This window comes from Dehalococcoidia bacterium (assembly GCA_030018455.1).
GTDB lineage: Bacteria > Chloroflexota > Dehalococcoidia > DSTF01 > JALHUB01 > JASEFU01.
Map to the genome: position 1 here is coordinate 57,672 of JASEFU010000006.1, position 55,637 is coordinate 113,308.

The 55,637-nt window shown below is 64.2% G+C and carries 56 protein-coding genes (2 of these 56 cut by a window edge); 17 read left to right on the forward strand and 39 right to left on the reverse strand.

Annotated features, from left to right (window positions below; genetic code table 11):
* From QME71_08450 to QME71_08460, 3 genes are all read right to left on the reverse strand, one after another.
* A protein-coding gene (locus QME71_08450) for a CoA-binding protein (GenBank protein ID MDI6858327.1) crosses the window boundary here: on the reverse strand, nt 1-519 show its beginning. 942 nt of this gene lie to the left of the window's left edge; 519 of the gene's 1,461 nt are visible here — the first part of the coding sequence; the start codon lies at nt 517-519; the stop codon falls past the left edge of the window.
* 52 nt (nt 520-571) lie between these two features.
* A complete protein-coding gene (locus QME71_08455) occupies nt 572-1,360 on the reverse strand; it encodes an alpha/beta hydrolase (protein MDI6858328.1) in 789 nt (262 codons plus the stop codon).
* Nucleotides 1,361-1,486: 126 nt separating this feature from the next.
* Nucleotides 1,487-1,711 carry a DUF2905 domain-containing protein gene (locus tag QME71_08460; GenBank protein MDI6858329.1) on the reverse strand — a complete coding sequence of 75 codons (225 nt, stop codon included), beginning with the start codon at nt 1,709-1,711 and terminating at the stop codon, nt 1,487-1,489.
* Between the two features lie 124 nt (nt 1,712-1,835).
* Between QME71_08460 and QME71_08465 the strand changes: the two genes are divergently transcribed.
* Nucleotides 1,836-2,696 carry an alpha/beta hydrolase gene (locus tag QME71_08465; protein ID MDI6858330.1) on the forward strand — a complete coding sequence of 287 codons (861 nt, stop codon included), beginning with the start codon at nt 1,836-1,838 and terminating at the stop codon, nt 2,694-2,696.
* A gap of 3 nt (nt 2,697-2,699) precedes the next feature.
* Here the strand turns inward: QME71_08465 and QME71_08470 are convergent, their stop codons facing one another.
* The 6 genes from QME71_08470 to QME71_08495 all read right to left on the reverse strand — a co-directional run bounded on the left by QME71_08470 (nt 2,700) and on the right by QME71_08495 (nt 12,349).
* Nucleotides 2,700-3,932 carry a dihydrolipoamide acetyltransferase family protein gene (locus QME71_08470; GenBank protein MDI6858331.1) on the reverse strand — a complete coding sequence of 411 codons (1,233 nt, stop codon included), beginning with the start codon at nt 3,930-3,932 and terminating at the stop codon, nt 2,700-2,702.
* Nucleotides 3,933-3,945: 13 nt separating this feature from the next.
* Nucleotides 3,946-4,917 carry an alpha-ketoacid dehydrogenase subunit beta gene (locus QME71_08475; protein ID MDI6858332.1) on the reverse strand — a complete coding sequence of 324 codons (972 nt, stop codon included), beginning with the start codon at nt 4,915-4,917 and terminating at the stop codon, nt 3,946-3,948.
* Between the two features lie 5 nt (nt 4,918-4,922).
* Nucleotides 4,923-5,903, reverse strand: a complete 981-nt coding sequence (gene pdhA / locus QME71_08480) for a pyruvate dehydrogenase (acetyl-transferring) E1 component subunit alpha (protein ID MDI6858333.1) — start codon at nt 5,901-5,903, stop codon at nt 4,923-4,925.
* Nucleotides 5,900-7,300 (reverse strand): dihydrolipoyl dehydrogenase, encoded by a 1,401-nt coding sequence (gene lpdA / locus QME71_08485; GenBank protein ID MDI6858334.1) that lies wholly within the window; start codon nt 7,298-7,300, stop codon nt 5,900-5,902. Before lpdA ends, pdhA begins: the two co-directional genes overlap by 4 nt.
* A gap of 364 nt (nt 7,301-7,664) precedes the next feature.
* Nucleotides 7,665-8,531 (reverse strand): septal ring lytic transglycosylase RlpA family protein, encoded by an 867-nt coding sequence (locus tag QME71_08490; protein MDI6858335.1) that lies wholly within the window; start codon nt 8,529-8,531, stop codon nt 7,665-7,667.
* Nucleotides 8,532-9,103: 572 nt separating this feature from the next.
* Nucleotides 9,104-12,349, reverse strand: a complete 3,246-nt coding sequence (locus QME71_08495) for an error-prone DNA polymerase (protein MDI6858336.1) — start codon at nt 12,347-12,349, stop codon at nt 9,104-9,106.
* Between the two features lie 63 nt (nt 12,350-12,412).
* On the opposite strand from QME71_08495, the gene QME71_08500 reads away from it, so the two are divergent.
* Nucleotides 12,413-12,682, forward strand: a complete 270-nt coding sequence (locus QME71_08500) for an AbrB/MazE/SpoVT family DNA-binding domain-containing protein (GenBank protein ID MDI6858337.1) — start codon at nt 12,413-12,415, stop codon at nt 12,680-12,682.
* A 1-nt stretch (nt 12,683) separates the two neighbouring features.
* Nucleotides 12,684-13,094, forward strand: a complete 411-nt coding sequence (locus tag QME71_08505; GenBank protein ID MDI6858338.1) for a type II toxin-antitoxin system VapC family toxin — start codon at nt 12,684-12,686, stop codon at nt 13,092-13,094.
* Nucleotides 13,095-13,130: 36 nt separating this feature from the next.
* Here the strand turns inward: QME71_08505 and QME71_08510 are convergent, their stop codons facing one another.
* The 3 genes from QME71_08510 to QME71_08520 are packed head-to-tail and all read right to left on the reverse strand — an operon-like array spanning nt 13,131 to nt 14,981.
* Nucleotides 13,131-13,490: a hypothetical protein gene (locus QME71_08510; protein MDI6858339.1), complete on the reverse strand. Its 360-nt coding sequence runs from the start codon at nt 13,488-13,490 to the stop codon at nt 13,131-13,133.
* A gap of 55 nt (nt 13,491-13,545) precedes the next feature.
* On the reverse strand, nt 13,546-13,761 hold the full coding sequence (locus tag QME71_08515) for a hypothetical protein (GenBank protein ID MDI6858340.1): 216 nt from the start codon (nt 13,759-13,761) through the stop codon (nt 13,546-13,548).
* Between the two features lie 35 nt (nt 13,762-13,796).
* On the reverse strand, nt 13,797-14,981 hold the full coding sequence (locus QME71_08520) for a DNA polymerase Y family protein (protein ID MDI6858341.1): 1,185 nt from the start codon (nt 14,979-14,981) through the stop codon (nt 13,797-13,799).
* Between the two features lie 229 nt (nt 14,982-15,210).
* On the opposite strand from QME71_08520, the gene QME71_08525 reads away from it, so the two are divergent.
* The gene (locus tag QME71_08525) at nt 15,211-15,570 is read left to right on the forward strand and encodes an antibiotic biosynthesis monooxygenase (GenBank protein MDI6858342.1); all 360 of its coding nucleotides are present in this window, start codon (nt 15,211-15,213) and stop codon (nt 15,568-15,570) included.
* Nucleotides 15,571-15,600: 30 nt separating this feature from the next.
* On the forward strand, nt 15,601-15,861 hold the full coding sequence (locus tag QME71_08530) for a hypothetical protein (GenBank protein ID MDI6858343.1): 261 nt from the start codon (nt 15,601-15,603) through the stop codon (nt 15,859-15,861).
* 76 nt (nt 15,862-15,937) lie between these two features.
* Here the strand turns inward: QME71_08530 and QME71_08535 are convergent, their stop codons facing one another.
* A complete protein-coding gene (locus QME71_08535) occupies nt 15,938-17,545 on the reverse strand; it encodes an ABC transporter substrate-binding protein (protein MDI6858344.1) in 1,608 nt (535 codons plus the stop codon).
* Nucleotides 17,546-17,727: 182 nt separating this feature from the next.
* On the opposite strand from QME71_08535, the gene QME71_08540 reads away from it, so the two are divergent.
* Nucleotides 17,728-18,618, forward strand: a complete 891-nt coding sequence (locus QME71_08540) for a homocysteine S-methyltransferase family protein (protein MDI6858345.1) — start codon at nt 17,728-17,730, stop codon at nt 18,616-18,618.
* Between the two features lie 90 nt (nt 18,619-18,708).
* Nucleotides 18,709-19,578 (forward strand): dihydropteroate synthase, encoded by an 870-nt coding sequence (locus tag QME71_08545; protein MDI6858346.1) that lies wholly within the window; start codon nt 18,709-18,711, stop codon nt 19,576-19,578.
* 73 nt (nt 19,579-19,651) lie between these two features.
* Here the strand turns inward: QME71_08545 and QME71_08550 are convergent, their stop codons facing one another.
* Both QME71_08550 and QME71_08555 read right to left on the reverse strand, forming a co-directional pair.
* Nucleotides 19,652-21,325, reverse strand: a complete 1,674-nt coding sequence (locus QME71_08550) for an ASKHA domain-containing protein (protein ID MDI6858347.1) — start codon at nt 21,323-21,325, stop codon at nt 19,652-19,654.
* A complete protein-coding gene (locus tag QME71_08555) occupies nt 21,318-21,953 on the reverse strand; it encodes a corrinoid protein (protein MDI6858348.1) in 636 nt (211 codons plus the stop codon). Before QME71_08555 ends, QME71_08550 begins: the two co-directional genes overlap by 8 nt.
* A 255-nt stretch (nt 21,954-22,208) precedes the next feature.
* Between QME71_08555 and QME71_08560 the strand changes: the two genes are divergently transcribed.
* The 4 genes from QME71_08560 to QME71_08575 are packed head-to-tail and all read left to right on the forward strand — an operon-like array spanning nt 22,209 to nt 26,318.
* Nucleotides 22,209-23,345 carry a uroporphyrinogen decarboxylase family protein gene (locus QME71_08560; GenBank protein MDI6858349.1) on the forward strand — a complete coding sequence of 379 codons (1,137 nt, stop codon included), beginning with the start codon at nt 22,209-22,211 and terminating at the stop codon, nt 23,343-23,345.
* Nucleotides 23,346-23,369: 24 nt separating this feature from the next.
* A complete protein-coding gene (locus QME71_08565; protein ID MDI6858350.1) occupies nt 23,370-24,347 on the forward strand; it encodes an ABC transporter permease in 978 nt (325 codons plus the stop codon).
* On the forward strand, nt 24,340-25,236 hold the full coding sequence (locus QME71_08570) for an ABC transporter permease (GenBank protein ID MDI6858351.1): 897 nt from the start codon (nt 24,340-24,342) through the stop codon (nt 25,234-25,236). The genes QME71_08565 and QME71_08570 overlap by 8 nt, the downstream gene beginning before the upstream one ends.
* A 26-nt stretch (nt 25,237-25,262) precedes the next feature.
* Nucleotides 25,263-26,318: a uroporphyrinogen decarboxylase family protein gene (locus QME71_08575; protein MDI6858352.1), complete on the forward strand. Its 1,056-nt coding sequence runs from the start codon at nt 25,263-25,265 to the stop codon at nt 26,316-26,318.
* A gap of 24 nt (nt 26,319-26,342) precedes the next feature.
* Here QME71_08575 and QME71_08580 read toward each other — a convergent pair whose 3' ends face one another.
* Both QME71_08580 and QME71_08585 read right to left on the reverse strand, forming a co-directional pair.
* Entirely contained in the window at nt 26,343-27,479 is a 1,137-nt protein-coding gene (locus QME71_08580) for a uroporphyrinogen decarboxylase family protein (protein ID MDI6858353.1), read from the reverse strand.
* Between the two features lie 33 nt (nt 27,480-27,512).
* Complete coding sequence (locus tag QME71_08585) at nt 27,513-28,667, reverse strand: uroporphyrinogen decarboxylase family protein (GenBank protein ID MDI6858354.1); 1,155 nt, start codon at nt 28,665-28,667, stop codon at nt 27,513-27,515.
* A 76-nt stretch (nt 28,668-28,743) separates the two neighbouring features.
* Between QME71_08585 and QME71_08590 the strand changes: the two genes are divergently transcribed.
* From QME71_08590 to QME71_08600, 3 genes are all read left to right on the forward strand, one after another.
* On the forward strand, nt 28,744-29,394 hold the full coding sequence (locus tag QME71_08590; protein MDI6858355.1) for a hypothetical protein: 651 nt from the start codon (nt 28,744-28,746) through the stop codon (nt 29,392-29,394).
* A 147-nt stretch (nt 29,395-29,541) separates the two neighbouring features.
* On the forward strand, nt 29,542-29,748 hold the full coding sequence (gene rpsU, locus QME71_08595; protein ID MDI6858356.1) for a 30S ribosomal protein S21: 207 nt from the start codon (nt 29,542-29,544) through the stop codon (nt 29,746-29,748).
* Between the two features lie 105 nt (nt 29,749-29,853).
* On the forward strand, nt 29,854-30,612 hold the full coding sequence (locus QME71_08600; protein MDI6858357.1) for a pirin family protein: 759 nt from the start codon (nt 29,854-29,856) through the stop codon (nt 30,610-30,612).
* Here the strand turns inward: QME71_08600 and QME71_08605 are convergent.
* The 10 genes from QME71_08605 to QME71_08650 form a co-directional block, all read right to left on the reverse strand.
* Complete coding sequence (locus QME71_08605; GenBank protein MDI6858358.1) at nt 30,609-30,908, reverse strand: GYD domain-containing protein; 300 nt, start codon at nt 30,906-30,908, stop codon at nt 30,609-30,611. The two genes, QME71_08600 and QME71_08605, sit on opposite strands and share 4 nt — an antisense overlap.
* 59 nt (nt 30,909-30,967) lie before the next feature.
* Nucleotides 30,968-31,339, reverse strand: a complete 372-nt coding sequence (locus QME71_08610; GenBank protein MDI6858359.1) for a VOC family protein — start codon at nt 31,337-31,339, stop codon at nt 30,968-30,970.
* A 27-nt stretch (nt 31,340-31,366) separates the two neighbouring features.
* The gene (locus QME71_08615; protein ID MDI6858360.1) at nt 31,367-31,549 is read right to left on the reverse strand and encodes a DUF1059 domain-containing protein; all 183 of its coding nucleotides are present in this window, start codon (nt 31,547-31,549) and stop codon (nt 31,367-31,369) included.
* Between the two features lie 24 nt (nt 31,550-31,573).
* A complete protein-coding gene (locus tag QME71_08620; protein MDI6858361.1) occupies nt 31,574-32,152 on the reverse strand; it encodes a Fe-Mn family superoxide dismutase in 579 nt (192 codons plus the stop codon).
* Nucleotides 32,153-32,486: 334 nt separating this feature from the next.
* Nucleotides 32,487-34,001, reverse strand: a complete 1,515-nt coding sequence (locus tag QME71_08625; GenBank protein ID MDI6858362.1) for a trehalose-6-phosphate synthase — start codon at nt 33,999-34,001, stop codon at nt 32,487-32,489.
* 46 nt (nt 34,002-34,047) lie between these two features.
* Complete coding sequence (locus QME71_08630) at nt 34,048-34,359, reverse strand: hypothetical protein (GenBank protein MDI6858363.1); 312 nt, start codon at nt 34,357-34,359, stop codon at nt 34,048-34,050.
* A 20-nt stretch (nt 34,360-34,379) separates the two neighbouring features.
* On the reverse strand, nt 34,380-34,592 hold the full coding sequence (locus tag QME71_08635; protein ID MDI6858364.1) for a hypothetical protein: 213 nt from the start codon (nt 34,590-34,592) through the stop codon (nt 34,380-34,382).
* Nucleotides 34,593-35,025: 433 nt separating this feature from the next.
* Complete coding sequence (locus tag QME71_08640) at nt 35,026-38,280, reverse strand: ATP-binding protein (GenBank protein MDI6858365.1); 3,255 nt, start codon at nt 38,278-38,280, stop codon at nt 35,026-35,028.
* A gap of 8 nt (nt 38,281-38,288) precedes the next feature.
* Nucleotides 38,289-40,220: a PAS domain S-box protein gene (locus QME71_08645; GenBank protein MDI6858366.1), complete on the reverse strand. Its 1,932-nt coding sequence runs from the start codon at nt 40,218-40,220 to the stop codon at nt 38,289-38,291.
* 274 nt (nt 40,221-40,494) lie between these two features.
* Nucleotides 40,495-41,163, reverse strand: coding sequence for a histidine kinase dimerization/phospho-acceptor domain-containing protein (locus QME71_08650; GenBank protein ID MDI6858367.1), 669 nt, complete (start codon nt 41,161-41,163; stop codon nt 40,495-40,497).
* 218 nt (nt 41,164-41,381) lie between these two features.
* Here QME71_08650 and QME71_08655 point away from each other — a divergent pair, with 218 nt between their 5' ends.
* Together QME71_08655 and QME71_08660 are read left to right on the forward strand one after the other, a co-directional pair.
* The gene (locus QME71_08655; protein MDI6858368.1) at nt 41,382-42,089 is read left to right on the forward strand and encodes a response regulator transcription factor; all 708 of its coding nucleotides are present in this window, start codon (nt 41,382-41,384) and stop codon (nt 42,087-42,089) included.
* 419 nt (nt 42,090-42,508) lie between these two features.
* The gene (locus QME71_08660) at nt 42,509-45,013 is read left to right on the forward strand and encodes a transglycosylase domain-containing protein (protein MDI6858369.1); all 2,505 of its coding nucleotides are present in this window, start codon (nt 42,509-42,511) and stop codon (nt 45,011-45,013) included.
* Between the two features lie 27 nt (nt 45,014-45,040).
* Here QME71_08660 and QME71_08665 read toward each other — a convergent pair whose 3' ends face one another.
* From QME71_08665 to QME71_08705, 9 genes are all read right to left on the reverse strand, one after another.
* Nucleotides 45,041-45,829 carry a family 1 encapsulin nanocompartment shell protein gene (locus QME71_08665; protein ID MDI6858370.1) on the reverse strand — a complete coding sequence of 263 codons (789 nt, stop codon included), beginning with the start codon at nt 45,827-45,829 and terminating at the stop codon, nt 45,041-45,043.
* Between the two features lie 18 nt (nt 45,830-45,847).
* A complete protein-coding gene (locus QME71_08670; GenBank protein MDI6858371.1) occupies nt 45,848-46,231 on the reverse strand; it encodes a ferritin family protein in 384 nt (127 codons plus the stop codon).
* 66 nt (nt 46,232-46,297) lie between these two features.
* A complete protein-coding gene (gene ligD, locus QME71_08675; GenBank protein MDI6858372.1) occupies nt 46,298-49,120 on the reverse strand; it encodes a DNA ligase D in 2,823 nt (940 codons plus the stop codon).
* Nucleotides 49,121-49,143: 23 nt separating this feature from the next.
* Complete coding sequence (locus QME71_08680; GenBank protein MDI6858373.1) at nt 49,144-49,953, reverse strand: Ku protein; 810 nt, start codon at nt 49,951-49,953, stop codon at nt 49,144-49,146.
* A 42-nt stretch (nt 49,954-49,995) separates the two neighbouring features.
* Complete coding sequence (locus QME71_08685; GenBank protein ID MDI6858374.1) at nt 49,996-50,235, reverse strand: hypothetical protein; 240 nt, start codon at nt 50,233-50,235, stop codon at nt 49,996-49,998.
* A 302-nt stretch (nt 50,236-50,537) separates the two neighbouring features.
* Entirely contained in the window at nt 50,538-50,864 is a 327-nt protein-coding gene (locus tag QME71_08690) for a helix-turn-helix transcriptional regulator (protein ID MDI6858375.1), read from the reverse strand.
* A 41-nt stretch (nt 50,865-50,905) separates the two neighbouring features.
* Complete coding sequence (locus tag QME71_08695) at nt 50,906-51,295, reverse strand: YggT family protein (GenBank protein MDI6858376.1); 390 nt, start codon at nt 51,293-51,295, stop codon at nt 50,906-50,908.
* 346 nt (nt 51,296-51,641) lie between these two features.
* Nucleotides 51,642-52,082 (reverse strand): response regulator, encoded by a 441-nt coding sequence (locus QME71_08700; protein ID MDI6858377.1) that lies wholly within the window; start codon nt 52,080-52,082, stop codon nt 51,642-51,644.
* Nucleotides 52,083-52,183: 101 nt separating this feature from the next.
* On the reverse strand, nt 52,184-52,657 hold the full coding sequence (locus QME71_08705) for a hemerythrin domain-containing protein (protein ID MDI6858378.1): 474 nt from the start codon (nt 52,655-52,657) through the stop codon (nt 52,184-52,186).
* A gap of 235 nt (nt 52,658-52,892) precedes the next feature.
* Here QME71_08705 and QME71_08710 point away from each other — a divergent pair, with 235 nt between their 5' ends.
* The gene (locus QME71_08710) at nt 52,893-53,345 is read left to right on the forward strand and encodes an SRPBCC family protein (GenBank protein MDI6858379.1); all 453 of its coding nucleotides are present in this window, start codon (nt 52,893-52,895) and stop codon (nt 53,343-53,345) included.
* 14 nt (nt 53,346-53,359) lie between these two features.
* Here QME71_08710 and QME71_08715 read toward each other — a convergent pair whose 3' ends face one another.
* The 3 genes in view from QME71_08715 to QME71_08725 are tightly spaced (at most 43 nt apart) and all read right to left on the reverse strand, a layout consistent with a single transcriptional unit that may run on beyond the window.
* Complete coding sequence (locus tag QME71_08715; protein ID MDI6858380.1) at nt 53,360-53,755, reverse strand: PPOX class F420-dependent oxidoreductase; 396 nt, start codon at nt 53,753-53,755, stop codon at nt 53,360-53,362.
* Nucleotides 53,756-53,769: 14 nt separating this feature from the next.
* Complete coding sequence (locus QME71_08720) at nt 53,770-54,324, reverse strand: redoxin domain-containing protein (GenBank protein MDI6858381.1); 555 nt, start codon at nt 54,322-54,324, stop codon at nt 53,770-53,772.
* Between the two features lie 43 nt (nt 54,325-54,367).
* Nucleotides 54,368-55,637: the 3' portion of an aldehyde dehydrogenase family protein gene (locus QME71_08725; GenBank protein MDI6858382.1), read on the reverse strand. 209 nt of this gene lie beyond the right edge of the window; 1,270 of the gene's 1,479 nt are visible here — the last part of the coding sequence; the start codon falls outside the window, past its right edge — the gene reads right to left on this strand; it ends in the stop codon at nt 54,368-54,370.

Sequence of the window (55,637 nt, forward strand, 5' to 3'; positions counted from 1 at the left end):
GACGAATTCGCTGCCCAGGGCGCCGCTCTGCGTGATCATGGCGATGGGCCCGACCTCGGCGGGAAGCTTGCCCCAGGGCGAGATGCGGCCTCGCGGCGAGTAGATGCCCATGCAGTTGGGCCCGACGATGTTCAGCTTTCCTCGCGCCGCGATCTCGCGCAGGCGCTTGGCCAGCTCCTCGCCTTCCTCCTCGCCGGTCTCGGCAAAGCCGGCGGTGAACATGTGGATGTTCCGCGCGCCCTTCGCGATGCACTCTTCAAGCGCCTGCTCCGCGCGCCCTGCGCTCACCGCCACGATCACGAGGTCGGGCACCTCGGGGACGGCCGCGAGAGAGGGGTAGCACTTGAGCCCCATGATCTCTTCCGCGTTGGGGTTGATGGGGTAGAGGCGTCCCGGGTACTCCATGTCCTTCAGGCCCATCAGGAAGCCGTTCCCACCACCCCGCTCCTTCGTCGAAGCGCCGAGAATCGCGACGGAGCGGGGATTGAAAGCAGCCTCAAATCCTTCATCCCAGGCCATCGATACCACAACTCCTTCTGCTAACGGGTCCGCCGGCCTCGAGGGCGGCGCCTCAACGTAGGCCAGCCAGGAAGTCGGTGACGACTCTATTGAACTCCTGCGGCGCCTCGATGGCTGCGGCGTGCCCTGTCGGCAACACTTCGAGGCGGCTTCCCGGTATGGCGGCGGCGGTGGCGCGCGCAGCCTCGAGGGGCGTGAAAGCGTCCTGACTGCCCGCGATCACCAGCACCGGGCAGGCGAGGCGGCCGAGATCGGGCGGCGAGGCCGCCACGAGGGCTCCCCACAGTCGGGCGAACGCCCGCGGGTCGTTCCGGAGCTTAATCGACTTGTACGCCTCGAACTTCTCGGGGTCGCGCTCTTTGAGGCCAGGCGAAAACGAGGTCGCGGTCATCTGCTCGGAGACGGTCTCCAGATCGCCCTGCTCCAGCAGTCCGATGAGCCGGCGGCGCCGCTCCTGCGCCTCCGGCGACGGCGGCGCAATGCCCACGCCGCTGTTGGCGAGGACAAGCGCCCGCACCACCTCGGGCCGGTCTATCGCAAACTGGAGGCCGATGCGCCCGCCCATCGAGTAGCCGAGGACGAACGCGCTGTCGATTTCGAGCGCACGCAGAAGCTGGTAGAGGTCTTCGGCGAGCAGCCCCATGTCGACCGCGCCCTCCGGCAGCTCCGTCTCGCCAAAGCCGCGCACGTCGTAGGTGAGCACGCGGTACCGCTGCGACAACGCGGGAACCTGGTTGTACCACATGTGGAGGTTGTCGCCGGCGCCGTGGATGAGGACCAGGCAGTCGCCGTCCCCGGCGAGCTCGTAGTTCTGCGTTATGCCGTTGGCGCGGACCTTCATTCTGGCAACTCCGCGGCCCGATCGAAATGCTCCGGCTCGGAGGCCGAGGTGATGACATTGTGAAACGGCTGCCTGAATGAAGTCAAACGATTCCCTACCGATTCACGAGCGCGGGCAAGCGAACACTCAGCGGCTAATGAGGCGGAAAACGACGTTGGCGACGATGGTGAGGAGCAGGCTAACCAGTATCATCGTCGTCAAGGGGAAGTAGAACGAGAAGCCGTTCCGCTTGATGGAGAAGTCGCCCGGCAGCTTGCCCAGCAGCGGCACGTGGGGCGCCAGAAGCAGCAGCACCCCCACGAGCGCGATGACTACGCCGAATATGATCAGAGAGCGCGCAACTACGTCCATTCTTGAATCATTGTAGCAGCCCGCGAACGGCTGGGCACCGACGCTCTGTTGACACTTGCCGCCGTCCCTTCTAGTCTCGCAACTGACCTGGACAGCAGCGGCCTGGAGTCGGAAGGAGAGCGACATGCCCTGGATGGAGCGCGGGAACGCCCGCATATACTACGAAGACGTCGGCAAAGGCGAGCCCATAATCACAACACACGGCGTGGCCGAGAACGGCGGTTACTGGAGCGAGACGGGGGTGACGCAACGGCTGGCGGAGCGCTACCGCGTCATCTCGATGGATATGCGCGCGCACGGGCAGACGGTTGTTGAAGGCGAACCCCTCGGCTTCGACGTCGATACGGTGGCGGACGATATCGGCGCCCTGGCCGATCACCTCGGGTTCGAGCGCTTCCACCTGCTGACGCACGCGACCGGCGGCATGGCAGGCGTGCGGTATGCGATGGGCCACTCCGACCGCCTGATAAGCCTCATGCTCACCGATACGGGGTCGGCCACGCAGCTCGTCTTTCCCGGCGTGACGGAAGAGCAGATGCGCGAGGGGATGGAAGCGTGGGCGACGGGCTTTGAGACCGCCGATCACGACCAGATCGTCGCGGGGGCGAAGGTGAACCCGGGGCCGTTCCTCTTCCGCATGGCGCAGCTCCCTGAAGCGGAGCGTATGTACGGCGTTTGGGAACGCATACTACGCCGCAACGACCTGAAGACGGTGGCGAAGTTCCTGCGCACTTTCTACACCGACCCCGATCCGCACATCGACAGGCTGCGTCAGATCAAGTGCCCCACGCTGGTGCTGCTGGGCGAGTTCGATGTCGTCTTCATCGAGGCGAGCGAGTTGATGGCGCGCGAGATCCCGGATGCGCGCCACGTGGTACTGAAAGGGGTCGGGCACATGACGGCCATCGAGGACACGGAGGGGACGGTCCGCGAGCTGCTCGACTTTCTCGACACGGTGAAAACGACGGGGAAAGCGAACCGCTAGCCGCTACAGCAGCAGGTGAAGCGGCGCCTCCAGCAGCCGCTTGATCTCACCCAGGAACTCGGCGCCCTGCGCCCCATCCGTCACGCGGTGGTCGCCCGAAAGCGCCAGCTTCATCATCTCGGCGACCACGATTGCACCGTCTCGGACGACGGGCGTCTGCCGGATGGCGCCGACGCCCAGTATCGCCGTCTGGGGCGGCTGGATTATCGCTATCAGCTCCTCGACGCCGAACATCCCCAGGTTGCTCACGGTAAAGGTGCCGCCGGAATACTCCTCCGCCTTCAGCGTACCCGACTTCGCGCGCTCCGCCAGGCTGCGGCTCGCGGCTGCTATCTCGACGACGTTCTTTCGTCCCGCCTCGAGGATTGCCGGCGCGATGAGCCCCTCTTCGAGCGCTATGGCGATGCAGACGTTCTGCGCCTCGTGCCGGCGCACCTCGCCGTCGACGAACCAGGTGTTGAACATGGGGTGCATCGCAAGCGCCTTCGCCGCCGCCTTGACAAGCAGGTCGTTCACCGACACGCGCGCCTCTTCTCCGAGCGAAGCGTTGAGCTGCGAGCGCATCCGCTGCGCCTCCGTCATATCGACGTCGACGACGACGTAGTAGTGGGGCGCCTCGCGCTTGCTCTGGCTCATGCGGCGGGCTATCGTCTGGCGCATCCTGCTCATGGGCACGGCGGCAGGAGGAGCAGGCGGCGCAGCCTCCGGCGGAGCGGCTTCGGGCGGCGCCGCTATCCGCTGGAGGAACGCTTCCACGTCGCGGCGGACGATGCGCCCTTCCGGGCCTGAGCCGCGGACCTGCCGCAGATCGACGCCCTTCTCTTCGGCGATGCGCCGCGCCACCGGTGATACGCGGATGAACTCCTCCTCGGCGCGGGCCGGCGCTTCCGCCTCTTTGGGCGGCGCTTTCTCCGGAGGAGCAGGAGCCGGCTGTTCTTCTGCTGCGGCGGCGCGCTCCTTCTCAGGGGCCGGCGGCGCCGCCTCGCCCATCTCCTCGCCGGGGGCGGTGATGATCGCTATCACCTGGCCGACGGCCACCGTTTCGCCCGGCTGCGCCAGCACCCGGCCGAAGATGCCGCCCTCGAACGCCTCGATCTCGACGTTCGCCTTGTCGGTCTCGATCTCGGCGATGGCTTCGCCACGGGTCACGGGGTCGCCCTCGTTCTTCAGCCAGCGGATGAGCTTGCCTTCCTTCATCTCCGCGCCCATCTGGGGCATGACGACTTCGTAGGCCATGGCGGCTCCTCCTCTACACCATCGCGAGGGCGACGCGAACGATCTCGTCTTCGCTTGGCAGCGCGGCTGTCTCCAGCGGTTTGGCGTACGGCATGGGGACGTCGGCGCCGCAGACGCGGGCGACCGGGGCGTCCAGGTAGTCGAAGGCTTTCTCCTGGATCAGCGCCGCGATCTCCGCCGCGAAGCCGCCGAAGCGCCAGTCGTCCTCGACGACGATTACGCGGCCCGTCTTCTTCGCCGATTGGATGATCGCGTCGATGTCCAGCGGGCGCAGCGTGCGTAGGTTGATCACCTCGGCGTCGACGCCGCGCTCCGCCAGCGTCTCCGCCGCTCGGGCCGCCTGGTGCACGCTGCCCGAATACCCGATGATGGTGACGTCATCGCCGGGGCGGTAGACCTGCGCCTGCCCGAAAGGTACGGAGTACTCCTCTTCCGGCACCTCCCCTTTCAGGCCATAGAGGGCGGTGTGCTCGATGAAAATGACGGGGTTCTGGTCGCGAAGGGCGGTCTTGAGGAGGCCGCGGGCGTCGTAGGGGGTGGAAGGCACGACGACCTTGAGGCCGGGCACGTGCGCGTACCACCCCGCGAGGTCGTGGGAGTGCTGCGCGGAGAGCTGGGCGCCGCCGCCGCTCGCCATGCGGATGACGAGCGGGACGTTGATCTGCCCGCCCGACATGTAGAAGAGCTTGGAGGCGTTATTGATTATCTGGTCGAAGGCGAGGAAGCTGAAGTTGATCGTCATCAGCTCGACGACGGGGCGCAGCCCGCCCATCGCGGCGCCGATCCCGCAGCCGACGACGGCCGACTCCGAGATAGGCGTGTCGCGGACGCGCTCCTCGCCGAACTCTTCCTGGAGGCCACGGGTCACGCCGTAGGAGCCGCCGTAAGCGCCGATGTCCTCCCCCATGATGATTACGCGCTCGTCGCTCTGTAGCTCCTCACGCAGCGTCTGCCGAAGCGCCTCGCGCAGTGCAATCTCTGCCATGGCCGCTACTCCTTGTACACGTGCTCGTAGAGCGTGGAGACGTCGGGGTGGGGGCTCTGTTCCGCGAACGCGGCGGCATCCTCGACGATCTGTTCGATCTCGCTCTCCATCTGCTGGAAGCGCTTCTCGTCGAGCGCGCCCCGTTCCTCCAGCAGGCGGCGGAAGCGGACGATGGGGTCGTTTTCCCGCCACTTCTGCACCTCTTCCTTCGTGCGATAGAGCTCGGGGTCCGCCATCGAGTGGCCGCGAAAGCGATAGGTGACCGCCTCGATGAAATAGGCGCCCTTGTCGCCCCGCGCGTGGTCGACGGCCTTGCGCACGAGGTCGCGCACCGCCAGCACGTCCATGCCGTCGACCTGCTCGGCGGGGATGTTGTAGGCGCAGGCGCGCTTCCAGATGTCGGGCTCGGCGGAGACGCGGCGGACGTTCGTGCCCATGCCGTAGAGGTTGTTTTCGCAGAGGAAGACGACGGGGAGGCGCCAGATAGCCGCCAGGTTGAGCGACTCGTGGAACTCGCCCTGGTTGACCGCGCCGTCGCCGAAGAAGCACAGGACGATGTTGCCGGTGTGGAGCTGCTTGCATGCGAGGCCCAGCCCACAGGCCAGCGGCAGGTGCCCGCCGACGATGGCGTAGCCACCCATGAAACGTCGCGACACGTCGAAGAGGTGCATGGAGCCACCGCGGCCCTTGCTCACGCCCGTGGTGCGCCCGAAAAGCTCCGCCATGATCGCTCCCGGCTCGAGGCCGCGCGCCAGCGCCTGCCCGTGGTCGCGGTAGTGGCTGACGATGTAGTCATCGGCGCGGACGGCGGCTGTCGCTCCCACGCCGACGGCCTCCTGCCCGATATACAGGTGGAGGAAGCCGGCTATGCGGCCGCGGGCATACATCTCCGCCGACTTCTCCTCAAAGCGGCGGATGAGCATCATCTGCCGCAGGAGGTCCAGCAACTCCGTCTGGTTCCGGGCCCGCGTCCGCGTCGTCGTCATCTCTTGCCTCCCGACCAGAAGTGGATGCCCTGTCCGCGCGCGACGAGCGCCGCTTCCTTGATAGTTTCGGAGAGCGTGGGATGGGCATGGACGGTCCATATCACGTCGCCGGCGGCGCTCTCGGAGGCGACGCCAAGGGTTGCTTCGGCGATAAGCTCGGTTGCCTCCGGCCCGATGATGTGATAGCCGAGGAGCTGGTCGTACTCCCTGTCGAGGACGACCTTCACAAAGCCCTCGTCGACCCCGTTCGCCGCCGCCTTCCCGTTGGCGCGGAAGGGGAAGCGGCCCGTCGCGACGTTGTAGCCGCGTTCGCGCGCCTGCGCTTCCGTGAGCCCGCAGGAGGCGACCTGCGGCTGGCAGTAGGTGGCGCGCGGCATCTTCTCGTACTCCATCTCCGGCGGCTCGAGGCCGGCGATCTGCTCGACCGCCGTCACCCCCTGCTGCGAGGCGACGTGCGCAAGCATCAGCTTGCCGGTCACGTCGCCGATGGCGTAGACGCCGGGCACGTTCGTGCGCATCCGGCCGTCAACCTTGACGAAACCTCTGTCGGTCTCGACGTTCAGCGTCTCAAGGCCGAGACCGGCGCTGTTCGCTCCGAAGCCCACGGCCACCAACACCTTTTCCGCCTTCAGCTCCGGCGTCCGCCCGTCGGCAGAAACGCGGACGCGCGCGCCCCCTTCGCCGGAGCGTATCTCCTGCACGCGGGCGCCGGTCATGAACTTGATCCCCTGTCGCTTGAACGACTGCTCGAGCTGGACGCTGACCTCCTCGTCCTCCGCCGGCAGGAGATGGTCAAGCATCTCGATAATCGTGACGTCGGCGCCGTAGCTGTGGTAGAGATAGCCGAACTCGACTCCGATGGGGCCGCCCCCGACGATAACGATGCTCGACGGAAGCCGCCGCAGTTCGAGGGCCTCGCGGCTGGTGATGATGATGTTCCCGTCGATGGCAACGCCGGGAAGGGTGCGGGTCACGCCGCCGCTGGCGACGATGACGTTCTCGGTCAGGAGCGTCTCTCGGCCGGGCTCCACGGCGACCTCGTTCCGGCCTTGCAGGCGGCCCCGGCCCCGAACAAGGGTGACGCCGTTCTTCTTGAGCAGGAACTCGACGCCCTTGACCATTCGCTCCGCCACCTCACGGCTGCGGTCCACGGCGGGGGCGAGGTCGGCGCGAAAGTTGTCGTGGCTGATGCCGAAGTCCTTCGAGCGCCGAAAGAGATTGACAAGTTCAGCGTTGTACAAGAGGGCCTTTGTGGGGATGCAGCCCCAGTTGAGGCAGACGCCGCCCACCCTTTCCGCCTCGACCAGCGCGGTGCGCAGTCCGAGCTGCGCCGCCCTTATCGCCGCGACGTACCCGCCGGGCCCGCCGCCGATGATGACAACGTCGTGGTCGGCCATGAGAGGTGCTCCGTTCGAAGAGTCAAGCGGTGGAACCGTCCGGTTCCTCCCTGAATCGGCTCGGAATGAGGTTACGAGGGCTACGTAATGATCATACCACAGGAAGGGAAGCCCTTCGGGGCCTGTCAACGGATAGAAAGCGGACAAGCGGATGGGAAAGGGGCGCTCATCGCAGGGCAAACGGGATGCCGCGTGATCCTGCCTCTAGCCCAAGATTGAGATTCTGCCCCGCCACGTAAGGAGATCCTTGCGGCTAGACAGTCTACGCCGCGCCAGGCACCACTTTGAATGCGTGTTCACCCTGATAAATGGCTCACATTGCCCGTACGCATGATAGCGCGAGTACACGCATTCGGCTTTCGGGTCAGGGCACAACTTGAATGGTCACAGTGATCACGCCGCGGCTCAGGGGAGCAAGCGAAGCGAAAGCCGCCTGCGAGAGGTCGAGCGCGTGCCTGAAGGCGCCCCGGTCGCGGACGGTCACGCCGATACACTTCGCGCCGTGGCAGACAAGCAACCGCGTGCCGAGCGGCCAGAGGTTGCTGGCGGCGATTGTGGGGTCGTTGGGGTTGAAGGGCGTGCCGTCCGCCATCCCATCGCCGATGTCGAAGCCGTCGACACCGCCGTACCAGGTGGCGATGCCGCTCATCACGCTGGACGCGGCGCTGTCGGGCGCGGGCGCGGGGGCCGGCGCCTGTGCGGGCGCTGCCGCGACGCCGGCCACGGCAGATGCGGGCGCGGGAGGCGTGGGGATCGGCGAGGGCGGCGGCGAGGGAATCGGCGGCGGCGGGGGCGAAGGAATCGGCGACGCTGAGCTTGCCACCACCAGAGCCTGTAGCGCCTGCGATTTCGGCATCCGGAGCGCGCGCAAAGGGTTCAGGGCATCGAAGGCGCTCATCCCGCCGAGGTTGCCAAGACGGAGGGCCAACGGCGGATTGGAAGCTGGGGAGACGGCCGTAAAACCGTGGAACTGCAGCACGCCGAAGAGGCAGGCTGCCAGAAGTAGAGGCTTGGGACTGCGGAGTTTAGAGAGAGCGCCCGTTGGTCCGCCCGCCGTCTTCCGCGCGCTCCGGCCCGGCGCCCTCGTTGCGTGAAGCCTGCTTCGCCAGACCACCCAGGCAAGCGCCGCCGTCAAGGCGCCGGCGACGAGGAGGCGGAATGGGCGCTGCTGCTTCCCTTTTCGTTTTTTCCGGCGGGTCGTCGGCGGCCTCACCGGCTTCGTTTCTCGCACAAAACCTCCCTTTCGGAAAAGAGGCGGGGAGTTAGCAATCGCCGCACGCTTTGATTTGGCGGCCTGCGCGGGCCCCGGTCGCTTGTTCCCGGGTCGCTTTGCGTATTTCCGTATTGTCCGGGCAAATAATGGCCGGGATGCTTTCAGGGCCCTCCCGGCGCCCCATTAGAATATGCTATATGCTTGATGAGCGCAAACGCGCACGGAACGTACGGGACAGCCGTACTTCACCTTCCTCTCCCCTATAACGGCGGCATCCAGGGAAACGTTACGGTTCAGATAGGGGGAAGCCGGCCTCGGGAATGAGATGGAGCCGGAATGAAACAGGTCCGGCCGCGCTTCCGACGCGGTTCTGGCTTGTGCCGTCGCCTGTGCTGTCATCCTTGACTCCCAGGGAGGTCGCCGAAGCCGCTTGCTCTCTATAGTTAACAACTTATCGGTGAAAGTCATTGACTATCCGGCAATGAAAGATTTCGAAGCGCAATGCTACGTTGGCCGTGACGCAGAGGAGGCGGATGACGACACAGCGCCGCCGTGGGTGGGGACCGCCGACAGCGCCGGGGGGCCGGCTGTCAGCGGAAGTTGTGGGCAGGAGGGGTGATGAGGGAAGCCGCGACTTTCAGCGGTCTGAAGGTGACGGCGAGGATATTGGTGATGCCTTCCTTTCGTTGGAGCCGGCCCCGCACCAGTAGCAGTGGCTCCGTTTTTATGATGTCGCGGCACTCGTTGTAGAGCTGCGGCTTCACTATCACGTTCGACAGCCCGAACTCGTCCTCCAGCAGCAGGAAGACGAAGCCCTTCGCCGTCATCGGGTGCTGGCGGCAGACGACGAGGCCCGCGAGCTCCACCATCGACCCGTCGGACAGGCTATCGAGGTGCTTGCTCGATACGACGCCCTCGTGCAGCGCGCGCCGGATGAACGCCAGCGGGTGATGCGTCGGAGAGAGGCCGAGGTTCACGTACTCGGCGGCCATGCGCTCCCAGGCCGTCATGTCCGATAGCTCCACCGTGTCCTGCTCGATGGGCAGGGAGAGCGGGAGCTGCCTGCCTTCCCTGGGCCGGACGACGAGGCCCGCCTCCCACATCGGTTGGCGGCGGTTGGCGGCCAGCGTCTCGAACGCTCCCACGGACGCCAGGTCCTCGACGGCGGCCCGCGGGAGCCGCGTACGGTTCATGAGTTCCCAGACCGACCCGTAGGGGCCGTTGCGCCGCCGCTCTTCCTCGACCGCTTGCGCCGCCTTCCCGCCGATGCCCCGCACGTAGCCGATGCCGATGCGCACGGCGTCGCCTTCGGGGCCGTCCTCCACGGTGCAGCGGGCGCCGCTCAGATTGATGTCGGGGTTCAGGATGCTCACGCCGTGTCGCTTCGCGTCGTTGGTGAAGACGTGCGGCGGGTAGAAGCCCATGGGCTGGGCGTTGAACAGGGCGCAGTAGAACTCGGCGGGGTAGTACTTCTTCAGCCAGGACGACTGGTAGGCCAGCACGGCGAAAGCGGCGGCGTGGCTCTTGGGGAAGCCGTACTCGGCGAAGCCCAGCAGCTTCTCGAAGACTGCGGCGGCGGTTCTCTCGTCGACGCCGCGGGCCAGCGCGCCCTCGCGGAACTGCTGCCAGAACGCCTGCATCGCCTCCCGCGAGCGCTTGCGGCTTATCGCCCGCCTGAGCGCTTCCGCCTGGCCGGCGGTGAAGCCCGCCAGCGCCATCGCCACCTGGAGCACCTGGTCCTGATAAATAATGACCCCGAATGTGTCCTTCAGCGCTTCCTCCAGCGACGGGTGGTCATAGGTGACCGGCTCTCTGCCCTGCTTGCGCCGCACGAATGGGTGCACCGCCTTGCCGACGATGGGCCCCGGCCGGACTATCGCCACCTCCTGCGTCAGCTCTTCAAGGGAACGCGGGCGGGTGCGCGGCAGGAGCTGCATCTGGGCGCGGCTCTCGATCTGGAAGACGCCGATGGTGTCGGCGGCGCAGATCATGTCATAGACGGCGTCGTCGGCGTAATCGATGCGGCTGAGGTCGAGGCAACGGCCGCGCCGCTCGGCGATAAGCTCCACGCACTCCTCGACCAACGACAGCATCCCCAGCGCCAGGAAGTCGACCTTGATCATGCCGGCGTCGTCCACGGAGTCCTTGTCCCACTGGCAGACGTAGCGCCCGGCCATGCCTCCCTGCTCGATGGGGACGATCTCGGCGACGGGCTCCGAGGAGATGATCATGCCGCCCACGTGCTGCGAGAGATGGCGCGGGAGGCCGTCGATCTCGGCGGCGAGGGTAACGAGGTCGCGCCACAGGGGCGCGTTGAGCTTGCGGCGAAACTCCGGCAGCGCCGACATCTCCTCGGCGAGGTGGCGGGCCCGGCGGCCATCGACGCGCTTCGCCAGCTTGTCGAGCTCCGGCTCCGGCAGCCCCAGCGCCTTGCCCACGTCGCGGACGGCGGAGCGTATCTTGTAGGTGATGATCTCGCCCACCAGCGGCGCATGATCGGGCCCAAACTCCTCGTGCACCCGCAGGATGAGCGCTTCGCGGATGTCGCGGGCGAAGTCGAGGTCGATATCGGGCACGGAGGTCCCGTCTTCGTTGAGGAAACGGCCGAAGAAGAGATTGTAGCGCAGCGGGTCGACGTGCGAGAGGCCGATGAGATAGCAGATGAGCGAGCTGACCGACGAGCCTCGGCCCCGTCCCGGCGGCAGCCCTGCCGTCGACCGCGGGGAGGCGCCGCGCACCTTCGCCGCTTCCTCGCGGGCCATCTCCAGCAGGCGGCGGTAGACGAGGAAGAAGCCGGAGAGGCCGCGCTTGCGCACCAGCGCCAGCTCCTCGCGCAGGCGGGCGTCGACCTCCGGCGCGATGCGGCCCTGCCTGCCGGCAGGCACGGCGTAGCGCTCGCGGGCGGCCTCGTAGCAGACGCGCTCCAGGTGGGAATCGACCGTCTCGCCTTCGGGCACCGGGTAGTCGGGGAAGCGGTAGCCGAGATCGCGCGTGATGTCGAACCGGCAGCGCTCGGCGATGCGGACGCTGTTAGCGAGCGCTTCCGGGTATTCGGCGAAGAGCGCGGCCATCTCGTCGGGCGGCTTCAAGTAGTACTCGGAGTTTTCGCGCCGCTCCCGGTGCGAGGCATCGAGCGTCGTGCGGTGACGGATGGCGACCAGCACGTCCTGGAGGCGGTGGCGCTCGCGGACGTGGTAGTGGACGTTGTTCGTGGCGACGCAGCCCACACCGAGACGCTTCGCCAGCTCCACCAGCGCCCGGTTGCGGTCGCGGTCGCCGTAGACGAGGTTGTTCTGTAGCTCGATCCAGAAGCTGTCCTTGCAGAAGACGGTGCTGTAGCGACGGGCGACCTCCTCCGCCTCGCGGTAGCGTCCCTCAGCGACCAGCGACGGCACCTCGCCCTTCTTGCAGCCGGAGAGGGCGATGAGCCCCTCGCTGTGCTGCGAGAGCGTCGCGAAGTCGAGTGCGGGCTCGCCGCGCCTGTTCGACAGGTGGGCGTGGGTGAGGAGACGGCAGAGGTTCGCGTAGCCGCGCTGCGACTCGCAGAGGAGGGTGAGGTGGGTGGGCCTGAGGGGACACCCCTCAGACTCCCCGACATGGGGCTCTGCCCCCTGTACCCCCGTCGCCTTCAGCGTGACTTCCGCGCCGATGATGGGGCGGACGCCGAACGCCTTCGCCGTCTGCGCGAACGCCATCGCGCCGTAGAGGCCGTCGTGGTCGGTGAGGGCGAGGGCGTCGTAGCCGAGCTCGCGGGCGCGCAGGGCCAGCTCCTCCGGCGTGGATGCCCCCTCGCGCAGGGAGTAGCACGAATGGCAGTGTAGTTCGACATATCTCATTTTCTTGATACCATAATCGTTATCTGTTATACTATTCTCACGTTAGTATTACCGGAGGAAGCGATGGCCATCATATCCAGGAAAGGCGGATTCATCATCCCTAAAGAAATCCGAGAGCGTTACAATCTTCGACCAGGCGACAAGGTGGAGTTTGTTGATCTTGCTGGCCGGATTTCGATGATACCCGCAATGAAAGATCCTATTCGTGAGATACGAGGTATGTTCAAGGGCGGAGAATCTTTGACTAAGGCTTTGCTTGAAGAACATCGCCGGGAACTCGATCAAGAAGAACGCCGGCTCACGGTTAAGAGCCGAAGGACAAAGGCTTCTTGATATGTCTCGATACGTTCTCGATGCTTTCTCACTTCTCGCACTCATTCAGGACGAGCCGGGAGCGTCTAAGGTCCAGGAGATCCTAGATGGCGCTAGCAAGGGAAAACACGAACTGTACATTTCAGTGATCAATCTCGGTGAGATTATTTACACCCTTTGGGGAAGACGCGGTATCAGTGCCGCGGAGCAAGCTCTGGCAGGATTGAACCAATTGCCCATAACAAGCATTGACGTAGACCGGACTCTCGTCTTCCGCGCCGCAGCACTCAAAGGCAGCTATCGCCTGCACTACGCTGACTGTTTCGTGGGCGCACTCGCCCAACAAACGGGGGCCACTGTCCTGACAGGCGATCCGCACTTTCGACAGGTCGAGCAGTTCATACCTGTTGAGTGGCTGCCGTCGCCCGAATAAGCCTGCTTCCACCACCTCTCACCCCACCAAATGCTCTCAGTTATCGGACTGGACGGGCGCGTCCGGGCTCCGGGAGGCGTCCGGCTCCTCCCACTCCCTACAGCTCACCTCTTGCACGTACGGCTTCGCTTCCAGCTCCCCCTCGATCGTCGGGCAGAAGTCGGACGCGTCGGTCTCCAGCGTCGCGCGGCCGACGGGCGGGAACGACTCCATGATGACGAAATCGACATCTTCATCGTAGGCGCGCAGGATGTCGCCGGCTTCCTCCAGGTCCGCCTGCGTGACGGACGTGTTGAAGTTGACGGTCACCTCGTAGCGGGTTGTCGAGCCGTCTCCGCCCCCGCATGCGGGCAGAACGGCGGCGAACAGAAGGATGGTCAGCGCAGCGAATCGCATAATGAGCACCCCCGTTTATCCGACGGAAGACGCGGCCGTTTTGTTCCGATCCGTCTCAGTAACTCTGCCGCCACCATTTGTCCTTTACCAAATCGCGATAGACCGTCAGCGCGCGGCCGTCTTCCAGCAGCAACCGATAGTATAGGCGCGAGACCTCCTCCCGCCACCACTCGTCGTCGATGCGCCAGACGTCCTGCACCTGCGACACCGCCAGTCGCCGCCCGCCCAGCACGACGGCGGCCGGCCCGCCCGACCCGTCCGTCTCCACCACAACCGGACGCGGCTGCTTCAGCGGCTGCAGCGCCCTTACGGCTCGTAGTCGATCAGGGCGTGGCGTCGCTCCGGCAGACGCGACCACGGCTCCACCTCCACCACTTTCGATACCAGCGGCCGCCCCCAGCGCGCCCGCAACTGCCGGATGGCCTCGCCCAACTGACGCTGGAGCCCCGCCTTCTCCGAGAACAGCGTCGACTGCCGGCCGCGCTCCTCCGTAATCCCCGTCAACTCGATGGCCAGCTCCTCGACCGGCCCCGGCAGTGTCGCGTTCGCCAGCGCGCTCCTGGCGACGAACAGCATCCGCTCCCAGTCGACGACGGCCTCTTGAAAGACAAGCGACCTCTCCCAGCTCCGTCCGTCCCACAAGAGGGCGCGCAGGCGCATGCGGCGGGCGGCGCGGCCACGGAGCCGCCAGTGGAGACGCACCAGCAGGCGACGGCAGGCCACCACCAGCGCCTCGACGCTGACGGCGGGGGCAGGGAAGCGCACGGACTCCGTGAGGACCTCTTCTTTGCGCCGCGGCCGCAGCGTCTCGCCGTCGACGCCGCGGGCCAGCTCCCACAGCCGCTTCCCTTCGCGGCCGAACTGCGCCTGCACGGGTCCGACGGGCAGGGCCGCCAGGTCGCCGATGGTGCGCAGGCCATAGAGCGGGAGGCGTCGCAGCGTACCAGGCGAGGCGGGCAGGAGGGAGACGTCGAGCGGGCGCAGGAAGTCGGCCTCCTTGCTGGAGGGCACGGTGCAGACGCTGCCCGGCCCGCTGGTGACGGCGGCCGCCCAGGCCACGAACTTCCCCTCGCCGACGCCGACGCTCGCGGCCAGGCCGGTAGCGTCGTGCAGGGCGCGGAGGATGCGTTCGCCCATGTCGAGCTCGCCGTCGTAGTGGAGGGCTAGGCCGTCGGCGTTGAAGCAGGCGCAGCCGGGGCCGCTGTCTTCCACCTCAGGGCTGAACCCTTCCAGGACGTCCAGGACGGAATCTGAGGCCTCGCGATAGAGGGCGGGATGGACCGTCAGGAAGACGGCGTCGCGGCAGAGGGCGAGGGCCTGTCGCAGCGGCATGCCTGCGCGCACTCCCTGCGCCTCCGCCTCGGGCGCGCAGTCGAGGACGTTCTTTCGCCGGTCGTCGCCGATGACGATGGGACGGCGGCCAAGCGAGGGGTCGCGCCGGCGTTCGACGGCGACGGGGAAATGAGGGATGAGTATGCAGGCGATACGCATGGTGGCGGCTAAGAGCTAACTATCCGTAAGCAGTTGGAGCGGCGGAATCGGACTACTGGCCTTCGCTTCAGAGGCGCCGTTCCCCAATATCTCATTGCATTATAGAACTAACGTTCTCTACATGTCAACCGTCGACAGAGACAAATCTTCCAGTGTCAAGCCGTTCACTGACAGGCAGCCCCTGATGGCGGATAGTAAGTCTGTAAGAGATGCGCCAAGGAGGGATGGGATGTTCGGAACAATCGCTCGATTTCAATTGAAGCCGGGAACACAGGCAAGGCTATTTGAACTGCTGCGCAATTTCGAGTCCGCCAACATCGACGGCTATACAGGACAGTACGTCTACCGGTCAGACAGGGACCCGAACGAGTACTACCTGGCGGTGATCTTCCGCGACCGGGAGAGCTACATGGCGAACGCGCACAGCCCGGAGCAGGACAGGCGCTACCGGCAACTGACGGAGCTTTTCGTCGGAGAGCCGGAGTGGCACGACGGCGAGATCGTCTTTTCCACCGCCTACGAATCTACAGCCTATGAGGCGGAAGTAGCGTCGTTCTACGGCGGATGGGAAAACATGAGGGCGGCATAGCAGAGGAAATCAAAAAGGGAGGCCAGATCCATGACGTACATAATTGAGTCCAGGCACACCCCGCAAGAATGCCTGCGCGCGCTTGACGACGTGCTGGAGCGCGGACCGGAGGTGCTCGACAGGTTCGAGTGGGGTTGCGCGAAGGGCGAGCACACGGGCTGGGCCCTCGTCGAAGCCGGCAGCGAGTCGGAGGTCCGGGACATGATCCCGGAGTCTGTGCTCGACAGGACCCGCATCGTCGAGGTGAGCAAGTTCACCCCGGAGAAGATCAAGTCCCTTCACGAGAAGTAGAGGGGCTATCGGGCGCCTTTCAAGAGAAGAGCCGCCCTCTCGAGCGGCTCTTTTCTTTTTCTTTTCGAAACCGGGCCTATCCCTTGTCAATCCAGTAGTCGTACTTGTAGAGGCCGAATCCGTATGACGTCGGGGTGTAGCCCTTGATGAAGTCGTAGGCGGCCCAGTAGCCGTAAGGCTCGTAAAGCACCAGTGTGGGGCCGTGCCGCGCGAGAATCTTGCGCTGCGCGTCCTGCTCCAGCTTGATCCTCTCTTCGTCATCGATCGTCCCGTTGATCTGCTCGAGCATCGCGTCCACTTCGTCGTCATCAACGCCGAGGTACCCTTCCGGCGTGTGGGCCCAGCCATGGCTGTGATGGGACTGAATCTGAATGTAGTCAGACAGGTAGCGGAGATGCGAGAAGGTAGTGGCCTGGAAGTTGCCGACCGTGAGATCGTTGATCCACGTCCCCAGCTCGCCTGCCTGGAGCTGGACATCGATCCCCGCCTCAGCGAGGTTGGCCTTGATGATGGCGGCGCGGTCGGGGTTGTCCTGGTAGTTGGCGAAAGAGAGGGAGAAGGTCAGCCCTTCCGCTCCGGCGGCGGAGAGCAGCTGCTTCGCCTTGGCCACGTCGCGCTTGTACGCGGCCTCAATCTCTTCCTTCGGCAGCGAAGCGTCCCACAGCGGCGGCACGGGGCCGGCGAGCTCGGCGTCGCCGAAGTGGAGCCTGTCGATCATCGCCTGGCGATCGAGCGCAAGGTCCACCGCCTCGCGTACTCGCACGTCCTTGAACGCCTCCAGCTTCACCCCATTCAGGACGAGGACAGAATACGTGCGGTCGAGGAACTTCTGGATCGTCGCTCCGCCCACGTCTTTCACGGCGTCGGCCTTAAGCTTGTTGCTCGCGGTGTACACGTCGATTGACCCGGCGCGGAACGCCGCCTGAATTGACGCTTCGTCGGGGAGCACCTTGATGCTGATCCCGTCAACGTAGGGGTACTCCCGGTAGTAGGTGGGGTTGCGCACCACTTCCATGCCCTGGTCGCGGCTGTGCGATTTCAGCATGTAGGGCCCGCTGCCGATTGCGTGCGACTTGAGGTCGCCGAACTGCTCGACGGCTTCCAGGGGCAGGATGGCCGTAAGCGGGCTGCCGAGGTCCATCAGGAAGTAGCCGTAGGGCTTCTTGGTGACCTCCTTGAAGGTGCGCGGATCAGGGGCCTCGTACCGTTCCGTCCACTCGTCCCACGAAGTGCTGGCGCCGGGCATGCTCCGGTACCGATCGATGCTCTTCACGATGTCCTCTGCCACCACCGGCCGCCCGTTTGCGGGGGGAATGTCCTGAAAGACGGCGTCGCCGCGGAGATGAAAGATCCACTCGGTATCGCTGGGGGTCTCCCACGACTCCGCCAGATCGCCGACGTTGCCCTGCCAGTCGGTCACGTGAACGACGTAGCTGTAAAAGTAAGTGGCAACGGATACGCCTGCGGTCTCGTGCGGTTCGAGGCTGAGAATGGGCGCGGCCGAAGACAGGCGGATGGTGCCGCCGCGCACGGGCTCGCCCGACGGCGTGGTGCCGGGCGTAATGCCGGGCGTTGGGCCCGCGCCCTCTTCTTCATCTCCGCCGCAGCTCAGCAGCGTGAGTCCGGCGGCCGTCGCCAAGGATGATCCCAATAGTCGCCTGCGGGTCAGCTTTCGGTGCAGCATTCATCGCTCCTTGTCAATGTTTGGCTGATGTCACACTACCTGCTGCCGCCCTTATCTGCAAGCGGCGACCCGGTTTCCCTTCTCGACGGCGCCTTCGCTTTGTGATAAACATGATGTAAGGGCCGCGGAGGCCACGCCGGCGGCGAAGAGAGCGGCGTATTCTTCGAGAATCGAGCCGGGAGATGCCCGTACCGCGATTCGACAGACCCACCGTCTACGATGGCGCGAAAGGCACCCTGATGGCCGCCGCTCTTGCGCAGGCGGGCAAGCAGACCTCCGATGTCACCGAGTGGCTCAACGTCCTTGCGCCTGAGAGCGTTCTTAAGGCCCATCGCGAATACATCGACGCCGGCTCGCAGGTCATCCAGACCAACACGTTCAACGGGAACAGGTTTCGGCTCGCCGACTACGGCCTGGCCGATAGGGTGCATGAGGTCAACCTGGCCGCGGCGCGGATCGCGAAGGAGGCCGCGGGCAGCGAGGTCGCCGTCGCCGGCAAGTTGGGGCCGAGCGGCAAGATGCTGGTCATGGGCGAGGTGACGGTCGAGGATCTCAGACAGGCCTTCGCGGAGCAGGCTGCGGCCTTGGCGGAGGGAGACGTCGACTTCTTTCACGTCGAGACGATGACGGACCTGGACGAGGCCGTCGCCGCCGTGGAAGGCGTCAGGAGCGTCTCTCAGCTCCCGATCGCGCTCACCATGTCGTTCGACACGGGCAATCCCGATACCGGCCTGCGAACGATGATGGGCGTCTCGCCCGCCGCCATGGTCGAGAAGGCAAACGAACTCGGGCTTCTCGCGGTGGGCGTCAACTGCGGCCGTGGTCTGGAGGGCTATCAGCTACTGGTGGAGCAACTGTTGGCAGCTTCGCCGAAGGGCGTCCCGATAGCGAAGCTCAACGCCGGCAGACCGCGCATGATAGAGGGACGCATCGAGTACGATGCCTCGCCGGAGGAAGCTGTGGGGTACGCCCTCTGGTGCGCGCGCAAAGGCGTCCGCCTGATCGGCATGTGCTGCGGCAGCACACCCCGCCACATCGAAGCGATAGCGAACGCCTTCGCGAAGGGCGCCTGACCGAAGGCCTCACGACACGATGCCTTCTCCGGCGCCCTGCCCGGCCCGGCTTTTTTCGATACGATTCCAGCGATCTGAGGAGAACCATCGATGCTGACGCGAGTGACATCGGCGACACAAGAGGTGCTGATCGGCGATGACCGCCCGACGGCGCTCATCGGCGAGCGCATCAACCCCACGGGCAAGAAGCGGCTCGCGGCGGCCCTGCAGGCGGGCGACATGGAGATCGTGCGCCGGGAGGCGATCGCCCAGGTGGAGGCGGGCGCCGATATTATCGACGTCAACGTCGGCGTCGCGGGGCTCGATCAGGTGAAGCTGCTCCCTGGGGCACTTCAGATCGTGATGGACGCAGTGGAGACCCCGCTCTGCATCGACAGCGACGACCCGCAAGCCCTGGACGCCGCACTCAAGCTCTACAAGGGCAAGCCCATCATCAACTCGGTGACCGGCGAGGAGCGCTCCTTGACGGCGGTCCTGCCTCTCGTGAAAGAGTACGGGGCAGCGGTGATTGCCCTGGCGATGGACGACGAAGGCATCCCCGCGGACGCAGACCGCCGCGTCGCTATCGCCCACAAGATCATCGAGCGCGCTGCATCGATGGGGATCCCACCAGAAGACGTGATCGTCGACTGCTTGACGATGACGGCGGCCACCGACAGCGCCGCTCCCCGCACAACGCTTGAGACGATACGGCGCGTCAAGGCCGAGCTGGGCGTAAATATGACGCTCGGCGCGAGCAACGTCTCGTTCGGCCTGCCGGACCGTGAACTGATCAACTCCGCCTTCCTGACGCTGGCAATCGCTGAAGGGGTGACATGCCCCATCGTCGACGCGGCGAAGGTGCAGGCGGTCGTCCTTGCGACCGACCTGCTGCTGGGCCGCGACGAGTACTGCATGCGCTACATCCGCGCCTACAAGCGGCGGAAGGCGCAGGCAGAGCAGGCGGCCGGACAGGCCTGACCCCCGGAAACTGGAGCCCCAGGTCCGGCGCGCAGCTTGCCCGCCTCGACGCTGCCCGCGGCTACTACGACCTCTAGCCGCCCATGCTCTCGGGGGAAGGGAAAGCGAGGTGTTGGGCGAAGAGCTCCCGGAAGTCGTCGCGCAGCACCAGCTCCACGTAGCGCATATTCCTCGCCAGTTTCAGTACCTCTCTGGCGTAGCGCGGGTACGTCAGCGCCAGCCGAGCGCCCAGCCCGGCGGTGTTTCCTGCGGCGTGAATCCTTCCCCGCAGGCTTTCCGGCAGCACCCCCAGCGCCAACAGGCTCTCCGGCCGGATGGAACTGCCGAATGCGCCCGCCACGAAGGCGTTCTCCACATCATCCGCCGTGAGATTCGTCTCTTTCAGCAATATCTCGATCCCCGCGCGGATCGGCGCTTTCGCGAGCTGCACTTCGCGGATATCCGACTGCGTGAGCACGACATCGCCGCGGTCGCTGTCCTTGTACAGCAGGAACTGTCGCTCATCATCTTCCTCGCCCAGGCGGAGGCGCAGGTCAGGGGGCGCGCGCGGTCCGAGCTCCGACCGTGCCTGCAGGCGGCCGGAAGGCAGGAGAAGACCGCGCCGCAGCAACAGGGCGACCGCGTCGACCAGGCCCGAGCCGCATACCCCCTGCGGCGTTTCGTTCTCGATAGTCCGCAATTCCAGACGGCCGTCCTTCTCGGAGACACGGTCGATTGCGCCGGGAAACGCCGGCATGCCGCAGCGGATGTGCACGCCTTCGAAGGCCGGCCCGGCGGCGCAGGACGTGCCTGCCACTGTCTTGTCGCAGCAGACGACCACCTCGCCGTTGGTGCCAAGGTCCATAAACAGCGTTACCTCCGGCCGCTGGGGCAGCCCGAGGGCGACCACCCCCGCGACGACGTCGGAGCCGAGGTGGCCATCGACGCCGGGCAGTACATCGATGTGGGCGTGCGCGAACCGTCGGAAGCCCAGGTCCGCGCCGGCGAGAGGGGGCGATTCGCGAAAGACCGGCTTGTAGGGGGCCACGCCCATCGGCCATGGGTCTATGCCGCGCAGGAGATGGAGCATCGTCATGTTGCCCGCAACCGTTATCGCTCTCATTGATTCGAGGGCTATGCCTTTCTCCCTGCACAATCGATCGACCGCCCGATCGATGGCGACGACAAGCCGGCGCTGAAGCTCCCGCAGTTCTCGCCGTCCGCGGTGGGCGTGGGTGATGCGCGCGATGATGTCGGGGCCGAAGGCCTGCTGTGGATTGGTGAAGGTGGCGACGCCGATCTGTTGCGCTTCGCGGAGGTCCATCAGATAGCAGACGACAGTGGTCGTGCCGACATCGATGGCGACGCCGTAACCCTCGGCTCCTCCGCGACGTCGCGTCCGAGGGGGCGGCCGCTCTCCGACCGCCTCTGCGAGGACGCGCATCTTCCGGTAGCGGGGGTATATGGACGTCTGAGGGATGAGGATGCGGCAATCTGTCGTAGGATAGGCCTGGCAGGCGAGGCGCCAGCCGTTCTCCACGTCCCACGAGGCGATGAGGGCCTGGTCTTCGGCCGTGGCGGGCGTCGCGCCTTCGAGAAAGCGGACCTTACACTGGCCGCATGTGCCGCGCCCGCCGCATTCGGAATTGAGGGGCAGGCCGGCCTTGCGGATCGCGGTGAAGAGGGAGACGCCCGCGGGGGCCTCGATCTGGAGATCAAGGTTCTCCAGCGTTACGCGCACGGGCCCGACCTTGCGGGTATCAGCCATCTCCCAGAAGCTGCCGCGCAAGAGTGACGGCAGCGGTGGCGTCGCGGCCGTAGCCGTCGGCGCCGATGCTGTCGGCGAAGGCCTGGGTGACGGGCGCGCCGCCCACGATGACCTTTACGTTCCCCGACGGGTCGGCATCTTTGAGGGCCTTCACCGTCTTCTCCATCGCGGGCATCGTAGTTGTGAGCAGCGCCGAGAGTCCGACGAGGCGCGAGCCCGACTCCTGGACCGCCTCGACGAAGCGCTCCGGCGGAATGTCCACGCCGAGATCGATGACCTCATAGCCGTTGCCTTCCAGCATGATGATGACCAGTTTCTTGCCGATGTCGTGCAGGTCGCCCTGCACCGTCCCGATGACGGCCTTTCCTGTCGGCTTGAAATCGCTGGCGGCGAGATGGGGCCGAAGTATTTCGACGGCGGCGGACATCGCTCGGGCTGCCAGCAGCAGCTCGGGCACGAAGTACTCGTTCTTCTCGAAAAGCTCGCCGACCACGTTCATTCCCGGTATCAGCGTGTCGGTCAGGAGCGCCTGGGCGGGGGTGCCGTCGTCGAGTGCCTGCTGGGTAAGCGTCGCTACCGCCTTGGCGTCGCCTTCGATCAACCGCTGCTTGAGGTCGTCCAGTTGCATACTCTCCTCCTGTGCTCGGAACCGTTGCCTTCAGGTAAAACAAACACGGGGAAGTCCGGATGAATTCCGCCCGCGCATTGTGGTCAGGAGTCGGCATTCCGCCTGTCGGGACTAAAGCCTATCCCAGACGCCCTTATGGGTCAATCTCCGCAGTCGAACGGCCGTCCCCTCCTTGCCGACATAACCGTTACCGCGAGTTAGACGTAAAGCAGCATTTGAAGCTAGAATGGTGCCAGGTACAAAAGGACGGACTGAATGAGGGTCACGAGAGCTTCCGTTATGACGCCGCAGGAGCGGCTGATCGCTGCCTTCAGCCACGAGCCATGCGATAGCGTCCCCTTTACGCCGCTCCTCGAAGGCTACTTCCAGGCGTCGCTGCCGGATGGCCGGGACAAGCCCGTAGCAGACCTCTACTATGAGATGGCGGGACACATACTCATCCGCGCCGCCGTCCTGCGTATCAACACCCCTCTCTGGCTCGGCGCCCGCGTCCACAACCTGCCTTCAGGAATAGAGGAGGAGTACCGCGCCGACAACGGCGACATACTCCACACCGTTCGCACGCCTGTGGGCAGTCTGACCTGGAGGCTGCGCTTCACCCCTGAAAGTCCATACATACCCTGGGTTATAGAGAACCGCATTCGGACGGTCGAAGACGTCAAGACGTATCAGTACCTGATCGAGCGCACGGACTTCGAGGTGTGGCTGGACTACTTCCGGGAGCAGGAAGAGTATGTCGGCGATAGGGGCCTGGTGACAATCCTGGGACCGATATCCCCGCTGCAGCAGATGATCAACTTCGAAATGGGGCTGGAGCGCGTCATATACATGCTCGCCGACTACCCTGATGAGACGAACGAGATGCTGGAGACGTTTCACGGCCGGCAGATCGAGGCCTGGAAGCTGATGGCGGAGTTGCCGGGTGAGATCTGCTTTACGCATGAGAACCTCTCCTCCACCACCACCTCGCGACGCATGTACAGACAATACGACCGCCGCTACGTCAATGAGTACGCCGATATCCTGCACAAGGCAGGCAAGAAGCTCCTCACCCACTGGTGCGGGCGGCTCACCGCCTTCATCGACGACTTCGCGGAAGCTCGACAGGACGGCATTTCCGACATCACCCCCCTGCCGACGGGCGATTTGGATATCGTCGCCGCGCGCAAGACATGGGGGAGGCGCTTCGTGATGATGGGGGGCATTGACCCGACGTTGTTCGCCCGCGGCACGCCCGAGCAGATGGAGGCGTACGTGGAGGACATGCTGGAGCGGATGGGCGACGCCAGGCGCGGCTTCATTCTCGGCAGCGGCGACGCCGTCCCATTCGGAACGCCGCCGGAAAACGTGAAGGCGGCGGCCAGGGCTGCCGCGCGCTTCGCAGTAGACTGATTTGTCGATTGGAGTGAAAGAGAGTTGCTGGGGTACATAATCCGCCGTCTCGCCGCTCTACCGCCGATACTGCTCGGCGTGTCCATCGCCGTGTTCGCGCTGACACGGCTCATGCCCGGCAACATCGCCCAGCTCATGCTGGGGCCGAACGCCACGCAGGAGCAGATCGCAGAGCTGGAGCACGAGTACGGGCTCGACAAGCCGGTCTTCGAGCTGCGGCCTCCCTTCGGCCAGTACGGGGAATGGATAGCGGACCTGGCGCAAGGGGACCTGGGGCGTTCCTTCCTCAGGGACCGCGCCGTGGGTGACGAGATCATGTCGCGGCTGCCGATAACGGGACAGCTCCTGATCATGACGATAATCGTGACGGCGGTCCTTGGCGTGGGCATGGGGATGCTCGCGGCCGCTAACCACCGGCGCTTGCTCGATCACCTCCTCCGAAGCGTGAACATTCTCGGCATGTCGATCCCCACTTTCTGGGTCGCCACCCTCGTCATACTGATACCGTCACTGCTGTTTTCCTATGCGCCGCCCTTCGGCCACGTCTCGTTCTTCGAGAACCCGGTGGACAATCTCCGGCAGTACGGCCCGCCGGCGCTTGTGCTGGGCTTTGCCTCCGCTTGCGGCCTCGCCCGCATCGTTCGCGGCTCTATCCTGGGCGTGCTGGGGCAGGACTTCATGCGCACGGCGCGGGCGAAGGGGCTGAGCGAGGGGGTCGTGCTTCGCCGGCATGCGCTGGGGAACGTCATGCTGCCGATTGTGACGATCCTCGGCATCGAGGCGGCGACGCTCATGGGCGGCACCGTCATAATCGAGCAGGTGTTCAACCTCAACGGCCTGGGCAGGCTGCTGCTCGACTCCGTCAGCATGCGCGACTACCCGGTCATTCAGGTGATGGCGCTGTATACGGCGCTTGTCTTCGTTGTTCTTTTCCTCATCATCGATCTTACGTATGCTTCGCTCGATCCGAGAGTGCGTTTGACGGGAGGCAGAGTTGCGTGAGGCACAACTGACGCTTGAACCCACCGCAGCGTTGCGGCCGCGACGGCTGGGGTTGGGGGTGCGGGTGCGGCGTCACTTCATGGGCGTGATGGGCATCTGCATCCTTGTGTTCCTGGGACTGACGGCGGCAGTGGGGCCGCTGCTCATCCCGCACGATCCCTACTCTCAGGACGCCGCCTCTTTCGAGCGGCCGAGCCTCGATCATCCCTTCGGGACCGATAGGCTGGGCCGCGACGTGCTGTCGCGCGTCGTGCACGGGGCGCGGATATCGCTCGGCATCGGATTCGCGGCCGTCACTATCGGCGTTATCGGCGGCAGCCTTCTCGGCGTTATCTCCGCCTACTACGGAGGCTGGATCGACTACCTCTTGCAGCGGCTGGTGGAGGTAGTGCTCGCCTTTCCATTACTCGTCCTGTTACTGGTCATCGTCGCCGCCGTCGGGCAATCGATTCAGAACGTGATCCTGATCATGGGCGTAGTGATGACGCCCATCATGTCGCGCATCGTGCGCTCCATCGTCTTTTCTGAGAAGGAGCAGCCGTACATCGAAGCCGCCCGCGCTCTCGGCGCGACGAACACGCGCGTCCTCTTTGTCCACCTCTTCCCGTCGGTGCTGCCTCTCGCCCTGATCCTCGCCAGCCTGACGCTGGGCGGCATGATACTGGCGGAGGCGAGCCTGAGCTTCCTCGGGCTGGGCGTGCCACCGCCCAACCCTTCGTGGGGCGCCGACATGAGCGGTAACGCCCGCGACTACTTCCAGCAGGCACCGTGGCTGGCCATCTTCCCCGGCCTCGCCCTCAGCCTGACGATACTGGGCGCGAACCTGGTGGCAGAGGCAGTGCGCGACGTCATCGATCCTTTCGCCAAGCAGATGGCGGCGGGCCGCTAGTCGCCACCTCGCGAGGAAATGAGCACATGGTCGCAGAGAAACTGGTCGACGCGCTGAAGGCCTACCTGGCGCCGGTGCCGACGCCTGAAGGCTTCACAAGCCGCGAGATAGCACGGCGCGCCATCGAGTTCGACAATCCGCCGCGCATACCTTACAGCTTCGTCGAGCCGCTGCAATCGGACTTCGTCGAGCTGGCGGTCGTCGTTTCCGCCACCGGCGAGCTGAACATGTACCGGGTACCGAAGGGCGAGATGGTCTTCGATAGCTGGGGCGTGGGCTGGCGCAGCTCGGGCCGGCTATGGGGACACGCGGACGTCTGTCCGCTGGCCGATCTCAGCGCGCTCGATTCCTACCAGTTCCCCGAGGCCATCAGCCCCGGGCAACTGGAGGCAGCGACCGCTATCGCGCGGGCCGGCGATGCGGCCGGTAAATACGTGGTGGGCGCCGACCCCATCAACTCGTACGAGAAACTGCGGTCGCTTATGGGCTTCGAGGACATGATGGTGGGGATGTACGCCGACCGCGAGCGCTTCGAGCGGCTGCTCGACCGTCTGACGGATATGACGGTCGACGTTGTGCGAACGTACGGCAAGACGGGAAGCGTTCACGGCTTCATGACCTGGGACGACTGGGGGCTGCAGACAGGGCTACAGATAAGGCCCGCTCTCTGGCGCGACATGTTCAAGCCCCGCTACGCTCGCATCATTGAGGCGTGCCACAACGCAGGAATGCACTACATTCTCCATAGCTGCGGCTTCATCTGGGACATCATCCCCGACCTGATCGAGATCGGCGCCGATGTCCTCCAGCTCGATCAGCCGCGCCTGATGGGGATCGAGAAGCTGGCAAGCGAGTTCGGGGGCAAGATATGCTTCTGGAACACTGTGGACATCCAGTGGTCGCCTTCGGAGGAGGTCACCGAGGAGGAGATACGGGCGGAAGTGCGTAAGATGGTGGAGCAGTTCGGCCGTTTCGGAGGCGGCTTCATGGCCCGCCAGTACCCGCAGCCCCGTGACATCGAGATGTCCCCTGAAAGACACCGTCTCATCTACGAGGCGTTCATGGACGCAGGCTGCCGCTGAGTCTGCCCCTCGCCGGCCAGGCGCCTAGGGGTACTCCGCCAACGTCTCCTTCACTCGCTGCACAAACCGCTCGATTGAGCCCGGCTCGTTCATCTTCGCGTCCATCTCCCCGGGAACGACAAGAACGCAGAGCCCGCGGTTGTGCGTCTTGCGGCTGAGGACGTGCTGCAGATATTCGCGGTTTGATTCAAAATGAGGGTTGTTGTTCAGGCCCAGATGGGTGATTATCGCTGTCTTGCCCTGAAAACGCTCCCACACCGCCTCGAACGGCGTCTCCGAGGCGCCGAAGTTGATGCCCCGCAGGTTGTGCACCTTCTCCAGGTTGCCGAACTGGTGCACAAAGTTGCCGCAGGAGTGGATCATCATCCCGCCGAACTCATCGGAGAGCTCGTTGACGTAGGGGAGGCAGAACTCCTCGTACAGCTTGGCGGAGATAACGGCGAGGCCATCGTCGCTGATTGCAATGCCGTGCCCATCGGGCAGCCAGAGCGGCGGGTAGTGGCAGGGCAGGTACTCGGGGCAGCGGGAGCGCTGTTCGCGGACGAAGCGGATTATGAGGTCGGTCACCATCCGCATCAGGTGGTGGACCTCTTTCGGGTTGGTGTACATGGCGAGCATGAAGGCGCTCGGCTCCCAAACCAGGTAAGCGGTGTCGAGCGGGCCCTGGAGGTCGGTGAGGGCGAGCGGGTAGCGCCCTTGCGTCTGAGCGATGAAGTAATCGGTGAACTCGAGCATCTGGCCCAGCTGTCCGCTCGTCACGTCCGGCGGCTCGAGCTCGTAGACTTTCTCCGGCGGGTCGTCGGCCTTGATGACGGGGTGGGCCCAGGGAAGCGTGTGCTCGAAGAACTCGACCTCGCAGCCGAAAGCGGAGGCGAAGACGGTGACTCCGCCCTGCGCCTGGATGTGGGGGACGAAATCGTCGTCGATATCGAGTTGTTCGCGCCAGCCGAGCACGGCAAGCTGCGCTTGTAGCTGGGTATCGCGGTCCTGGAACAGCTTCGGCAGCGGCACCCCTCCCGTGAGGGTGACGGTGAGCACGGGTGAGGTGGGAATCATCCAGAGCGGGCGCCCCACGTCTTCTAGCGCCCAGAAGGCCTCCCAGCGCTTAATCGTCGCGGCGTGCTTGGGTTCCTGCGTTATCGATTTCACGGTCTGCGTCATCGCGTTCTCCTGCCCGTATTCGTCTTGCGTCCGTTACGCCCCGAAATGCTCCTCGTTCCAGCGCCGTCCCTCATCGAGGAGCGCCAGGTAATTCTGAATCGGGATGTAGTTGGCAGCCGAGTTGCCCGTTCCTAGGCAGTAGCCCGTGCCCTTTGCCGCGCACACCTCGAGAATCTGGCGGGTGCGCCGCCGCACCTGCTCTTCGCTGCCCCTGCCCAGCAGGTCCATGTCCACTCCGCCGAGGATGGCGATGCGGTCGCCGTAGCGGCGGTACGCCTCCTCGACGGGCATGATTTTGTCCTCGAACGAGTGCTTTCCATCGAAGCCGATGTCGATAAGGTCGTCCATCACCGTTTCGAGGTTGCCGCAGCAGTGAAGAAGGATGAGTTTGCCGGCGGCGTGCACCGTCTCGACGAGGCGGCGGTGCTGGGGGAAGATGTACTTGCGCAGCGTGGCGGGCGAGACAAGCGTTGAGGTGGCGAACCCGAGGTCGTCGCCGAGGAACACCATGCCGACGTCATCGTAGGTGACGGCGTGAGCGGCGGCGGCGATGGTCGCCTCGCCCACGCGCTCGCAGATGGCGGCGACGAGGTCGGGCTGGTCGGCGAGGGCGTAGGAGAACGATTCGAGGCCCATGAGCCAGGAGCTGTTCTCGAATATGCCGCCGAGGTTGACGCTTATCTTCATCCCCTCCGGCATGCGCCCGTTCAGGTGCTCGATGGCGCGGTAGTCTATCTGGTCGATCTTTGGCCAGGGGTACGCTTCGAAGTCGTCCCAGTTCTGGATGGGACCCTTGCTTTCGTCCTGCCAGAACCGCTTCCCGCCCAGCCAGTTCTCGATTTCGGCGGTATCGTCGCCGACGCGGAAGTTTGCGCGGGGGAAGCTCAGCCCCGTCCATGTGAAGGCGAAGTCGAAGCCGACCTCCTCACAGAAGCGGACAACGAGGTCGACCGCTCTCATCGCCTCCTGCTCGCGGGCCTCTTCGCCCGGCCGCGACTCGCCTCTGGCGATATAGAGGGCGTTCCAGCTCATCTTCTCGCCGAGTACGGCCTGGATGACCCCTGGGTCGGCGAAGAGCTCGATGAACGGTATCGGCCCTGGCGGGCCCTGACGCAGGAGCGCGCGTCTCAGGTTGTCGAAATCGGGGCGTTTCTTGCTGCGGGGCTCAATCCGATGCGTGGTCCTCATGCCCTACCGCTTCCTAGGTTCCGTCGTTGCTGTCCGTCGCCGCTCCATTCTAGAATTGCAGGAGAGGTAAGGGCAAATGCCTGTGCTTACAGACTTCCCGATGAAGCTCGACGCCGGGCCGGCGCTGGAGCGGCTGGGCGCGGGCGCGTGGCAGCGCATCGTGGACGAGGCGATGCGGGAAGCGGAAGAGCTAATCTCGCCCGCTATCGCCTACGCCGTGCATCCTGTCGTCGGCGTCGAGGAGTCGCGGCTCATCGTTGACGGCGGCGCCGCGCTGGAGAGCGCCGTGGTCGCCTCGCTCTTCGGCAGCGCGCCCGAGGTCGTTCCCATGATCTTCACAATCGGGCCGCGCCTGGAGGAGCGGGTGGCCGAGTACGGGAGGGCAAACGATTTTCCCGCAAGCTTCGCCCTCGACGTCATCGGGTCGATTGCGGTGACGCAGGTGGGCGCCGTCGGCTACGAGCTGATAGAGGGGCTCGCCAGGGAGCGCGGAGTAAAAGCAAGCATCCCGCTCAATCCGGGAACGAGCCACTGGCCGATGTCGGGGCAGCGCGTCATCGCCGGGCTGGTGCCGGCGGCGGAGATAGGAGTCGAAGTTCTTCCGTCCGATATCCTGCGCCCGTTCAAGTCGATCGCGTTCGTCGTTGCCCTCGGAACAGACGTCCTGACCCCCGCTGAAGGCTCATCGTGCGATTACTGCGAGCGGCGCGACCTCTGTCGCGGTTGACGGCCCTTTCCATCTCCGCTCATCGATGGTAGACTGAACTTAGGTTCTTCCTCCCGTGCCGCGGCCGGCGGACATCTCACTGTTTGCCAACCAGGGTAGCAGGAGGAAGAGCCTGGCTTTCAGGGTAGTGAGTGGTAAAGGAGAGACTTGATAGTAGAGCTAAGAGAAGGGGAATCCCAGGAGCATCTCCTCATGCGCTTTCGTCAGGCGGTCCAGCGCCAGGGGGTGCTGAGAGATGCGAGAAAGAAGCGTTATTTCGTCTCCCGTTCGGCTGTGCGAAGGGCCGCCAAGGCGAAAGCGGTGCGGCGAGAGAGAAAGCGCTCCCGAAGGCGGACGGAGCGTCGCGCAGCCTAACTATCGCGTGCAAGTCCTACCGCGTCTGGACCCCGGAATTTTCCAGTGATCCCCTGGTGACGGCGACGAACGCGAGCGCCTGGAGGTGGGGCAGGAGGGTCAGGGATGAGAGGGGCAGATCCCATCGGAAAAGCCGGACCGGCGCCCCTGGTGATCCGCAGGAACGCCGATATCTTCGCCGCGGAGGGCGGCTGGTTCCAGGCCCGCTGGCACTTCAGCTTCGACAAGTACTACGACCCCGACAACATGGGCATCGGGCTGCTGCGCGTCTTCAACCATGACACGCTCGTGCCCGGCGCCGTCTGGCCGATGCACCCCCACCGTGACATCGAAGGGATCACGTACGTTGTGGCGGGCACCTTCGAGCACGCCGACAGCCTCGGCAACGACGGCGTACTGGAAGCGGGCGGCGTGCAGCGCATGACCCTCGGCGCGGGGGCCTGGCACTCCGAGAGGAACCATTCCCAGACGGAACCGATGCAGTTCATCCAGATGTGGATAATGCCCTCGCGCGCGGGCCTGGCGCCTTCGGTGGAGCAGAAGCAGTACACGCTTGAGGACCGGCTGAACCGGCTTCTGCGCATAGTCAGGCCGGAGCAGGCCGAGGGCGAGGGCGTTCTGGTGCACCAGGACGTCGCCGTCTGGGTCTGCCGCCTGGAGCCGGGCAATGGCTTCGACTACTCATTCGAGCGCGGTCGCGGCGGCTACTTCTACCTCATCGAGGGGGCGGCGACGGTGAACGGCAGCCGGCTCACGACGGGAGACGCCGCCAAGGTAACCGGCGACGGCGCCCTCTCCGTCGATGCGCGCACGGGCAGCGACCTCATCTTCGTCGATACGCCCCTCGCCGGCGGCGCGCGCTAGCGCAGCTCCTGCGTCATCTGCACAAAGCGGTCCCAGGGGTTGGCCACCCAGGTTTGCGTTGTGGCGTGCCCGAAGGAACGGATCAGCACTGATAGCTTCTGGGCGGTCTCGACGTCCGGCGCTTCGAAGATATCCAGGTAGTCGCAGGCGCCCATTATCGCGTAGTTCGCCACCCACTTCACTTCCGGAAGATTCTGACGGACGTGCTCTTCCACCTTCGCGTTGAGCTCCGTGAAGCTCGCAGGGTTGGAAAGAGCCTCTGGTGAAAGCCAAGTAAGCATCACGAAAGTACCCATCAAGCACCTCCCTGCTCTCCGCAACGGGTCTGTCTAAGATGCCCCAGGGCACCTATGTGTTAAGCAGCGCTGGGGTCTGTCTGCCAGAGTCCGAACGAATTGCCGTCGGGGTCGAGGTAGACGCCGAACCAGCCCATCTGGGGAACAGCCTGCTTGGGCATGACGACGGCGCCCCCCATCGACGCCACCTTCGACGAGAAGTCATCAATGGACTCCACCTCGTAGTAGTTCATCGGCGTTTGTTGCGGGTTCGTCCGTCGCATCATGCCGCCATTTACGCCCTGCTCCCCTTCTTCCACTGTCATGACCGACCAGTAGTCCATACCGGCCATCTTTTCGAACTTCCACCCAAGCAGGGCGCCGTGGAAATCGACCAGTTTCTCGGGGTTATTGGCCGGAATCTCGAAATGGACGAGTGTGTGAGCCATCATCCGCCTCCCTGCATGTTTTGAGACCCCTTACGGTTCCTGGCCCTCGCTGCGGATCTTCTGACGGACCGCTTCGGCGATATCGGGAGTCGGCTCGATGTCATGGGCCTCTTTGCCGTGCTGCAACGCCTTCTCGACGATCTCCGACTCCGTCTCCCCCTGCGCGGTCCACTCGCACTGTAGCCCCATGTCGCTGCAATGGAACTCCTTCATCCCACCCCTCCCGCGATACTCTTTTTATCCCAGCCGTTTTTCCACGACGTCGCCGTTGATGTTGGCAAAGAAGGCCTCGATGTAGTCGGGCCGCTTGAGACCGTAGTCAATCATGTAGGCGTGCTCGAAGACGTCCATAATCAGGACGACGTTGCAGCCGGCGAGGTGATTATTCTGGTGCTCATTGATCCACTCGTTGATGAGACGGCCGGATTGTGGGTCGAGGCAGAGGAGGGCCCAGCCGATACCGCGCATGGCTCCCACGCCTTTGAAGTCCTTTTCCCACGCCTCGTAGCTGCCGAACTCGGCGGCCACTTTGTCGCGGAACTTCGGCCTCTGCGACAGGTCGCCTTTGCCGCCGAGGTTCTCGAAGTAGTACTCGTGGAGGCGCATGCCGTTCCACTCGAAGCCCATGCGGCGCTTCAGCTCCGAGTATTCAGGCGTCCCCGCCTTCCCTTCGTCCAGCATCTGGCGGGTCAGGTCGAGCAGTTTGTTCGTGTTGGTGACGTATGCCTGGTAGAGCGAGAAGTGGTTTCGCAGAAGTGTTTCGCTGAACCCCTGCATCCCTATGAGGTGTTCGTAGTTCTTCGCCTCGTACGCCAAGTCGGCCTCCTTTCTGCTTTCCTGTTTCGTTAGGGAGATTTTAACAAGCCGGACGGGACAAAAATAATGCCCCGACCAGTCGACGTCGACGTCCCTACAGGTCCCCTGGCCCTAAGCGGCTTTGCCGCGTGGCTGCTTGAAGACCGGCCTGGACCTCATGGCGCCGCGCCGCGCTACCCTCGGCCGGCGGAAACCGCATTGCAGGCAAACAACGTCCCACCTGCCGGGCGGGTCATATTCCAGTCCCAGGTTGCCGCCGCAACGTGGACATCTTGTCAACCGTGAATCGAGAGCCGCTCTCATCTTCCTCCTCCCGTAGCCTCCTGCTCATCTCCTAAGCGGCTGCTGGGGCGGGCTTTGTGCTCTCTATGGCCGTCAGGTCTTCCATCTGTAACTGCAACCACCGGCTGAAGTCGTGACGGAGAACGGCGCGCCGGAGAAGGGTGGCACGCTCGTGCCGCTCTTCCGGCGACATGGTCAGCGCCCGGTGCAGGGCATCGGCCGTCCCGGCGACGTTATCCGGCGAGACGGCCAGGGCGCCGTCCCGCAGCTCCTGGTAGGAACCGGCGGTCACGGAAAGGAGCATGGACCCATCGCGACGGTTGAGGACGGGCCCCTCCTTCGAGACGAGGTTCATGCCGTCGGCGACAGAGTTCACTATCAAAACGTCGTAGAGCGTGAGCGCGACCAGTGACTGCAAACGGTTATGCTCGTAGAACACCTTGATCGGCGTCCAATCCGCGCGTCCGTGTCGAGCGTTGATGTCGCGCACGGTCGAGAACACCCTTTCGGCGTACTTCTTGTATTCGGCGATCTTCGTGCGGGAAGGAATGAGAAACGACAGGAAAGTGACCCGTCCCGACCACTCGGGGTGATTGCGGAGCAGCAGATCAAACGCTTGCAGCCCGGCAAGGATGTTCTTGCTCGGGTCCAGCCGGTCGACCCTGACGATGGTGCGCTCCGCTGCCTCCCGCTCCAGACGTTCGAAGTAGGGGCGCGCTTCCGGCGACGACAGGCGGCTTCGCAGCTCGAACACGTCCACCGACATGGGGTTGGCCCAGACGCGGGTGTGGTGGCCGCGATAGACCACGGAGCCGTTGTTGAAGTCTACCTTTGCCCGCGGGAAGAGCGCCCAGCACGTCAGCAGGAACTCCTGCGCCGAGCCTTCGGTCTGGAAGACGACGCTGTCGTTCGCCAGCAGGCCCTCGACAATGGAATCGACTATCGGGCGCGGAACGTGCTGCCAGGCGTCGAGGCAGGGCCAGGGAACGTGCACGAAATGCTGCAGCACGGCTTCCGGGCAGAGATTGCGGATGAATAGCGGCGCCGCATACAGATGGTAGTCGTGCAGCATTACCCAGCCGCGCCCGCCGTATGCCTGCAACTCCGTCGCCACGGCTTCGGCAATAGCCTGGTTCACCGGCAGGTAACCGTGTTCCCACGCGCGCAGGGTCTCCTGCACCGCTTCTCGCCCCGGCAAAGAATGATACAAAGAGTGCTGGACGAACCAGAGAAGGGGGTTACAGAAGCTGTTGTAGAAGAGATCGTATGCGTCGGCGGGCGCCGCGACGAGACGCAGGGAGCCGTTCTCGCCCAGCGCGAGGGGCCGGTTGTCGGCAGCGACCAGTCGGTCGGCGGCACTCGAGGCGCTGGCCACCCAGGTGACAGGCATGTAATTGGAAATTGAGGTCAAGGCAGCGCTGACCCCGCCGGCAGTGAGGCGCCGCCGGAGGCTTCCCTCGCCGTCAAGGTAGTATTCGATGGGGGCCCTGTTGCTCACAACTATCATCGGGCCGTCGCGGCTCTCGTAGCCGTTCCCCTTAATCAACTCTGGTCTACGTGTCTCCACTTTTCGGTCCTTTCCGCGCCGCCGCCCGGCAGTCGTCGCACCATTGCTAGAAGCCGAACTGGAACAGCGGCGTAATCTGTGTTTCCGACGATAGGCCGCGCCCACCGGGAAACGGCACTATTCGCGGGAGCGGACGTCTCTTCCGCGCCGCCTGGCTTCGCTTCTTGAGGAGCTCGAAGTTGAGGCCGACAGCGGCAAGAAACTCGTCCGTGGTCACGGCTTTCTGTTTGGCAAGCGCGATGGCGACGTAGAGAAGGTCGTCGTCGGTCGCTCTCGCCAACAGCGACGATACGTCCCGCGGCGATGCCGTCGGTCCCGGTTTCAGCGCCAGCGCAGCTCTCATATTAGGTCTTGCCATGCTCGCCCTTCTTGAAGGGCCTAAGCAGCGGCGCTCCTGCTCTCCACCGGCTCCAAAACGCTGACGGCGGCGCGCTTGCGGCGCGGCAACTGCGCCGTCACCCTGAACAAGGCGCGCTCCTGGGCCTTATCCAGAACGTTTCCACACTGAATGCAACTTACAAACCGTCCGTAGGCATCCGAATCGAGGAAGAGATCGCCCCGGCAACGTGGGCACGCCTTCAACCACATCATCAACGTTGCTCCTTTCACACAACACTTCGTTTTCAAACACCGCTCTGATTGCCCTTGTCAGGCAGCTTTCCCTGCTGCCGCCCCACGTCATCCCTGTCCCTGCCCTGCTCAGAGCGGAAACCCTGCTGGAGATACTGGAACCGGCAGCGGCCTCGAGCTTGACGCCCGGCCTTCGAGTTCCCCACGTCTTCCCTACGGGTGGCCCTCTTTGCAAGAGCTCATTCTGCTATTCAACTGGAAAGGCTGAGGCCGAACCTCAGACAAGTCATCCGTAATGATAGAGATGACGCGTGTTTTGAATATGAAGGCGGGGACAAAGCACGTGAAGGAAATGTGAACGATGTCTGTCCTCCTGGCGCTTCCGAGCGGAAAAAGTGAAAGAAAGGGCCCGTCCATTCGCCGGACGGACCCCCTCGCGCGCCGCTCAACCGGCTTAGTTCTTCGCCATGCGGTAGCCGATCTGGCGTTCCGTGAGGATGTAGCGCGGGTTCTTGGCGTCGTCCCCCAGCTTGTGGCGCAGGTTCCGCACGAACGACCGCACAAGCTCGGTCTCGCCGCTGTACTCGGCGCCCCAGACCCGCTGCAGGATCTGGTCGTAGGTCAGGATCTGACCGGCGTGGGTGGCCAGCTCGTAGAGGAGCTTGTACTCGGTCGCGGAGAGGGAGATGTCTTTCCCCTTGAGACGGACCCGGCGCTCTGCGAAGTTGACCTCGAGGTCGTTGAGCACGAACGGTCCCCGCGTCTCCACTGCTTCCGAGATGGCCCGCCGGCGTAGGGCGGCCTCGATCCGCGCCAGCAACTCGGAGGGGGAGAACGGCTTGGTGACGTAGTCATCGGCGCCCATCTTCAACGCCGCCACGGTGTCTTCGTCGCTATCGCTTGCCGTAAGGAAAATTACGGGCACGGCGGAGAACTCGCGGATGCGTTGCAGCAGGTCAAACCCGCTCAACCCGGGGAGCCTAAGGTCCAGCAGGACGAGGTCGGGCTCTTCCATTTCCACGAGTTTGACCACCTGCGAGGAGTCGCCGGTCACCAGCGGCTGATAGCCTGCCCCCTCGAGGGCGTGCTGGAGATAGCGCAGCACCTGGAGCTCGTCGTCGACGGCGAGTATGCGCGTGCGGTCGCCGCGGCGGACGGCAGTGCCGCGGGCGGCGGCGGGAGCGGCCTCCGCCTCGATTGTTATGGGCAGGGTGAAGCTGAAGGTGGCCCCCTTTCCCTCGCCAGGGCTATCCGCCCATATGCGGCCGCCGTGCGCTTCGACGATGCCCTTGCAGATTGCCAGGCCTAACCCCGTCCCCGAGTGGGTCGCCGAAGTCTCGTGCAGTTGAGAGAACTTCTTGAAGAGTTGCGAAAGCTTCTCTTCGGGAATGCCGCGTCCCTGATCGGTAATGTGGATCGTGACATGATCGCTGTCGCGCTCGACGCGCATCGTTATCGTCGACGTGAGGGGCGAGAACTTGGCGGCGTTATTCAGGATGTTCGTGAGCACCTGGACGATGCGCCGCCTATCGGCGCGCACCAGCGGCAGCGCAGGAGGCACGTCGATGCTGATGTCCTGCGACCTGCCGCTGCGGACGAAGATCGTCCTCGCCTCATTCAGAACCGTGCGCAGATCGGTGGGTTCGGGGTTTATGCTCAGCGAGCCCGCCTCGATCCGCGTCATGTCGAGCAAGTTATCGGCGAGGTCGCGCAGCCGATCGGCCTGCTCATTGATGATCTGGAAGAGGTCCTGCACTTCACTGGGGTCAAGGCTGATGCGGCTGCTCAGCGCCGTCGCGGCCGAGCCCTTGATGGCGGCGAGCGGTGTCTTTAGCTCGTGGGTGACCATCGCCAGGAACTCGTTGCGCATCCGCTCCAGGTCTTCCATCGAGCGGATACGCTCCGTTATGTCGCGGGCTATCCCCTCCAACGCGATCAGTTGCCCGGTCTCGTCGAAGACGCCCGTGTTGTGGTGCTCCGTCCACACCAGGACCCCGTCCTTGCGATTGAAGCGGAGGATGGTCGGGCCTCCGAAGGAGCCGGGCGAGCTGCGCAGCGCTTCCAGGACAGCCCTGTCCTCCGGGTAGACTATCTCGAAATCCAGGTTGGGGTTCGTGTAGTACTCGTCGGGAGTGTAGCCCGTTATCCCCGTAATGCCCGGGCTCATGTATTCGTAGGCGGGTGTGTCCCCGAGGCGAAGGCGGTAGATGGCGTCGCGGGCGTGCTCTGTCAGGAGGCGGTGACGCTCTTCGCTGAGGGCAAGTGCATGGAGCGAGCGGCTGTTCTGAAGGGCGATGGCCGCGAGTTCACCGAACGCGCTTGCCATCCGCGCGTCGTCGTCCGTGAAGCCGCCTTCCTTGTTGGCGAGGCCCAGAAGGCCTACCGGCTTTCCTTCGATGACAAGAGGCGCGAAGAGCACGTTCTCGAGCGAGGCGTGCCCTTCGGGGAGCAAGGGAGCGAAGGGAGTTGCGGAAAAGTCGTTCTCGTAGTAGGCTTCGGCTCGCTTCAGGGCTTCTTCGCGCATGCCGCGAATGGGCATTGGGGCGTCGGGGTCGACGGTGCAGGCAAGGCCGCCGGGCTCGAGGTAAGAGATCTCGTTTTCTTTGCCGTCAGGCGTTACCAGGGCAATGTAGCCGGCGGTGGCGCCGATCAATTGCCTGCACTGCTCGAAGATAGCGCCGGCGGCTTCCTCGAAGGTGCTGTACCGCAGGACGGCGCGAGACGCCTCCAGCAGCGCGGCGACCTCAGCCTGCCGCCGCTGCAGCTCCACGAAAGCTCTGTCCATTTCCTGCTCGCGCCGTATTCGCTCCGTCACGTCGACAAGCGACAGGACGAGCCCCACGACCTTCCCCGAAGAGTCCTTTACCGGCGCCAGCGTCCAGTCCCAGTAGGTGACGCCGCGCTCGGGCTGGTCCTCGAAGACAAACGGCTTGGCGATGAACTGGACGGGTTCGCCGGTGTCACGGACGCGCCTGAATATCTCCTCATTCTCGGCGTTCGGGAAGAGGTCGAAGTGGTTCTTGCCTATAAGCTCCTCCACCGAGTAGCGTGAGCCGCTGGCGTAGGTCGAGTTTACCCTGACGAAATTGAAATCCGCGTCGAGGTAGGCGAGGTGGGCGGCCGTGTTCTCCATGATGACATTGAGAATGTCCCGCTCGCTCTTCAGGGCAGCGGCAAGCTGCCCTACGTAAGCGCGTTCTTTTTCGAGCTGCTCCAGCACTTCGTCGCGCTTTGCCTCAGCCGACCACTGCTCCGTGACATCGGTGAAGAGGATGCCGACGCAGTTGTCCGGCAAGGGGAGGGCGTTCAGGTTGAAGACGCCCTGGGCCACCTTCTCATCGAAGTAGTAGACGTCGCCGATCTCAGCCGCCTTCTGTTCCCGCACCACGTTCGCATAGATATCGAGGCGTTCGCTGCCGATGATGCCCAGCGGCGTTTCGCTGATCCGCTTGCCGAGCGCCTCCCTCGGTTCCACCTTCAGCGTCTCCGCTCCCGCGCCGTTCAGGGCGACGAGCGTGAGGCTTTCGGGATCGTCGAAGTCCTCGAGCTGGTAGATGGCCACGCCGATCCTCAAGCTCTCGAAGGCGGCGGCGTATTGCGCGATCAGCGGGTCGACGCGTTCATCACGATGGACGGCGGGCCGGGCCTTTGCCGCGCTCCGGCCAACTTGCGGTTTCCTGCGCTTCACATTCACAGAGGGTTCTTTCATGGAAGCATTCACTCCTGGTAGATGGGAAGAGTAAAGCTGAAGGTCGCGCCTCTCCCCTCTCCCGGGCTATCCGCCCATATCCTGCCGCCATGCGCCTCCACGATACCCTTCGATATGGGAAGGCCGAGGCCGGTGCCCCTCCTGCCCGTGGGGTGAATCTGGACGAATTTCTCGAAGACGATCGGCAGCTTATCGGCCGGTATCCCCCTTCCCCGGTCCTGAACGCGCACTGTGACGCAGTCCCCGTCGGACTCGGCCGAGACCGTTATCGTTGCCGGTTCCGGCGAGGCGTCGGCGGCGTTGCGCAACAGATTGGTCAGCACCTGCACGATCCTCCGCCGATCGGCCTTCACCGGCGGGAGCGAGCCATCTATCTGCACGTTCACGCGATGCCGGGGGCTGCCGCGGACGAATGTCGTGCGGGCGTCTTCGATTATGCTTTCGAGGTCGTCTTTCTCCGGGCGCACCGGCAGAGCGTTCGCTTCGATCCGCGTCATGTCAAGGAGGTTGACGATGAGCTCGCGCAGCCGCTCGGACTGCTCATCGATGACAATGAATAGTTCTCGCGCCTCCTCCGGGCTCGGCGGCGTCCGCTCGGACAGACCGATGGCGACGGAGCCTTTGATGGCGGTGAGCGGCGTTTTCAGTTCGTGGCTTATGGTGCCGATGAACTCACTGCGCATCCTGTCGAGCTGTTCCTGCGCCTTCTTCTGCTGCGTCAGGTCAAGCACGAAGCACACCCACTCCATCGGCTCCTCGTGGATGAGAGCGCCGCCGATGAGTATGGGTACGCGCGTGCCGTCTTTGCGGATGTACTCTTTCTCAAACGGGGTCGTTTCACCATATACGCGCAACTGGTCAAGAGCGGCCTCGTCGAGGTAGGCGAACTCCGGCGGCGTTATCGCCCGCCAGTCGATGCCGCATTCCTCCAGGTCCTGGCGCGTGTAGCCGACGATATCGAGGAAGGCGTCGTTGGCGGCGGTTATCCGCTCGGGATTGGCCTCGAGGATGCCGATGAGTCTGGAATCGAAGAGACGGTCGACGTACGCCTTCGCGTGCTCCAGTTCTTCCTGCATACGCCTCATCTCCGTGATGTCGGCGATGACAGCGACAGCGCCCGAATAGGCGCCCTCGCCGTCGTACATCGGCCAGGCGACCACAAAGGCGGGGAAAAGAGAGCCGTCGCGGCGGCGGTAGCGGAGCTGCCCCGACCACGTTTCTCCCGCCATCACGCGCTCACGGATCTCTGCGCCGCCGTCGGGAGAAGGCGGGACTACTTCGTTGAGAGGCCGGCCGATAGCATCTCCCGCTTTCCAGCCAAACAGCTCCTCCGCCGCGTGATTCCAATAAACGATGTTGCGGTCCGGGTTCGTCGCGAAGACCGCCTGATTGATGGAGTCCAGCATGCGGGCCTGAAAGCGCATCTGCTCGGCCAGCGCCTGCTCCCGCTTACGGATATGGAGCGCGCCCAGATAGGCGCCCACTTGCGAAGCCACGAGGGCGAGAAGCTGAAAGTCGCTCTCGCTGAAAGCGTTGGGCTCGTCACGGACGACGAAGAGCAGCCCAAGCGTTCGCTCCACGCCGATCACGGGGACGCCGGCATATGATCGCCACGGCACGACTCCGGCGATATCGGGACGTGATTCGTACGTGATGGTAGACACTGCGTCTCTTGACAGCTTCTTCAGGCAGTCGGTGAGGGTTTCCTTGATTCGGGGAACGTCCCGAAGCTCCCGCGGGAAGAAGGTGAACGAACGCTGCTCGCCATCTCCCTGTTCGATCAGCGCGCAGCCGTCGTTGGGCACGAGCGCGCCGAGCAGCCCGAGTACGCGCTCGATCCGCTCTTGCGGACCGGCGAGTGATCCGAGCACGTGCGCCGTGTCGATCAGGGCCGCAAGTGGAGTGTGAAGAGACCCGGCCCTCGCCGCTTCCGCCGCCATATACAGTACCCCCGCCTCTAACGTCCGTAGTCTATTGTAACTGAGCGGGAAGGCCCGTCAAATTCGGGTGCCCGGGGAAAGCCACCGTCCCCTTTAGCACGTCTTCTCCTGGTGGTCCCCTCCCTTGTGCCAGCCGGCGCTGGAAGGTGTCTTTCTTCTTCGTTGTCCACAGGCAAGACGACCAGCAAGATGTTATACGCACTTTGTGATGTCTTTGTGAATAAAGAACGAGCTTTGTGAAGATTTGGTGAAGAAGCCGACGCCTGCGCCGGAGTTAGCCTGCCAAAGGAACAGTGAAGGACACTTCGATGGCGTCTTCCGGCGTCAGCCTTGCCGTCATGCTCCCCGATTGGTCCTCGAGCAGCCGCCGCACAACCAGCGGCGCCAGGTGTCTGCCGTGCGATCCTTCTCCGCCTCCGCCGTACTCAAGCGCGAGGAACTCCGCCTGCGGCTTCTGCTCCGCCGGTGCCAGCACGGATATCGTCGCCTCGCGAGCAGAGCGGCCCCCGGCGCGAACATCGATGACGGCTTCGGTGGCGGCCACCTGGTCCATGTCGACGAGGAGAGTGCGCAGGACATACTCGACATGGGCGCGGACGGCAACGACGGGACCGGTCTCCTCTATTTCAGTATGCAGGCGACGCGAGGGCCTCAACCCGGAGAAAGCGGCGGCGACCTGGGACACGACGTCGTGGAGATGCAACGGGGCAGCGGCCGGTGCGCGGCCGGCCTCCAGGCGGGCAAGCAGGAGCATCCCCTCGACGGCCTGCCGCAACTTCTCGGAGGCCCCCTCAATGTCACCGATGAGGAGGAGCCGGTTCTCCTCGTCCATCTCCTGAAAGCGGCTCTTGAGGAGGTTGACGCCGCCGTAGATGATCGTCACCCAGGTGCGAAGGTCGTGCGCGGCCACGTCGAGAAACTCAATAGACGAACGGTTCGTCACATTGCACCGACGCCTTCCCTTGCGCTTGCCGCCTCTCATCTTACACCCGCGCCCGTCCCTTGCCTACGGGACCGGGCTGTTGAACGCATCTGCAACGGGCTTTCCGGTATCTGTCACGTTTTCTTCACAAACCCTCATTATGTCTTCACGGGCGCTGCACCGGCCGCCGCTAGTATTACTTTGTCTTTGGTTCGAGAAAGCAGGTGGAGGAGGATGAGATGAGCTCGCAACCGCTCGTCCTGGCCGTTGATGACGAGGTTGGCATACTGAGGCTGTTGAAGCTGGAGTTGACGCCGCAGGGGTTTCGGGTAGTGACGGCCCCCAACGGGCAGGCCGCGCTCCGCGCAGTCGAAGAGCAGAAGCCCGACCTCGTGCTGCTCGATATTGTCATGCCGGACATGACGGGGCTGGAGGTGATGCGCAAGCTGAGGGAGCGCTCCAGCGTGCCGATCATATTCCTCAGCGCGAAGAACACGGACGCAGACAAGGTAAGCGGGCTCGACCTGGGAGCAGACGATTACATTCCCAAGCCCTTCAACCCGGAGGAGGTGAGCGCCCGCGTCAGGGCGGTACTCAGGCGCAGTTTGGGCGCCAACCGCTCGCAGGACGTCCTTCAGGTGGCCGACGTGGAGATAGACCTCGACCGCAGGCTCGTGCGCAAGCAAGGGCGGATCATCACGCTGACGCGGACGGAGTGGCTGCTGTTGCAGGTGCTGGCCACCAACGCCGGCCGCGTCATGCTCAATGCGGAGCTGCTGAGCAAGGTATGGGGCCCGGAGTACCGGAACGATCTCCAGTATCTGCGGGTATGGATATCGCGGCTACGGCGGAAGCTGGAGGCCGACCACGCCAAGCCGGCCTTAATAAGGACATTCCACGGCATCGGCTACATGTTCGATGCCAGCACCCTGGCGACGGCGGCATGAGGGGGCGGACGAGAAAGAAGCGAGCCGCCATGTGCGGCTCACTTCTTTCTCCATTTCTTTCCTGTTCCTAACTGCTTCCGGCCCCTCCAAGGCCGTGGCGCAGCTTGCGGGGTCCCCGAACCGCAAGCTACGCCCTAGCCTCAGGACAACTCAATGCGAGGCATCGTCTTCGTCGTAAGAATAGCAGCGGACCCTGTCGAAGCCATAAACACCGTCTGAAAAAGCATGACGCAAATATCGCAACCGGCCTCTCGCCACGCACATCCGGAGCGGGGGACACGGCAGCGGCGGATTTGTCGAACGCTCTTGAAATGGAAGGCGTGAAGACCTTCTGCAGTTGTAACGCCTCCCGCCTTACGCTCTCGATGAACGCAAGCGCTCTGAGCAGTCCGAAGCCGCAGGGAATTCGAGGATATCGATTGCGAACGCACTACCGGCGCTGGCGGCGTCATCGCACCAACGGCGATTCTCTTCCCTGGCCTTTGCTCTTGCTGGCCGCCGTCTCCCTGCCCGTCGGGTTCGTTATCGTCCTCTTCTTGTTCGTTGCCCTCAGCTACTACGCCGGCGTCACCAGCGGCTTGACGGCGCCGGACGACGTAATCGCTTCCCACGGCGGCGGCGCAAAGATATACGACCGCAACGGCATACTTCTGTACCAGTTCCTGGATGAGGAACGGGGGTACCAGGAGTGGGTCGACCTTGAAGGCGTGTCGCCGTGGATGATCAAGGCGACGCTCGCCACCGAAGACCCGACCTTCTACTCGAACCCGGGGATAAACTTCGAAGGACTGCTGCGCGCCGCTTTCGAGAACTTCCGCCCCGGCGAGGAGTTCTTCCAGGGAAGCGGCGGCAGTTCGATCACCCAGCAGCTCGCCAAGATGCTCTACTTCGCCCCTGAGGAGCGCGCAGAGCGGACGGTCGGCCGGAAGCTGCGGGAGATGACGATAGCGTTCGAGCTGACCCGCCGCTACGACAAGGACCAGATCCTCGAGTGGTACCTCAACGAGGCGCCGTACGGGGGCACGTACATCGGCGTGGAGGCGGCCGCCCGCCACTACTTCAGCGTTCCGGCAAAGGACCTCACTCTGACGCAGGCGGCGTTCCTCGCCGGCCTTCCCCAGTCGCCTGCCCGCTACGACCCGCTTACCCATTTCGACGTGGCGGAGATGCGGCAACACCAGGTGCTCGACCTGATGTACGAGCACGGCTTCATCTCTTTCGACGAATTGTACCTGGCAAAGGTGGACGAGGTGCAGTTGAAGCCCTCGCCGCCGCCGTTCCTGGCGCCCCACTTCGTGATGTACGTGGGCGACTATATAAAATCGACGCTCGGCGAGGACGCCCTCTACCACGGCGGCCTCGAGGTCTGGACGACACTCGACGTGTTCCTCAACGCGCGCGCCAACGCCAAGTTGGAGGAGCACCTGCAAAGACACGAGGCGTCGACGGGCGCGCACAACGGCGCCGTCGTGATCATCGAGCCGGCGACGGGCCAGATACTGGCGATGGTCGGCAGTCGCGATTACTTCCGCGAGGACATCCAGGGGCAGGTGAACAACGCCCTCGCGCTCAACGCGCCGGGCTCCACGCTCAAGCCTTTCACTTATGTCACGGCCTTCATGGAGGGGTGGGGCCCGGACTGGCCCGTAATCGACACCCCGATCAACTACCAGGAGGAAGACGGCACCGTCTTCACCCCGCGCAACCCGGGCAGAGGTCAAACGTATGGGGTGCTGCCGGTCAAGAAGGCGCTGGGAAACTCGCTAAACATCCCCGCGTTCAAGACGATCCTCTGGATCGGCGTGGACAAGATGGTGCGTACGGCGAAAGCCATGGGGATCACTACCCTTGACGGCCACGTGGGGCCGGCGGTTACCCTCGGCGGGACCGATGTGACGCTGCTCGACCTCACGTACGCCTACAGCGTCTTCGCGAACGAGGGCTCGATGGCGGGTGCGCGCACCGTCCTCTCGCTCCCGCCCGGCAACCGCCAGCTCGATCCCGTATGCGTCCTTCAGGCCACCGATGCCCACGGCAACGTGCTGATCGATAACACGAAGCCGGAGACATTGCCCGTCATCGGACCGCATTACGCCTACATGATTACGAGCATCCTGTCGGACGACAGCAACCGCGAGATGATCTTCGGGCGGGGAAGCGTCCTCGCCATCCCCGGCTGGCAGGTGGCGGTGAAAAGCGGCACGAGCGAACCGTTCAAGTCGAACCCCGAAGACCCGACGAAGCCGACGAACGATACCTGGTCGGTAGGATACACGCGCGACGTCGCGGTCGGCGTGTGGATCGGCAACAGCGACAACAGCATGATGCGAAACATCTACAGCACGACGATAGCGGGCGCCGCATGGCACGACATCATGTTGATCGCGCTGGAGGGGAAGACGCCGCATGAGTTCGTGCGGCCGGACGGCCTGGTGGAGGCGACGGTCTGCGTGCCCAGCGGCATCCCCGTGACCGGCGACATCGGCTGCGCAGCCGTCAGCGGCCTGTTCGCGGTCGACGCGCTCGAGAGACAGAGCAAAGACCACTGGGGAGGCGAGGAGATCGCCGCCTGTCCGAGCTGCATTCCGGAGCAGCTCACAGAGTGGAAGCGCTATCTGGCGCAGGAGTACCTGCGGTACTTCGGCGTACGGTACAGAAGTGACTACCAGACCGCGCCCGTGCAAAGCCGGCCTCCCGCGGTCGCTCCCGCTCCCACGGCCGTGCCTGCACCTCCCCAGGAAGCGGTACCGGCGGCGCCTGCCGCCCCCGCAGAGCCGCCCGCTCCGCCGCCCCAGGAGCAGCCGCCCACAGTTGAGCCGGCGCCGACCGTCGAGCCGGTCCCTACGGCCGCCCTGCCGACGCCGGCTGACGCGGAGCCGACGCAAGAAGCGCCGCCGGGCCGCCCGAGTAGAGACCGCCGCTAGCTTCTCCGAGGCCGCAACGCCTCCCGCTCACGCGCCGAGAACGCAGACTGCGCCCGGTTGCCGGACGAAGAGGGCCAGACTCTCCACAATCGTGAATTCCAGACTATCTCCCACTGGGCCGACAAAGGCTATCGACATATCCTGCCCGATGACTATCGAAGCGTACTGGCGGCCAAAGGCGACGACCACGCCCTTGTCTTCGAGAACGGGCGCCTTGAAGACTCCTTCCGTGGCGATCGTCCGGACGTGCTCGAGCTCGCTGATGTTTCCCTGTAGATTGCGACGGTACAGGAGGTTGTAGCGCGCCGGGGGAAGGGCGAGAGCGTAGGGCCCGTGGAATCCGGCGGCATCGAGTGCCGTAACGGCGTTTATCACGTCCTGCGCCGCCGCCCCCATCTCGTCCCAGGGAGAGAGGGATGCGGTATTGACGCCGTCGAGCGTGAGCAGGCCGGGAGCGCCGGGGCCGCCGTTGAAGAGGAGACCGTCTTCCAGGCGAGCGAGTTCCGTCGCCGCTTCGACGAGGGGACCGAGGTTCAAAGGGAAGCGGTCGCGCTCGAAAGCGGCGAGGTCGCGCCGGCCGAGGGTGAATTCGACATGAAGCAGTGTGAGCGGCAGCAACGGGCTTGTGGACATGCCCGGCTGCACCTCGACGTCGCGCAGGGGGACGGCCTTCAGTCCCAGCCCGAACGGCCCTTCCAGTTCGAGCAGCCTCCGGCCCGCGAGGACGTTTTTTACCACCCCCTTCATCGCCTTGTCCAGTGTTTCCCAGGTCTGGGCCTCCAGCGGGGCCGATTCCCGCTCAAGGAACTTGTGCATCTTGCTACTCCTTCGTTTCTAGTCCCGCAGTGAACCGACGGTGAAACCTTCGCCGGCGGCCTCTTTTCCTGCTTCCGCCGCCGCGGCCTCCTCCGCCGGGCTGATTCCCGCCGCCATCTCATTGACTTCGGACGCGCCTTCCGCCAGCAGCCTGTCCTCCTCGCCTTCCGTCAGGATGCTCAACAGGCGCATGAATTCGCCCACGTGGACGCGTTCCTCATCGGCGATGTCCAGCAGGACCTTCTTCGCCAGCTCGTTGTCGGTGGCTTCGGCCTGCGCCACGTAGAGATGGGTCGCCTCTTCTTCTGCCGCGACGTCCAGGCGGATTGCCCTTATCAGCTCTCCGAGAGTGAGCTTTCTGTCGGGCAGGTTGCCGCGAAAGGGATCGACGAATTCAGGCATGTCTTGCTCCTTTCCTTGGGGCCGGGCCGGCCCCCGTTTTCCTGGCTGATGCCGTTTGGACTTGCATTATCCTCTTTTCCTCCCCCGTTTGCGTCGCGGCGGCTCCTCGGCGGCGCTCTCCAACTCCGTCGACAGCCTTCCCCGCTCGCCCGTGCCGCGCCCCTGCTGCCGTCCTTCGAGCAGCCGCCCGAGGTCGGCCTTCGCTTCCAGTATTCCCTGCCACGGGTCGCCGACCTTCGCCAGCCTGTCGGGGACGTTCTGCATCGTGAAATCGGTCGGGTACACGTCGTCGAGCTCTTCCCAGAGCAGCGGCGTCGCCACCGTCGCCTCAGGCAGCGCCCGGGGCGAGTAGGCGGTGACGAGCGTCTTGCCGCGGGCGTTCTGATTGTGGTCGAAGAAGACCTTCCCGCGGCGCTCCTCGACCGACCACTCCATCGTGATCTCCCGCGGGTGCTGCGACATGAGGTAGCGCCCGATTGTGCCCGCAATCGAACGCACGGCGTCGTGGTCGAGCCGGCGCAGGATGGGGACGTAGATGTGCAGTCCCGTCTTGCCGGACGTCTTGAGGAAGGCGGAAAGCGAAAGCGAAGCGAGGACTTCCCGCAGCCAGCGCGCGACCTCGCGGGTCTTCGCGAAGGCCTTCCGGTTCAGGACGGGCTCATCGCCTTTGCCCTCGCTCCCGGCGTAGATGTACGGATCGAGGTCGAAGACGACGAAATCGGGGTAGTTGAGCACGGAGCCCCTGATCCTCTCGAGCGAGCCGGTGAAGTTGGTGGACAGGTGCTCGCCGTCGGGCTCGCGGTTGATGCGCGAGTACCACGTGTGGAGTTCGATATCGGCGAGCTGCGCTAGCCAGAGGAGGGTGGGCAGGTTATTGCAGAGCAGGTATTCCTGGTCCTCATCGAACTGCTCCGAATACAGCGTGACCGTTTCCACGAACTCCGGCAGCGGGTGCTCCCAGTGCTTCTGGAAGAAGTGCTCTTCCTCTATGCCGTCCGGGTAGCGCTTGAGCGTGAGGGGACGGTCTCGCAGGTGGGGCAGCAGGTAAGGCGACACGCGGGTCAGGTAGATGAGCAGGTCGACCTTGGTAAGGGGCGGCCTCTTGCCGACGGCGGGCCACAACGGCTTGTCGAGATTTGTGAGGGTGAGCCTGTGCCCCTCCACGACGAGTGTCAGCCGCTTGCCGTGCCGCCCCAACTGGTCGAGCACCTTCGCGGCGTCCTTTCGCAGGTCCGATCTTGGAGCGGACGCCTCTTTCTCCTTCGCGCCGGCGGGCGGCGGGACGACCTGCACGAGTCCCACCTGCTTCGGCGCGACGTCCGTCCTCAGGCCGAGGAAGACAGGGGCGCGCAGCCGCCCTTCCTCCGTGCGCTGCGCGTACTTGACCTCGGCGACGAGCTCGGGGCGCACCCAGATCGCTTGCTGGCGGGGGATATCGCCCGTGAGGGCAGGCTTTTCCGTCTTCAGGCCGTCGAGCCGCCTGCGCAGCTCCGTGAGCGTGCGATCGTCAAACCCTGAGCCGACGTGCCCGACGTAGCGGAGCCTGCCTTTCTCATCGTGCTCGCCCAAGAGAAGGGCCCCGAACGTGCGCCTGCGGCTGCCCTCGCCGGGCGTGTAGCCGCCGATTACGAACTCGTCGCTGCTCACCGCCTTCACCTTGAGCCAGAGCGGCGAGCGCTGGCCCGACTTGTAGGCGCTGTCGCGGCGCTTGGCCACGACACCCTCCAGTCCGTGCTCGACGGCCGCCTCGTAGGCAGCCGTCCCCTCTTCGAAGAAGTGATCGAGGAAGCGCACGTGGTCGGTGGGGACAAGAATGCGCGACAGCGTTGCCTTCCGCTGTTCGAGGGGCACGCCGCGCAGGTCGTAGCCGCCGAGATACAGGAGGTCGAAAGCGAAGTAGACGACGGGTATGCGGCGGTCGGCCTGGCGTATGTCCGCCGCCGAGGTCAGGTTTAGCCGCTGCTGAAGGCGCTGAAAGGATGGACGCCCCTCCTCGTCCAGGGCGACGATCTCTCCGTCAAGGACAATGTTCCGCTCCGGCTGCTGGCCCAGCTCGTCGGCGAGCGCGGGGTAGTTGCCGGTGATGTCGTTGCCGCGGCGTGAGGTCAGGCGCACCTTGTCACCGTGAATAAGGCAGACGGCCCGGATGCCGTCGAGCTTGGGTTCGAAGAGCCAGTCTGGGTGGGAGAAGGCGGAGTCGGTGAGAGTGGCGAGCATGGGCTCGACGGCGCGGGGAAAGGGCGCCTTCTTTGCGCCGGGAAGCTCCGCCGGCCCTTCTCCGCTCTCCCTGGACGGGGGGACGCGCCCGGCCTTCAGGTCTTCGATCGTCAGGCCCGAGACGACCGAGCGTTCTTCTTCCAGGATGTCGCGCCCACCGTTTGCGGAGGGGTCGCGATGCTTAATGAGGAGCCAGTCGTTCTCGCCGCCGGCGCGCTTGACCAGCGTCCACGAGCCTTTAAGCTTCTTGCCGTTGAGGACGAAGCTCACCTTCCCTTCGTCGAGTCCCCGTCGCATCCTTTTCTCCGCTTCCCGGCGGTCGTTAAAGAAGAGGCGGCCTTCGCTTTCGGGCGAGTAGGTGCCCTTGTCCCAGACGATGACTTCACCCGCCCCGTACTCGCCTTCGGGGATGACGCCCTCGAAGGCGGCATACTCGATCGGGTGGTCTTCCACCATTACCGCCAGGCGCTTCTCTTCGGGGTCGAGCGAGATGCCCTTGGGAACGGCCCAGGACTTGAGCGCCCCTCCAAGCTCGAGGCGCAGGTCGTAGTGGAGGCGGCGGGCAGCGTGCTTCTGCACCACGAAGGTGAGCGGCCCCTTTTCCTCGCGCCGTTCGGGCGCCGGCTCTCCCGTCCGCTCCAGATCGCGCTTTCCGGCGTACTCTTCCAGCATCTCTCAAACGATGCGGCGTCCCGCTATGCTGCGCCGCGTCTCTCTTCCCTCTTGCTGCGCTCCTCCCTGCGCCTCCGCGCCGCCTCAACGCTCTCCCGCAGCGCCGACATGAGATCTATCACCGGCGCGCCGGCGGGCACAGGCGCCTCCACTATCTCCTTGCCTTCGCGCTTCGCTTCGATGAGCTCCGTGAGGGCGACACGGTATTCGTCCTGGTACTCTTCAGGCTTGAAGGGCTCCGTGAGCACGTCGACGAGGGTCGCCGCCATCTGCATCTCGCGGTCGGTCACCTTCATCTCGCCCAGTTCCGTCTTCTCCACGCGGACCTCGTCCTCGTAGAAAAGCGTCTCCAGCATGAGGTTGCTGTCGCGCGGGCGGAGGGCGCAAAGGTGCTCCTTGTTGCGTATGGCGACCTTGGCGATGCCGACGAGCCCCCGCTCTTCGAGCACTCGAAGCAGGAGGGCGAACGGCTTCAGCGCTTCCGGCGCCGGTTCGAGGTAATAGCTCTTCTCGTAGTAGACGGGATCGATTTCGTCCGAGCGCACGAAAGCGGATAGCTCGATGACCCGCTTGCTGGGGAGAGGGAGCTTCTCGAAGTCCTCGTCCGTGAGCACTATGTACTGGTCTTTGTTGTACTCGTAGCCGCGCGCGACCTCTTCCCACTCGACGGATGTCTCGTGGTAGGGGCACCAGCGCAGTTGTTTGAGCCGGGTGCCGCACGTCTTGTGCAGCAGATTGAACGATATGTCTTTGCTCTTGGTAGCGGGATACAGCTTGACCGGTATGCTTACCACGCCAAAGCTGATTACTCCGCTCCATATGGACCGGGGCATTTCCACCCCCTTCTAATCACGGTCTCTCTCATGGACGGCGGGCTAACGACGGTCTCTGAGGCCGGCTACACCCACCATGCTGGCGCAGCTTGCGCAGCAGAAGTAAGAGCCGGCGGCCTCCACGCCGTGGCCGATAATCTTGCACCCACAGTGCTCGCAGCGGGGAGCGAGGGCGTGGACGGCGCACTCAAAGCTATCGAAGATGTGGGGGGCAGTCTCCCCAGCCATCGTAATCTGGAACGTCTTGTCGTACTCGTTCCCGCAGACTTCGCACACTCCCAATTCACCACCTCCGTTCCTTGTGCCGAGGCGCCCCAATAAATGGGACGCCTCAGCCCCCTTCCGCCTCCACTCCCCTCAGTTGAAGGGACTAGGCGATTTCCCTTTCCTCTTCGCGGCCGTAGAGGGTGGCCTCTATGTTGTCCACCACCTCATCGACGGTCAGGCCGGCGGCGTCTGCCGCGTCTTCGAGATCGGCCATTGTGATGTTCCTCTCATCACCGCGGTCATCATCCGGCGTTCCGCAACCACAAGACAGGCACATGCCGCCCTCCTCCTCTCGTCTACTTTCTAGACGGCGGTCCTCAGCGAATGCTTGCCGGCAGCACCAGGGGCCGGAACTCGGCGGCGATCAGCAACTCGTCCATCTCTTCCACCGAGAGCTCCAGTCCCCAACAGCCGAGCAGAATCAGAGCATCACGGCTCGGATTGGCACGCTGGCCCGACAGCAGGCGAGAAACGTAGCTGTTGTCCAGCCAAGCGTCTCTCGCTATGTTGGCCTGCGTCTTACCTTTGAGCCGTCGCGCCCGGAGAGCGTATTTTGCCAGGAGCGTCGTGAGGCTCGAACCTTCGGCACCGTCGCGATGCCCGTCCGGCTCGATTTTGCGTACCAACTGCGCTTGAGAGGTCATCCTCGCCTCCCTGATATTCAGGCCTGTTGACCTTCCGGCCCTTACCTGCCGACCATCACGCGGCGGCCGCCGGTCGGACGTGTGAGGACAGCTAGCCATCGGAGCAGCGCGATGAGCAGGACAGCCGCGATGAAATAGATGATCATCGCGATCAAGGTGCCCGGCTCAAAGACACCGCCGTTGACGCTGCGGTCTTCAAACACGCCGCTGAACGGCTTAATCATCCAGGCGGTCAGGTCGTAAATGAAGTCGACGAAGTTGTTGCCGGGATTGGCCTCGGCAATCTTGAAGCCAAGCCGCAGCCCCAGCGCCGCTTCCGCAAGGATCAACACGACGACGAGCGCTGCGATGATCCAGTCGATCGTGTCGCGAATCGGGTCCCACCACGTACGGCGCTCTTCAACCTCGTGACCTTCCGTCCTTTCCATCATCTTCCTCCTCCTTCACGGAGATTGTCTCGCCGTCAACATTGAATGCTAGATCGAGCCCGTGCAGGCCGTGTGAATCATGACGCCATCGGCATGAAAGAACCGTGAAGGACGGGCCGAGCGCTTTCGGCGGAGATCGCCGCCGCTGATAACATGAAGAGAAACCGGGACCGGTGGCACGGGCAGAAGCCCAGGAGACGAAGAATGAGCGAGATTGTGCCTTCGATTCAAGAGTTGTGAAGGACGTGGACGTGGAGCCTTCGGGAGAGATCAGCGTGGTCTCCGGGGAACAGCCCGGAGGCGAGGGCACGAAGCGCCGGCGTGGGCTTCCATAGAAGGGGCAAGTTTCTCAGCTGTGGGTCGATCGGCAACGCTCGATCTGGTCTTCGAGCAAGTCGACGAGACGCAAAGGGTCGAACGGCTTGGGCAGGAATGGCCCGCCAATCGAGCCGTACCTCCTGACCACTTCGTCCTCGTCAAGAGCGGATATCACCACCCACACGGGAAAACAGTCCCGCGGAACGCTGTGCAGCTTCCCCAAGACCTCCCCGCCCAGGCCGTCAGGCAGCCCAAGATCCAGAACGACAGCATCATACGGCTTAACGTCCAGCGCGAATAATGCCTCCTTGCCCGATTCAACGCCGGTAACGTCAAACCCGCTGTTTCGTAGCAGCAAGCTGAGGATCCTGGTTACGGCTGCGTCGTCCTCGACAAGAAGGACTCGCGGGCGCTCTCCTTCCTTTTCAATCACCATAAACCTGCTATCTGCCCGCCGCGCAAACCGCCTCAAGATTAGTGCTCCACTGTGATAGTAGCATAAAACCCCTCTAACCTTTCGTGAAAAAGGCGTGAAGAAGTACGAGGGACAGGAGCTTAGGCGATATTTCCCTGTTAGGCTGCTCTTCTTTTTCCCCGGCTTTTCGTCACTTCCTGCTCGATCTTCCGCCAATTCCCTGACATCTCGTCGCCGAGCTTCATCAGCCGCTCGTCACCCATCTTCCTCGCCGCAGGAAAGAGCTGAGACTCTTCCTCTTGGACGTGATGCCTGACGTTTTCCGCCATCACCATGAACTTGGCGTCGTACCGAGGGTACTGCGGCTTCATGTCCGCCAGCTCCGAGATGAGCATCTTGACCACGTGATGCTCCTCGATCGCCTCGTCGACGAGGTCTTCCGCTTCTCCGCCCTGACTACGGATGGCGGGGTAGAAAGAGTCCTCTTCCAGTTGCGTATGCATCATGAGCTTGAGGGAAGCGTTGTCGACAATGCTTTTCTTTTTCCGGTTGTCGCCCGCTTTCTTGAACTGGTCGAACAGGTCCAGCACCTCCTTGTGCTGTTCTCTCAGCAGTTGAATTGGGTCCGCCATTGTGCCTTTTCTCCTCTCGCGCTGCTTGCGTAATTGCCCTGCGATGCTAGCATCCACCCAGTTCAAAACGTCTCAAGATCTAACGGCGAGCCGTGACAATTGCGTGCGCAGGCCGAGTCCGGAGGAGGGGCGGCCCGCGGGCGCGGCCCCGTTGACCGGCGGTCAATGACTTTCGCTGCAGCCAAAACCGACGATGAACGCGTGGCGGAAGTCCTGGGTGGAGGAAGTGCAAGATATGTCAAGAATACACAAATCAATTGAAGTGAACGTGCCGGTGCGCACGGCCTATAACCAGTGGACGCAGTTCGAGGAGTTCCCCAAGTTCATGCAGGGCGTGGTGGAAGTCGAACAGCTCGATGACACGCACGTTCATTGGGTGGCACAGATCGCCGGCCGGAGGAAGGAGTGGGACGCCGAGATAACGGAGCAGGTGCCGGACCGTCGCATTGTGTGGCGGGCCCAACAGGGCACTCCCAATGCAGGAATGGTGAGCTTCGAGAGCGTACACGGGCATACCCGCATCGACCTCGAGATGCGTTACGATCCGCAGAACCTGGCGGAACAGGTGGGCGACATCCTCGGTCTTGCCTCGCGGCAGGTGGAGTCCGACCTCAAGCGGTTCAAGGAGTTCATCGAGTCCCGCGGGGAGGAAACGGGCGCTTGGCGAGGCCAGGTCCCTCCGGCTTAAGGGGACCGCATACCTCAGGACGAGCCCATCACGTGCTCCGGCTCAATCTTGATGATGACCCGCTGCTCACCCTGCCTCCGGAAAGGATATCGCTCCCGGCCCAGGTACTTCTTCGCCAGCTTGTCGATGTGCTCGTCCGCTCCCTCATGCGTCGTCTCGACGACGCGTCCGCGGATCGACACCATTTCGTAGGGGTTATCAGCGTTGAACACGGACACGGCGACACGCGGGTCGCGCCGAACGTTGACCAGTTTCTGCCTCCCCTCAGCGGTATTGACGAGCACGTGGTTGTCCTCGTAGTCGACCCAGACAGGCGTCAGATGCGGGGTGCCGTCGGCCATAAGGGTCGCGAGGTTGCCGATATTGGGCGCCCCGATGAGCTTCTTCGCCTTCTCCGTGAGCTGGACCATCCGCAACTCCTTTGCTACCCCCGCTGCCTCAGGGCAGGCTCTTCGATGACAGGCCACTCGGGTGCCCCGCATTCCGGGCACTGCACCTCGATGAAGCGCAGCGACCGGACGACGGCGTCAGCGTCCATCAGACGGTGGCCTTCTCTCTCGTAGCGCGCTTCATACACTTCCTCGAAGCGGTCGACGACAATAATGGCCGCCGCCGGCCCGCTTTCGCGGGCGGCGCCGACGCGCCGGTGCGTCTCGCCATCGGGATCGACGAGCACCTGGAAGGGGAGGCGCATCTCTTCCGCCGCCTTGCGCGCCTCCTCGCGGCTGCCGGGAACGACGGCAATCACCTCGCTCTCCTCTCCCCTGATCTCATCGTGCTTTTCGGCGAGGGCGCGCAGCAGGCGACGGCAATCGTCACACCGCAGGTTGCCGACGAAGAAGAGGACGAGGTTCCGCCTTCCGTAGTAGCCGCGGGTGCTGACCGTTTCACCGTCCACGTTCGTAAGCCGCAGGGACGGCAGTGTGTCCGACCGCCGGAGCACGCGAGAAGCAAGCGCTCGGCTTGATCCTGCCTCCATTCCAACCACCTCCTTGGGCCTGCGTCCGTCCCTCCGCGGGGGATCAGGCGAACTTGATCTGTACGCTTTTCGTCTCCAGGAACGGCTCCAGCCCTTCGCGCCCCAGCTCGCGGCCGATGCCGCTCTGCTTGTAGCCGCCGAAGGGCATGTGCGGTATGCGGGAGCCATGATAGGAGTTGACCCAGACGCTGCCCGCCTTGATACCCCTGACAAGCCTCATCACCTTATCGATATCTTTCGACCAGATGGCCGCCGCCAGTCCGTACATCGTCTCATTGGCGATTCGCAGCGCCTCGTCAGCGTCCTCAAACGTGATCACCGAGAGCACAGGCCCGAATATCTCCTCCTGCGCGATGCGCATCCCGCTGCGCGCCTCGTCGAAGACCGTGGGCTCGAAGAAGTGACCTCTGTCATAAGGTTCGCCGCCGAGGCGCGCGCCTCCTCGCACCAGCTTCGCGCCCTCCTCCTTGCCCGCCGCCACGTACGACGCCACCCGCTCGAGCTGCCCTTCGGAGACCAGCGGGCCCATCTGAGTTTGCGGGTCGGCCGGGTTGCCGACCCGCAGCGCCGCCGTGAACTTCAGAAAGCGGTCCAGGAAATCGTCGTGTATCTTCCGGTCAAGGAGGAGACGCGATCCGGCCTGACAGATCTGCCCGGCATTGACGTAGACGCCGATAAGCGCGTTGGGCACCGCAGCGTCGAGGTCGGCGTCGGCGAAAACGATGTTGGGCGACTTGCCGCCGAGCTCCAGCGATATCTTTTTCACGTTGGATGCGGCGAGCTGCATGATGCGGCGCCCGGTCTCGGTGGAGCCGGTGAACGAGACCTTGTCCACCGCCTCGCTGGCCGCTATCCGCTCCCCGACGACGGCGGCCTTGCCCGTTACCACGTTCACCACCCCGGGAGGCGCGCCTGCCTCCAAAAGGATGCGTCCCAGCTCGTAGGTGGACGCGGGCGTGAACTGCGACGGCTTGATCACGATCGTGCAGCCGACGGCAAGCGCGGGAGCGATCTTCCAGGCAGCGAGCTGGAGCGGGTAGTTCCAGGGCGTGATTATACCGACGACGCCCACCGGCTCCTTCAGCACCAGCCCCAGCGTATCAGGCACGTAGTCGCTGATTGCGTCGCCCCGCAGGTCGAGGGCGAGGCCGGCATAGTAATCGAAGACATCGGCCGTCATATGCACTTCCACCGACGCTTCGCGAACCGTCTTCCCAACCTCGCTGACGAGCAGCCGCGTCAGGTAGTCCGACTCCCTGCGCAGCGCGTCCGCCGTCGCCCGCAGGAGGCCGGAGCGTTCCTTCGCGCCCGTC

What these genes read in the sequence shown, in the direction of transcription:
- QME71_08550 (MDI6858347.1), bottom strand. Translation starts at nt 21,325, where the DNA reads ATGGCTGATACCCGCAAGGTCGGGCCCGTGCGCGTAACGCTGGAGAAC.
- QME71_08470 (MDI6858331.1), bottom strand. Translation starts at nt 3,932, where the DNA reads ATGGCCTACGAAGTCGTCATGCCCCAGATGGGCGCGGAGATGAAGGAA.
- QME71_08615 (MDI6858360.1), bottom strand. Translation starts at nt 31,549, where the DNA reads ATGAAGGAGTTCCATTGCAGCGACATGGGGCTACAGTGCGAGTGGACC.
- QME71_08680 (MDI6858373.1), bottom strand. Translation starts at nt 49,953, where the DNA reads ATGCCCCGGTCCATATGGAGCGGAGTAATCAGCTTTGGCGTGGTAAGC.
- QME71_08605 (MDI6858358.1), bottom strand. Translation starts at nt 30,908, where the DNA reads ATGGGTACTTTCGTGATGCTTACTTGGCTTTCACCAGAGGCTCTTTCC.
- QME71_08695 (MDI6858376.1), bottom strand. Translation starts at nt 51,295, where the DNA reads ATGATGGAAAGGACGGAAGGTCACGAGGTTGAAGAGCGCCGTACGTGG.
- QME71_08460 (MDI6858329.1), bottom strand. Translation starts at nt 1,711, where the DNA reads ATGGACGTAGTTGCGCGCTCTCTGATCATATTCGGCGTAGTCATCGCG.
- QME71_08690 (MDI6858375.1), bottom strand. Translation starts at nt 50,864, where the DNA reads ATGACCTCTCAAGCGCAGTTGGTACGCAAAATCGAGCCGGACGGGCAT.
- QME71_08635 (MDI6858364.1), bottom strand. Translation starts at nt 34,592, where the DNA reads ATGATGTGGTTGAAGGCGTGCCCACGTTGCCGGGGCGATCTCTTCCTC.
- ligD (MDI6858372.1), bottom strand. Translation starts at nt 49,120, where the DNA reads ATGCTGGAAGAGTACGCCGGAAAGCGCGATCTGGAGCGGACGGGAGAG.
- QME71_08465 (MDI6858330.1), top strand. Translation starts at nt 1,836, where the DNA reads ATGCCCTGGATGGAGCGCGGGAACGCCCGCATATACTACGAAGACGTC.
- QME71_08575 (MDI6858352.1), top strand. Translation starts at nt 25,263, where the DNA reads ATGGTCGCAGAGAAACTGGTCGACGCGCTGAAGGCCTACCTGGCGCCG.
- QME71_08645 (MDI6858366.1), bottom strand. Translation starts at nt 40,220, where the DNA reads ATGGCGGCGGAAGCGGCGAGGGCCGGGTCTCTTCACACTCCACTTGCG.
- QME71_08560 (MDI6858349.1), top strand. Translation starts at nt 22,209, where the DNA reads ATGAGGGTCACGAGAGCTTCCGTTATGACGCCGCAGGAGCGGCTGATC.
- QME71_08525 (MDI6858342.1), top strand. Translation starts at nt 15,211, where the DNA reads ATGTTCGGAACAATCGCTCGATTTCAATTGAAGCCGGGAACACAGGCA.
- QME71_08510 (MDI6858339.1), bottom strand. Translation starts at nt 13,490, where the DNA reads ATGCGATTCGCTGCGCTGACCATCCTTCTGTTCGCCGCCGTTCTGCCC.
- QME71_08535 (MDI6858344.1), bottom strand. Translation starts at nt 17,545, where the DNA reads ATGCTGCACCGAAAGCTGACCCGCAGGCGACTATTGGGATCATCCTTG.
- QME71_08495 (MDI6858336.1), bottom strand. Translation starts at nt 12,349, where the DNA reads ATGAGATATGTCGAACTACACTGCCATTCGTGCTACTCCCTGCGCGAG.
- QME71_08505 (MDI6858338.1), top strand. Translation starts at nt 12,684, where the DNA reads ATGTCTCGATACGTTCTCGATGCTTTCTCACTTCTCGCACTCATTCAG.
- QME71_08705 (MDI6858378.1), bottom strand. Translation starts at nt 52,657, where the DNA reads ATGGCGGACCCAATTCAACTGCTGAGAGAACAGCACAAGGAGGTGCTG.
- QME71_08670 (MDI6858371.1), bottom strand. Translation starts at nt 46,231, where the DNA reads ATGCCTGAATTCGTCGATCCCTTTCGCGGCAACCTGCCCGACAGAAAG.
- QME71_08590 (MDI6858355.1), top strand. Translation starts at nt 28,744, where the DNA reads ATGCCTGTGCTTACAGACTTCCCGATGAAGCTCGACGCCGGGCCGGCG.
- QME71_08665 (MDI6858370.1), bottom strand. Translation starts at nt 45,829, where the DNA reads ATGCACAAGTTCCTTGAGCGGGAATCGGCCCCGCTGGAGGCCCAGACC.
- QME71_08500 (MDI6858337.1), top strand. Translation starts at nt 12,413, where the DNA reads ATGGCCATCATATCCAGGAAAGGCGGATTCATCATCCCTAAAGAAATC.
- lpdA (MDI6858334.1), bottom strand. Translation starts at nt 7,300, where the DNA reads ATGGCCGACCACGACGTTGTCATCATCGGCGGCGGGCCCGGCGGGTAC.
- QME71_08545 (MDI6858346.1), top strand. Translation starts at nt 18,709, where the DNA reads ATGCTGACGCGAGTGACATCGGCGACACAAGAGGTGCTGATCGGCGAT.
- pdhA (MDI6858333.1), bottom strand. Translation starts at nt 5,903, where the DNA reads ATGACGACGACGCGGACGCGGGCCCGGAACCAGACGGAGTTGCTGGAC.
- QME71_08520 (MDI6858341.1), bottom strand. Translation starts at nt 14,981, where the DNA reads ATGCGTATCGCCTGCATACTCATCCCTCATTTCCCCGTCGCCGTCGAA.
- QME71_08455 (MDI6858328.1), bottom strand. Translation starts at nt 1,360, where the DNA reads ATGAAGGTCCGCGCCAACGGCATAACGCAGAACTACGAGCTCGCCGGG.
- QME71_08580 (MDI6858353.1), bottom strand. Translation starts at nt 27,479, where the DNA reads ATGACGCAGACCGTGAAATCGATAACGCAGGAACCCAAGCACGCCGCG.
- QME71_08540 (MDI6858345.1), top strand. Translation starts at nt 17,728, where the DNA reads ATGCCCGTACCGCGATTCGACAGACCCACCGTCTACGATGGCGCGAAA.
- QME71_08655 (MDI6858368.1), top strand. Translation starts at nt 41,382, where the DNA reads ATGAGCTCGCAACCGCTCGTCCTGGCCGTTGATGACGAGGTTGGCATA.
- QME71_08640 (MDI6858365.1), bottom strand. Translation starts at nt 38,280, where the DNA reads ATGAAAGAACCCTCTGTGAATGTGAAGCGCAGGAAACCGCAAGTTGGC.
- QME71_08585 (MDI6858354.1), bottom strand. Translation starts at nt 28,667, where the DNA reads ATGAGGACCACGCATCGGATTGAGCCCCGCAGCAAGAAACGCCCCGAT.
- QME71_08530 (MDI6858343.1), top strand. Translation starts at nt 15,601, where the DNA reads ATGACGTACATAATTGAGTCCAGGCACACCCCGCAAGAATGCCTGCGC.
- QME71_08600 (MDI6858357.1), top strand. Translation starts at nt 29,854, where the DNA reads ATGAGAGGGGCAGATCCCATCGGAAAAGCCGGACCGGCGCCCCTGGTG.
- QME71_08710 (MDI6858379.1), top strand. Translation starts at nt 52,893, where the DNA reads ATGTCAAGAATACACAAATCAATTGAAGTGAACGTGCCGGTGCGCACG.
- QME71_08555 (MDI6858348.1), bottom strand. Translation starts at nt 21,953, where the DNA reads ATGCAACTGGACGACCTCAAGCAGCGGTTGATCGAAGGCGACGCCAAG.
- QME71_08720 (MDI6858381.1), bottom strand. Translation starts at nt 54,324, where the DNA reads ATGGAGGCAGGATCAAGCCGAGCGCTTGCTTCTCGCGTGCTCCGGCGG.
- QME71_08630 (MDI6858363.1), bottom strand. Translation starts at nt 34,359, where the DNA reads ATGGCAAGACCTAATATGAGAGCTGCGCTGGCGCTGAAACCGGGACCG.
- QME71_08715 (MDI6858380.1), bottom strand. Translation starts at nt 53,755, where the DNA reads ATGGTCCAGCTCACGGAGAAGGCGAAGAAGCTCATCGGGGCGCCCAAT.
- QME71_08610 (MDI6858359.1), bottom strand. Translation starts at nt 31,339, where the DNA reads ATGATGGCTCACACACTCGTCCATTTCGAGATTCCGGCCAATAACCCC.
- QME71_08475 (MDI6858332.1), bottom strand. Translation starts at nt 4,917, where the DNA reads ATGGCAGAGATTGCACTGCGCGAGGCGCTTCGGCAGACGCTGCGTGAG.